Annotated in this window: 44 protein-coding genes, 1 pseudogene and 1 CRISPR repeat array (2 of these 46 running past the window's edge); of the genes and pseudogenes, 4 read left to right on the top strand and 41 right to left on the bottom strand. The window is 39.3% G+C overall.

What is annotated here, in order from left to right:
• The 9 genes from csx2 (H8S17_RS03080) to H8S17_RS03040 form a co-directional block, all read right to left on the bottom strand.
• Window positions 1-1,479, bottom strand: partial view of a TIGR02221 family CRISPR-associated protein gene (csx2, locus tag H8S17_RS03080; RefSeq protein ID WP_186866168.1) — the 5' portion only. It extends 372 nt beyond the left edge of the window; 1,479 of the gene's 1,851 nt are visible here — the first part of the coding sequence; the start codon lies at window positions 1,477-1,479; the stop codon falls past the left edge of the window.
• Window positions 1,480-1,806: 327 nt separating this feature from the next.
• Entirely contained in the window at window positions 1,807-1,962 is a 156-nt protein-coding gene (locus H8S17_RS03075) for a hypothetical protein (RefSeq protein ID WP_186866167.1), read from the bottom strand.
• A gap of 241 nt (window positions 1,963-2,203) precedes the next feature.
• The gene (csx2, locus tag H8S17_RS03070) at window positions 2,204-4,471 is read right to left on the bottom strand and encodes a TIGR02221 family CRISPR-associated protein (RefSeq protein WP_186866166.1); all 2,268 of its coding nucleotides are present in this window, start codon (window positions 4,469-4,471) and stop codon (window positions 2,204-2,206) included.
• A 20-nt stretch (window positions 4,472-4,491) separates the two neighbouring features.
• Window positions 4,492-6,642 (bottom strand): TIGR03986 family type III CRISPR-associated RAMP protein, encoded by a 2,151-nt coding sequence (locus H8S17_RS03065; RefSeq protein WP_186866165.1) that lies wholly within the window; start codon window positions 6,640-6,642, stop codon window positions 4,492-4,494.
• Between the two features lie 11 nt (window positions 6,643-6,653).
• Window positions 6,654-7,052: a hypothetical protein gene (locus H8S17_RS03060; RefSeq protein ID WP_186866164.1), complete on the bottom strand. Its 399-nt coding sequence runs from the start codon at window positions 7,050-7,052 to the stop codon at window positions 6,654-6,656.
• Entirely contained in the window at window positions 7,049-8,404 is a 1,356-nt protein-coding gene (locus tag H8S17_RS03055) for an RAMP superfamily CRISPR-associated protein (protein WP_186866163.1), read from the bottom strand. Before H8S17_RS03055 ends, H8S17_RS03060 begins: the two co-directional genes overlap by 4 nt.
• A complete protein-coding gene (locus tag H8S17_RS03050) occupies window positions 8,405-9,949 on the bottom strand; it encodes an RAMP superfamily CRISPR-associated protein (protein ID WP_207723346.1) in 1,545 nt (514 codons plus the stop codon). It abuts the gene before it with no gap.
• Window positions 9,949-10,557, bottom strand: a complete 609-nt coding sequence (locus H8S17_RS03045; RefSeq protein ID WP_330595601.1) for an RAMP superfamily CRISPR-associated protein — start codon at window positions 10,555-10,557, stop codon at window positions 9,949-9,951. Before H8S17_RS03045 ends, H8S17_RS03050 begins: the two co-directional genes overlap by 1 nt.
• Complete coding sequence (locus H8S17_RS03040; RefSeq protein ID WP_186866162.1) at window positions 10,547-12,145, bottom strand: Cas10/Cmr2 second palm domain-containing protein; 1,599 nt, start codon at window positions 12,143-12,145, stop codon at window positions 10,547-10,549. The genes H8S17_RS03045 and H8S17_RS03040 overlap by 11 nt, the downstream gene beginning before the upstream one ends.
• 393 nt (window positions 12,146-12,538) lie before the next feature.
• A CRISPR array of direct repeats spans window positions 12,539-13,016; the repeat unit is 37 nt; unit sequence GTGTCAATGCCCTATGTCGGGCGTTCTTCATTTCTAC.
• A 575-nt stretch (window positions 13,017-13,591) separates the two neighbouring features.
• Between H8S17_RS03040 and cas6 the strand changes: the two genes are divergently transcribed.
• Window positions 13,592-14,518, top strand: coding sequence for a CRISPR system precrRNA processing endoribonuclease RAMP protein Cas6 (gene cas6, locus H8S17_RS03035; protein ID WP_186866161.1), 927 nt, complete (start codon window positions 13,592-13,594; stop codon window positions 14,516-14,518).
• 784 nt (window positions 14,519-15,302) lie between these two features.
• Here the strand turns inward: cas6 and H8S17_RS03030 are convergent.
• From H8S17_RS03030 to H8S17_RS02970, 13 genes are all read right to left on the bottom strand, one after another.
• Entirely contained in the window at window positions 15,303-17,954 is a 2,652-nt protein-coding gene (locus tag H8S17_RS03030; RefSeq protein ID WP_186866160.1) for a CRISPR-associated primase-polymerase type A1, read from the bottom strand.
• 40 nt (window positions 17,955-17,994) lie between these two features.
• Window positions 17,995-18,195 (bottom strand): transposon-encoded TnpW family protein, encoded by a 201-nt coding sequence (locus H8S17_RS03025; RefSeq protein ID WP_022473970.1) that lies wholly within the window; start codon window positions 18,193-18,195, stop codon window positions 17,995-17,997.
• Window positions 18,196-18,317: 122 nt separating this feature from the next.
• Window positions 18,318-20,195 carry an AAA family ATPase gene (locus H8S17_RS03020; protein ID WP_186866159.1) on the bottom strand — a complete coding sequence of 626 codons (1,878 nt, stop codon included), beginning with the start codon at window positions 20,193-20,195 and terminating at the stop codon, window positions 18,318-18,320.
• A gap of 16 nt (window positions 20,196-20,211) precedes the next feature.
• Entirely contained in the window at window positions 20,212-21,825 is a 1,614-nt protein-coding gene (gene mobQ, locus H8S17_RS03015) for a MobQ family relaxase (RefSeq protein WP_330595600.1), read from the bottom strand.
• A gap of 131 nt (window positions 21,826-21,956) precedes the next feature.
• A complete protein-coding gene (locus H8S17_RS03010) occupies window positions 21,957-22,253 on the bottom strand; it encodes a DUF3847 domain-containing protein (RefSeq protein WP_186866158.1) in 297 nt (98 codons plus the stop codon).
• Between the two features lie 152 nt (window positions 22,254-22,405).
• Window positions 22,406-23,254 (bottom strand): hypothetical protein, encoded by an 849-nt coding sequence (locus H8S17_RS03005; protein WP_186866157.1) that lies wholly within the window; start codon window positions 23,252-23,254, stop codon window positions 22,406-22,408.
• Window positions 23,251-23,811: an RNA polymerase sigma factor gene (locus H8S17_RS03000; RefSeq protein WP_005922902.1), complete on the bottom strand. Its 561-nt coding sequence runs from the start codon at window positions 23,809-23,811 to the stop codon at window positions 23,251-23,253. Before H8S17_RS03000 ends, H8S17_RS03005 begins: the two co-directional genes overlap by 4 nt.
• Window positions 23,812-23,895: 84 nt before the next feature.
• Window positions 23,896-24,210 (bottom strand): hypothetical protein, encoded by a 315-nt coding sequence (locus H8S17_RS02995; RefSeq protein ID WP_186866156.1) that lies wholly within the window; start codon window positions 24,208-24,210, stop codon window positions 23,896-23,898.
• Between the two features lie 170 nt (window positions 24,211-24,380).
• Complete coding sequence (locus H8S17_RS02990; RefSeq protein ID WP_118553049.1) at window positions 24,381-24,707, bottom strand: TnpV protein; 327 nt, start codon at window positions 24,705-24,707, stop codon at window positions 24,381-24,383.
• Window positions 24,704-26,575, bottom strand: coding sequence for a recombinase family protein (locus H8S17_RS02985; RefSeq protein ID WP_118553050.1), 1,872 nt, complete (start codon window positions 26,573-26,575; stop codon window positions 24,704-24,706). Before H8S17_RS02985 ends, H8S17_RS02990 begins: the two co-directional genes overlap by 4 nt.
• Window positions 26,576-26,867: 292 nt before the next feature.
• On the bottom strand, window positions 26,868-27,146 hold the full coding sequence (gene cas2, locus H8S17_RS02980) for a CRISPR-associated endonuclease Cas2 (RefSeq protein WP_186866155.1): 279 nt from the start codon (window positions 27,144-27,146) through the stop codon (window positions 26,868-26,870).
• Between the two features lie 11 nt (window positions 27,147-27,157).
• A complete protein-coding gene (cas1, locus tag H8S17_RS02975; RefSeq protein ID WP_186866154.1) occupies window positions 27,158-28,141 on the bottom strand; it encodes a CRISPR-associated endonuclease Cas1 in 984 nt (327 codons plus the stop codon).
• Between the two features lie 18 nt (window positions 28,142-28,159).
• Complete coding sequence (locus tag H8S17_RS02970) at window positions 28,160-29,725, bottom strand: TIGR02710 family CRISPR-associated CARF protein (protein ID WP_186866153.1); 1,566 nt, start codon at window positions 29,723-29,725, stop codon at window positions 28,160-28,162.
• Window positions 29,726-30,485: 760 nt separating this feature from the next.
• Between H8S17_RS02970 and H8S17_RS02965 the strand changes: the two genes are divergently transcribed.
• Complete coding sequence (locus tag H8S17_RS02965; protein WP_186866152.1) at window positions 30,486-31,544, top strand: WYL domain-containing protein; 1,059 nt, start codon at window positions 30,486-30,488, stop codon at window positions 31,542-31,544.
• Window positions 31,545-31,654: 110 nt separating this feature from the next.
• Here the strand turns inward: H8S17_RS02965 and H8S17_RS02960 are convergent, their stop codons facing one another.
• The 4 genes from H8S17_RS02960 to H8S17_RS17220 all read right to left on the bottom strand — a co-directional run bounded on the left by H8S17_RS02960 (window position 31,655) and on the right by H8S17_RS17220 (window position 35,032).
• On the bottom strand, window positions 31,655-31,930 hold the full coding sequence (locus H8S17_RS02960; RefSeq protein ID WP_186866151.1) for a hypothetical protein: 276 nt from the start codon (window positions 31,928-31,930) through the stop codon (window positions 31,655-31,657).
• Between the two features lie 81 nt (window positions 31,931-32,011).
• Window positions 32,012-33,466 (bottom strand): hypothetical protein, encoded by a 1,455-nt coding sequence (locus H8S17_RS02955; protein ID WP_186866150.1) that lies wholly within the window; start codon window positions 33,464-33,466, stop codon window positions 32,012-32,014.
• A 27-nt stretch (window positions 33,467-33,493) separates the two neighbouring features.
• On the bottom strand, window positions 33,494-34,432 hold the full coding sequence (locus H8S17_RS02950) for an Rpn family recombination-promoting nuclease/putative transposase (RefSeq protein WP_186866149.1): 939 nt from the start codon (window positions 34,430-34,432) through the stop codon (window positions 33,494-33,496).
• Window positions 34,433-34,807: 375 nt separating this feature from the next.
• Window positions 34,808-35,032: a U32 family peptidase gene (locus H8S17_RS17220; protein ID WP_186866201.1), complete on the bottom strand. Its 225-nt coding sequence runs from the start codon at window positions 35,030-35,032 to the stop codon at window positions 34,808-34,810.
• A 243-nt stretch (window positions 35,033-35,275) separates the two neighbouring features.
• On the opposite strand from H8S17_RS17220, the gene H8S17_RS02940 reads away from it, so the two are divergent.
• Window positions 35,276-35,533, top strand: a complete 258-nt coding sequence (locus tag H8S17_RS02940) for a helix-turn-helix transcriptional regulator (RefSeq protein WP_186866148.1) — start codon at window positions 35,276-35,278, stop codon at window positions 35,531-35,533.
• Here H8S17_RS02940 and H8S17_RS02935 read toward each other — a convergent pair.
• The 11 genes from H8S17_RS02935 to H8S17_RS02885 form a co-directional block, all read right to left on the bottom strand.
• Complete coding sequence (locus H8S17_RS02935; protein ID WP_186866147.1) at window positions 35,530-36,315, bottom strand: hypothetical protein; 786 nt, start codon at window positions 36,313-36,315, stop codon at window positions 35,530-35,532. The two genes, H8S17_RS02940 and H8S17_RS02935, sit on opposite strands and share 4 nt — an antisense overlap.
• Window positions 36,316-36,520: 205 nt before the next feature.
• Complete coding sequence (gene galT / locus H8S17_RS02930; RefSeq protein ID WP_186866146.1) at window positions 36,521-38,047, bottom strand: UDP-glucose--hexose-1-phosphate uridylyltransferase; 1,527 nt, start codon at window positions 38,045-38,047, stop codon at window positions 36,521-36,523.
• A gap of 201 nt (window positions 38,048-38,248) precedes the next feature.
• On the bottom strand, window positions 38,249-40,075 hold the full coding sequence (locus tag H8S17_RS02925; protein WP_186866145.1) for an ABC-F family ATP-binding cassette domain-containing protein: 1,827 nt from the start codon (window positions 40,073-40,075) through the stop codon (window positions 38,249-38,251).
• A 187-nt stretch (window positions 40,076-40,262) separates the two neighbouring features.
• Window positions 40,263-43,934, bottom strand: a complete 3,672-nt coding sequence (locus H8S17_RS02920) for an Ig-like domain-containing protein (protein WP_186866144.1) — start codon at window positions 43,932-43,934, stop codon at window positions 40,263-40,265.
• 275 nt (window positions 43,935-44,209) lie between these two features.
• Window positions 44,210-45,493, bottom strand: coding sequence for a PLP-dependent aminotransferase family protein (locus tag H8S17_RS02915; RefSeq protein ID WP_186866143.1), 1,284 nt, complete (start codon window positions 45,491-45,493; stop codon window positions 44,210-44,212).
• A gap of 11 nt (window positions 45,494-45,504) precedes the next feature.
• Entirely contained in the window at window positions 45,505-46,833 is a 1,329-nt protein-coding gene (locus H8S17_RS02910) for a replication-associated recombination protein A (RefSeq protein WP_186866142.1), read from the bottom strand.
• 173 nt (window positions 46,834-47,006) lie between these two features.
• The gene (locus H8S17_RS02905; RefSeq protein ID WP_243237938.1) at window positions 47,007-47,723 is read right to left on the bottom strand and encodes a polysaccharide deacetylase family protein; all 717 of its coding nucleotides are present in this window, start codon (window positions 47,721-47,723) and stop codon (window positions 47,007-47,009) included.
• Window positions 47,724-47,870: 147 nt separating this feature from the next.
• The gene (clpB, locus tag H8S17_RS02900; RefSeq protein ID WP_186866141.1) at window positions 47,871-50,459 is read right to left on the bottom strand and encodes an ATP-dependent chaperone ClpB; all 2,589 of its coding nucleotides are present in this window, start codon (window positions 50,457-50,459) and stop codon (window positions 47,871-47,873) included.
• Between the two features lie 262 nt (window positions 50,460-50,721).
• Window positions 50,722-51,000 carry an EamA family transporter gene (locus tag H8S17_RS02895; RefSeq protein ID WP_186866200.1) on the bottom strand — a complete coding sequence of 93 codons (279 nt, stop codon included), beginning with the start codon at window positions 50,998-51,000 and terminating at the stop codon, window positions 50,722-50,724.
• Window positions 51,001-51,110: 110 nt separating this feature from the next.
• Window positions 51,111-51,578 carry an Hsp20/alpha crystallin family protein gene (locus H8S17_RS02890; protein WP_186866140.1) on the bottom strand — a complete coding sequence of 156 codons (468 nt, stop codon included), beginning with the start codon at window positions 51,576-51,578 and terminating at the stop codon, window positions 51,111-51,113.
• Between the two features lie 447 nt (window positions 51,579-52,025).
• Window positions 52,026-52,187 (bottom strand): hypothetical protein, encoded by a 162-nt coding sequence (locus H8S17_RS02885; protein WP_243237954.1) that lies wholly within the window; start codon window positions 52,185-52,187, stop codon window positions 52,026-52,028.
• Window position 52,188: 1 nt separating this feature from the next.
• On the opposite strand from H8S17_RS02885, the pseudogene H8S17_RS17065 reads away from it, so the two are divergent.
• Window positions 52,189-52,416, top strand: a pseudogene (locus H8S17_RS17065) (helix-turn-helix domain-containing protein); the annotation flags it as partial.
• Between the two features lie 201 nt (window positions 52,417-52,617).
• Here the strand turns inward: H8S17_RS17065 and H8S17_RS02875 are convergent.
• The 4 genes from H8S17_RS02875 to H8S17_RS02860 form a co-directional block, all read right to left on the bottom strand.
• Window positions 52,618-54,357: an ABC transporter ATP-binding protein gene (locus tag H8S17_RS02875; RefSeq protein WP_186866139.1), complete on the bottom strand. Its 1,740-nt coding sequence runs from the start codon at window positions 54,355-54,357 to the stop codon at window positions 52,618-52,620.
• 1 nt (window position 54,358) lies between these two features.
• Window positions 54,359-56,113, bottom strand: a complete 1,755-nt coding sequence (locus H8S17_RS02870; protein WP_186866138.1) for an ABC transporter ATP-binding protein — start codon at window positions 56,111-56,113, stop codon at window positions 54,359-54,361.
• 192 nt (window positions 56,114-56,305) lie between these two features.
• Window positions 56,306-56,935 carry a TetR/AcrR family transcriptional regulator gene (locus H8S17_RS02865; protein WP_186866137.1) on the bottom strand — a complete coding sequence of 210 codons (630 nt, stop codon included), beginning with the start codon at window positions 56,933-56,935 and terminating at the stop codon, window positions 56,306-56,308.
• Between the two features lie 116 nt (window positions 56,936-57,051).
• A protein-coding gene (locus tag H8S17_RS02860; protein WP_186866136.1) for an acyl-CoA thioester hydrolase/BAAT C-terminal domain-containing protein crosses the window boundary here: on the bottom strand, window positions 57,052-57,671 show its 3' portion. The gene runs 316 nt beyond the window's last position; 620 of the gene's 936 nt are visible here — the last part of the coding sequence; the start codon falls outside the window, past its right edge — the gene reads right to left on this strand; its stop codon occupies window positions 57,052-57,054.

The raw sequence follows: 57,671 nt of genomic DNA, 5'->3' as shown, positions 1-57,671 counted from the left end.
CTGCTGTGACTGCTGTATAATCTTGATCTTAAACAATTTTACAAATTCAGTCTGATTCTGATCATATATCTTTTTCAATTTGAATAAATCTGTCTTAAACTTTTGGATGTCTGCTCCTATCTGATCAAGATCAGCCTCCGTTTTATCATGTAAACTATGTGCAAAAATATTCCTGATCTCTTTATAATCTTTAAGCTTTCCACCAAGGCTGCATACTACTTTCTCCAAAGGAGTATGTTCTTCTTTCTTTTTCAATTCTGCAGCAATATCTATAAAATATTTCTCTGCGCCTTCACGATATTTTCTTTCTTCACCTTTTACTAATCTTCGTGCTCTCATAAACGCAGGTGTTGTAATATCCCGTAATGCTTCTAATCCGGTTGCGAGTCCCAGTCCATTTCGATTTTGATTGAAAAACCATTGAGCAAGTAAAAATTTCAGATCTGCATCACTCATATTGTTTACTTCTAAGATATTACTTCCTTCTTTATCAAAAAATTTTTCTTCTAAAACTGTATGGATCATTTCCCGGACACCTGTATATCTTGAATCATCTGATTTTTCCGGGATCAGTTTACATAACTCTTTTAATTCTGTTTTTATCTTATCAAATGCATTTAACTGCATAGCTATATCGAATTTTTTCAATGTTTCCTTTAACTCATCATCTTCTGAAAGCATATTCAATAATGTAACCGAATTACCCGTATCTTTAAATTCTGTAACACCATTTGTCAGATCTAAGATATGTGCCAGATCATATAAATCTACGATCGGTGCCTTTTCATTTAACTCAGATCTCACCTCTACATTACCATAATAGATATGTTTTATCGCAATCTGATATTTTGTAATATTCTTAATATAATTTAAAATAACCAAGTTATATATTGGAAGGGAACGGAACGAATGTGTAATATCAAAAGAAATCTCATACTGATATCTTTCTTCTAAAGAATTTTCAATCCGTTTCAAAATATCATAATTCTCAATCAGTTCTTTCTCATTGATCCCATACTTCGTCAACCAGATATGTATTTCCGGTCGTTTGTCCTTATATGATCTGGGAAATCTTTTCCAGGATGGAATATGCGCAAAAGCAGTAGAAATCTCCTGCTCTAATTCTAAAAGTTTCTCTTTTGATGTAGTTACCCCATACTGCTTTTCCATATTTAAAAGCTGCAGGTAATCTTTATTCTCCATATAGGATAAATCTTCATTATTTTCTGTGATAAGGGATGCGTAAAATTGGGGCCATGCAGATTTTACTGTTCCAAGGATATAAATATCATCCGGCTTAACCAGATCAATAAGCGGTTCTGCCACGAAATTTGTTTTTGTTCCTTCGATATCGTCAATATTTTTCTTATAATCCTGACCTTCAAATGTATATTGTACACTGATGTATTCAGCTTCATTTGTATCTGACAGCCTACCCGTACCCAATGTAAGTAATAATATTTTTTTTGTATCTCTCATCTTAGTTCCCCACGCATTTTTCTTATGATTTCGTCTGTTTTTCAATATCTGTTCATAAATATCATAATCTTTCTAATGAGTATACGCAAGATGCTTTCTTACCGTATAACAAAACAAGTGACGTTTTATATTATATAAAAACATCACTTGTTCTTGATTCTCCCATCTTTATCATCTTCTGTGTCAAACCTTTGTCTGCATTGTAACCTTTTTCTTCTCATAAACATTCTTCTCCTTCCATATTAAAATACTATAATAGGTGGCAACGGTCTTGGAAATGGTATAGGTCTTGGCGTAATCACATGTTCTTTCATCATCTTTCCCTCCTTATAAACACTTCATAATTTCATACATCATGGTTTCTAAACATTCTAAAATAAGGACTTCCTCCTCTGTTTCTGGTTTTACTTCTTCAAATAACTTCATCACTTTCTTTTTCTTATGTTTGGTTTTTCCTGTTAATTCTAATATTTTTTCTTTCATAAAACTACCTCCTGATTTCTTATGTTTTTATGTGTTCCCCCCGGGCTTGTATATACTATATCCCGTTTTGCAGGTAACTTCCAGTGAACATTCTGTATTTATTTTTGTTACTGATTTTGTTATTTTATTATATATTTATCCAAATTATGTTACCTTTAAGGTAATGCAATATGAAATAATAAAAAGCTTCTCACTATCTTTGCAATAAATCTCTGCTAAAATAATGAGAAGCTCTTATCTCTTATGCATTTACAGCATCTTCTGCAATTTTCACAGCATCTTCTAACGTTTCTGCTACACACAAAAATCCATTAAAATGACAAAATGTAAATGTTTCAATTCCTGTCATCTTTACTAAATCCTCTTTTGCTGCACCACACCACGCTTTTGGAAATGCTTTTTTTAACTCTGTCGTATCAATCGTCTTTGGAACTGCCTGCACATTATAACCACCTCGGATTGATCTCATGATCACATAAAGAATATCGGTATCTACCAATGCTTCTTTCCAAGGCATTGCTTTTTCAAGAATCAGTATATGATCTTTCGCCTGTGAAATTTGATTTCTGACTTCTTCTGCTGCCTTCTTCTTACTGATCATCTTCTTGATCTGGCGTTCTAACATTTCTTTGGCAACATTGACTGCTTCCATAAACTGTTCATCCTGATCACTATCTTCATCCCATAAACTATTATATCCGGCTATCAGACTACAGACCGCCTCGTTTTCTCCGGTATTATCAGACAGATCTAACCTTTGAACAAATTCCTTATCAAAAGCTGCTGCCATCTCCTCCCCGACTAATTCCGGTCCATATTCTTCCCATAGCAAACCAAATGCGGCATATGGAACCCCATTTTCTCTGCTCTTACGATCAGCCTGATGATGATCGTATTTTCCATAACCTATATCATATACGATACCATCATAATCATCCGGCACTTTCGTTCCTCTTTCGATGACAATATCCGGATATACAATCTTTAATAAGGCTGTTGCAAAAACATCATCTGCATGAAATACGCCTGCGTGTGTGAAGCCCTTTTGCACGATGGATGCACTTTGTATATCCTTCATGTCATCAACAATTTTAACAAACTGATCAAAAGACTCTTTCAGCTTTCCCTCGAGCACCTCTGCCGTTCTGCAATCCTCGTTAAATCCCATATGATTGATATCATTTCGATATTGCTTTACCGACTGTGCTAACTTCAGTAACTCTTTTGGAATTTCCATGATTATACGTTTTACAATATCCTTCAGTGTATCATCCAGATTTGCATACGTAATTGAAAAATATCTATCATTTTGTGTAATATTCTCAAACAGTTCTTCCCGATCATCTGGTATTTCCTTTTTAGATGCTGTAAATATAGAACTAACAATATCTTCTCTATTTTTTAATACAATATCATCAAGACCATATCGTTCACATATATACGTTTTGATCGTTTCTTCTAATGCAGTATACCCCTGCTGTACCATACGATACCGGATACTCCAGCGAACAATCTCTATGCCAACCTCATAATCCCATTGGCAAGTATCAAAGGCATGAAACTTCTTGGTAGCATATTCGATCAATTTCATCATTGGAATGATATCTTTTCCCTTATTCATATCCTGACTATTCACATTTGATTTCAATCTTAAATATGCCTGCAATACACTTTTGGAGTCCAGATTTTTACGATTAGGTAATTTTAGAGAATTAGCACCTCTGCAGGTAGAAATTCCAAGTGATAGATTTTCCATATTATTAATAATAATATTCATTGGATTCCATTCACGCTTTTCTTCATCCGGAATCCGCCTGATACGGTCTTTATAGACCTCTTTCATCTTATTCACATTTCCATAATTCACAAAGGAATCCGCCGCATAAGTCCATTCCAAAATTTCATTAAATGTTGTCAGATCTATGATTGGTGCACATTTTTTTCCTTCTTCCACGCTATTATCCTCAGCATCATATGCACCATAATAAACAGCTTCTAAATGGCATTGTTTTAATACTTTTGCATAATTGATAACTGTAACTGCCAGCATCGGAATCGACCGGAAACTATGCGTAATATCAAATACCAGATCATCCTTTTCATCAATGCAGTCATAAATCTTTCCAAATACATCCCAGATCTCTGCTTCATTTTTCATATCCGGAATCTTTACACATTCTACACGATCTGCTATTTCCGGAAACTGTTCTAAAATAATAGAATGTAATCCGGATTTTTTTTCTCCCTCTTTAACAGATCCCTTCTTATCTGAAATCCATTTTGCAGCAAACTCTGCATCTCTGCCACTATATATCCTGTCATTCCAGTTTCTCACCTCGGAAAAATCAGTAACAAAAATGGTTACTTTACCGCTATCTTTGAGCTGATCTTTATACTCATTGATCACAGCAGCCTGTATAAATTCCGTTTCTATCGGTTCTTTCTTTCCCTGATAATAAACAGGTTCGTATAAACTCGTACCTAATACTGAAATAATATGTATACTCATAATGTCCCTTTCATGTGTCCTTACTGAATGGATACCTTGTATATGGTTTCATTATCAACTTTTATCTTTTTTAATTCCACAGTCACCTTTTTCCCTGCCGGAAGCATTTCTTTCATATTCTTTTTATTCAGATCATCGATTCCCTTTATATTCTCTAATGCTGTTAAAATATAATTTCCATCTATTAAAAATTTGACCTTTTTGCCTTGATATCCTTTGATCTCTGCCTGATAAACACTTCCTGATCTCAGTTCTTTTTTCTCTGCAGCTGTTTTCTTCTCTATCACCGGTTTTTCTACTATTTTCTTTTCATTCGCAGATCGTTCTGACTTTTTAATAACCTCGTCAATAGAGTCTAAAGGCCGCTTTCTGCTTTGATATTCCTTTTTATCTATGGACATATATCGGATCACATGATTATCCGGTATCAAATTCCGATCATGCATCTTAAAAAATGATTGAATACTGCTTAAACTATCAATGTCTTTTCCTCTTAGTTTTCCATTGATCTCTGATTTATACGCATCAATATAAGTCTTAATGTCACCAGTCATCATAGGCTGCCAGTCTAAAGTCTGATTTAAATCATATGCTTTTTCTGTATCAAAAATTTTTAATGTTACATCCTCTAAACCGATCACACCATAACCTAATGATTTACCCATTCCAATATTCATAAGACAGTCATCCTCTAAGCAGATACTCCATAACAAAAGTCCAAGTTCTGCCTTTGTTAAATTCTGGAAACGGACACTTCCGGTAAACCGGCTTCCTTCTTTTAACGGTTTCATGTGGGTAAATACTTTATCATTTTTTCCGGCATTACTGTAAGAATATGACTCCAATGTTTTATGTAACCAATATTGCTTTACTCCCCGAAGTTCAAATCCCTGCGTATTATATGTAGTTTTACCACCTTTTTGTACTAAATAATCCAGATAGCTTGTCGGTTTTGGTTCTCCGAGAATCACAGAACTTTCCTCTGATTTATTCACATTCCCACACAAGACAGCATCTGTAAAGGCAACCTTTGATTTATATCCAATATTCTCGTTTTTATCAATCGTTCCAAAAAGGGATTTTGCATAATCAAATGATTTTTTCGTTTGTTTATACCCCTCCTTAATTGTATGATCATAAAATAAACGCAGTCTTGGAGTAAATCCAAAATATAAATGATCTAACTGGATATAAAAGACCGGTTTGATCTCTCCGGTTTCAGGAAGATTATAATATTTTTTATTATTCCGAAGCGTATTTTTTTTCTTATTATAATCAATCTGAAATGCATCTACATCAGCCTTTGAAATCTGAATATGCTCCTTGCTTTGGTCCATTTTAGGAATGATGTATTTCGATTTTTTCTCATTCATATGTCCTGTACAAACTAAATATCCTTCATGCTTATATGTTCCGGGATTTCCCACTGCTGTAATTTGACGCGTATTTGTCACCTCATAAGATATATTATAATATCCTTCTGTATAATGTTGATTCGTAGTCCCTTTATAATGGATTCTTCCTCTATCTTGAATCTTTTTAAATCCATCTTTCATAACATGTTCCAAGCAGTTTGGATGTTCCTTAAAATAAGAAAATGATGTATCTTTTTTCCTCAAATCTTCAGCAATCGTTCTCTCACTAAGCACATAATAATTCATTTCTCCGAACTGATCTGAGATCTTATCAACTTCTGTCTGATAGATAACATACTCACTTCCAACTTTTTCAATATACCCTGCTTTTACATTCTTTAACACACTGACAGACTTACCATCACCAATATTAGCCGGTTCTGCCCCTAAAATCGCACCATATCCATCATCTTTTCCTTGTGCAGCAGCTACATTCCGGTACATCAGACGATAATCATCAATATCCTCACCAAAAGATGATAAACCTAAAATCTGGGTGTTGCTTCGGATCAATCCTCTCATGCTGCTTCCCGGAATCATATATTCTCCACGTTCATTTTTTACAAAATCCGGTTTTTCTTTTCCATCTGAAATAAAAATTGGCAATTTAGCAGTTGCTGTATAGGCAATTTCACCAGTAAGCAGTTCATGTTCTATCTTATCATGTGTCATCATCTGTTCTTTTTCCACAGATACTACATCTTTATAAAATGGCACAAAATTGTATGGTGCACCAACATAACCTGAATTTTCCATGTTTTCACCCCCTATTTCACGTCGACCAGTCTTGTATATGCAACATATACCTGACCATCTTCATCATAATCTAAATATTCTCTCTTTGTGATCCTGCTTCCAATCTTTTGGTATTTACCAGCCAGTCTATAGTCTTTATCAATAATGTCCTCTTTATTATTATCAATCATATTCTCCGGTTCCGTAAAACACACTGCCTGTAAGCCATCCTCTCCAGTAAATATATGGATCTGCATTGTTTCATCAAAGAAATATCCTTCTAAACATTCCTCCCAGCAAATCTCCGCTATCTGTTCTATCCTGTCAAAGATCACTTCGCTGATCTGATAAACTAAGGCATACTTCATCTTGGAAACCTGTACTTTTGCATCATCCAATGACATTACCCTGATCGCATCATCTATACTCATTGTGATACCTCCTTTAAAGCCGCCATAGCATACTGTATCATGTTGGCATCGTCTTCTATCTGAACATTTTCCTGATATGTAATCTTTGCCTTCTTATCATGTGAACTGACTACAATCTCAGAAATATCCATAAATCCCTTTCCTGTTGCAAATCCACTTCCCAATGTCACAACCTTACAAGCCAAATCTCTGACAGCAAACAATAATAATCCAAGAGTTGCATCAGGATGATTCCTGTCTGCGATATGAATTTCCAATTCCATATCACCAAATGCGTTTTTTTCTGCAAACAATCCCTGTTGAAAAACCCCACCAGTAAATTTATCAATATGAATCCGATGCCGTAAATCGACTGCATCATTTTCTTTTCGATTCCCTATTATGGTATCTTCAAAGATCAGATTACCAACATAACCTTCTTCGTCATTTTCTCCGGCTTTTCCAAAAGAATCATCTATCAGGAAACCTTTTCTAAGATATATGCTGATCTTTTCCATCTGACTTCGTATGGAACCTCTGAAAGAACTTCCCGGCACAATGTATTCACTCTTTGCATTACGGATATTTTCACTATCTGGTACACCCTCTCCAAATTCTGATACACTCAATCCTTTTACTAAGATAGTGCCTTCCGTTTTTCCTTTTATAACAACAGTATACTTATTCTTCCGATCTGTTACTTCCGGCAATTTATGGATCACTTCTTCATACGCAGTATCTGACAAAGATTCTTCTTCAAACCATTCTTTCCGATCCTGCTCCTTACTCATAAGAAATGATCTTTCTTTTACAGAAACAGGAATGATCTTTCCTGCCCCACTGCTTTTTTTCGCACCAAACTGTAGAAGTCCTGCTTTCATGGCTCCAAGCATTTCTTTTACAGCGTCCTCGAGAAATTGCGTTTCCTTTGTATCCACATACAGATAAAAAGCTGTTGTAAATTCGGCACCTTCGCCCACATATTCCATATTAAATTTCTGTCCGGAGAATTTATCCTCAAAAACACTCCCTGTCTTCCGGTCAATTTTTACATGTGGCCTAAGTTCCATTTTTACAGATGACAGATCAAATATTGCATCCATAAATCTTATCCGGCTTTGTTGCTCCGTTGTACTTTTATCATTGTCTAAATGATCTGCTCCGAATAATACCTCTGCTTTGATGTCCATACATTCTTCTACGTAACTGCGAAAAACACCTGCAATACTCGATGCCTGAATAAATGGGGATTTATCTACCGGATGAATCAATACATCTTCTTTTCCACCAATAGAACTGCCAATATGCAGAGGGCCTTCACATTTTGCACGAATCACGTATTTTACAATTTTATCATATTTTAACCCTGCCATTTATTTTACCCCCTTTCTGTTATCAAATTTCATCAACTCTAAAATGTAATCAATTTTCATTCTCTGTAATTCTTCTTCTGATATTAACTCGTCTACAGAAATTCCCATAATTTTTGTAAAATGTTTCATCCCTAATGTCTGTTCTAACGGTTGATCTAAAATAGGTAAAATTGTATCTTTTAACGCTTTAATACTGCTTTTTTGTTTCTGAACATTTGTATTTTGTTCTTTCTCCATGGCATGCGCAAAATACCGCTTTATCGTTTCCGTACCATAGGCATCATAACGATTTGCTTCTAACAATCCCCTGACATTTCCAATCTGGCTGTTATTCAAATTAATAGCATTAACACTAAATGCCTTATCTTCCTGCATCTCCTTAGCAATTTTTTCCTGCATCGCCTGAATGATCTCTTTCTTATAGTAATTCGATGCTAAAATTTTAAGATCCTGCATATCATTTCCATTTGGTGACTCTTGCGTAAAATCCTCTGCCCTATGTTTTTCTTCCATCTTAAACCGGATATTTTCATAGTCTTTTAAGAAAAGGACTCTGCCAAATCCTTCACTCTTTCTTACGCCAAGTCCCGACTGCATAATTTTGAGCATATTTTCAAGTGATGCACTTCCATCAAATTTTAGTTTAAAGACACTCCCCTGTTCATACATTGTGATTGATGGGATTTTACTGCCCCACGCACGGTTATAACCTTTCACATTGACTGTTGAGGTCGAACAGTATTCAATCCTAAGATTTGAAACGCCTAATTTTTCTTCTAAGTACTTTAAGTCCAATCCAACATATTCCCCTCTGTTATCCCTCATCGCTGTATTAGATAACAACATCATATAGCAAGTATTCTCTGCATCATCTGTCACTGCATATTCCTGATATGGAATAAAATCTTCCGGCATTTCTTTTATATCAAGCACCCGGCATTTTCCAAGCCCCTGACTTCTTGCATTGCCTAAAAAAATGTTTTTCTGAAATACTTCAAGGATAGCTTTTGCTAATTCTTCATCATCTACCTTGATATAACCTACAAACGTATGACCGGAAGTAATATATTCATTCCTGAAAACATTCTGTTTATCGTCCTGCTTTCTCTTATTGATCAGAATTTTCATATCAGAACCCGTCTCTACATTGTAATAATAAATACACTGATCTTTAAAATAGCAGAATTTTCCCAGACCCGCTCTTTTATTTCCATCATCAAATTCACCATTGATCACTACATTCTGTATCTCTTTTTTTTCCGTCACTACTGTTTTATCTTCGTAAAATCCCTTAGGTGAAGGCAGAAGTTCTCTGTTATTTTCATATAAATATGCATTCATATACACAATCTGACCGGAAATAAGGTCTCTTTTATATTTGTCAAACTGCTCCCCTAACGTATATACCAGTTGATTAACAATATATCCCCTGATCGTGGTACCCGGAATATATCGAAGTGTTACAGTCTGACCATTCTGGCTGGTACTGTCATCTGCAATTCTTAGAGGCTCATCATTTTTAACTATGTATCTGATATATTTCATTATGCACCCTCCTCAACCGATAATTTTATTTTTCCAAACCCCCGGTTTCTCATACTTCCAATCCATTTAACAGAATATAGCACTTCTTTTAACTCTGCTTCATCATCAGGATCGCATAGTACTTCGCTATACAAACACAGCCCCTTATCTACACATCTTGCCATTCTAAGACTTCCCGTTTGTGCTACACCATTTTCATTCACTTTTGTAAATGTCCGTACATTGGTAAATAGATCTAAAATCTGATCAGAAAAAATATTTCTGATATCATCCATGGAGGTATTTGAATTTTCATTACAAACTTCATCTAAGACCGCTTTTTTTACATAACCGGATATTTCAAAATCTGAAAATGTAATTTTATCTTCACTGACATCATCTCCATTTTCTCCAAATAATCTCGCAATCTGTCCGGCAATCTCTTTTTCATTCTTTCCAAGCCAGAACAAATATCGCTCATATTCTTCACGTATTACACCTTTAAATGTACTTCCCTTATAATAAGGAAATCCATATTCATCATGTAATACAGAAAGATCTTCTGCCCCCGGAACACTCATGCCATTTCCAAAAATAACATCCGATATCAATTCCATTTTAATCTTCACGAGCTACACCCTCCTCTAATGCAAGATAACTATCCATCAGTTCTATTGAATCGTACAATAAAGAATGTTTTTTTCCATCCATCTGCGTAATAAATGCCTCTCCTTTGACAGGTTTTCCTGTAAAAAGTTTTAACAGATCCTCATCTGTAACTCTATCTGCATCTAGCCGGTTCTCAATTAAAATATCTTCCATCCGGTTAAATATAAGATAGTTACTTGTTGCCTTCTCACCCTGCTTTAATGCAGCTCGTAATCCTTTAATCTTACCATTGCCATAAGTTGATCCATTCTTTTGAATACGTTTTATTATTTTTTTGAAATTCTCATATTTTTTGGCAGCAAACTTCCGATCATTTAAAATTTCCTCTGATGCCTTGATAATATACGGACGCAATTCCAAACGATTGTGATCTACGGTCGCATAACTTCGCCGTATTTCTTCTAAAGTATCTTTTAATTCGCCAAATTCAATATGCCAGTCTATTGCGGAAACAGATCGTCCATTATCTGCCGGACTGATCTGTGCTCCATACTTTTTAGCATTGCTGCAAAGCATTTCTGCTAATTCATAAGCCTTATAAAATGGATATTTCTGATGTACGATCGCAACACCTGCACAGGCAGAATAACCTTTATGATCTACACTATTTTTTCTTTCTGCTGCGGTCAGCTTTTCAATATAAATCCTCGCACACTCAATTCCAATACGTCCTTCTGTTACAAAACAGATATCATCTCCCGCTGTAATGATACGACGGACCGGAAATTTCTTTTCTTTTAAATCTAATTTTTTATCTAAATCCGCTTCTTTTAACTGCTGTGCAATTTCTTTTGCCATTTCCTTGTAAGCAGTTTTAAAGTCTTTATCAATGCTTTCTGAAAACTCCCTGATCGAATGTTTCATGTCATTCCACGACTGCCTGGTATCAGATTTTTTTAACAGATCATATAACTCTTCCACACGTTTTCCCATACCATTTCCATCGATATGGACGACTGCAATAAAATTAGACTCTCCTTTTGAACCACCTAATTCTTCAAATTTATAAACCGGTTGATAACCTACTGGTGTAAATTCTTTTGCTGTGGAATTATACTCAGATTCTTCAATCTTCTTTTTTGCATCAGATACACTATCTTCAGCAATGACATCTAATGTATCTGAATCAATCTTTTCCACTCCATAAGATCCCTGATGAAAGACTGCTGATCGAATAGATTTCTTTCTCTCTAATGCTTCCGTTAATTTCTTCAGGCAGTCCCGCATTGATGTATCATCATCAAATACCTGTGATTTAGCAAATACAACCAATCCGTCAAAATCACGATATATGGTCCTCGTAATCTTTGAAACCATCTCTTTCGCTGTATTTTCATCTGGAAATTCCAGTACTACATGACCTCCACCGGAATATACCATATTCTTATCGTCTGCATATGTCGTCTTTGCTAAAACCTCTGCTATGTAATCTGATCCAAGTACATATGCAATCACCGCAGAATTCACAATATTATTTTTCACTTTTTTACTAGAAAATATATAATTCTGCTTTTGAGATACTTCTAAGATTGTTAAACATCTTGACATTGATTACCCTCCCTTTTGTATTTTTTATATAACCTTAGTATGCGTACACTTATCTGTCAACAAATGCACAAACTTTCATTTGTACTATATTTTATCATATTACGACTCTTTTTTTACTAATTTTTTGGTTATTTTATATAGTTTTCTTACATATATCATTTTTTTATTTCAAAATGTAACATTTATATTATTTCACATAAAAAAATCCAGAATTCCATTTATCTATGGACTCCGGATCTTTTTAGATCATATTTTGTTTGCTGCGTTGGCAATTACATATTTTTGCTGTATAGATTTTACGACATAGCCGAATGTGGCAATGTGGATCAATGCCCTTGGGCGGGCTTTTTTTTGCAAACGCAAAGGCAGTTAGGAGAATAAATCACTAGTTGCGTGTCAATGCCCTGTATTGGGCGTTCTTCGTTTCTACGATTATGACCTTATGAGTCTTTATATAGACCTCTTGGCTGTGTCAATGCCCTATGTCGGGCGTTCTTCATTTCTACACCAATTGTATTGGAAAATGATTGCATCTCATATTGTGTCAATGCCCTATGTCGGGCGTTCTTCATTTCTACAAGGACAGATTAAAAGAAAACTTTTATCCATCTAAGGTGTCAATGCCCTATGTCGGGCGTTCTTCATTTCTACAGAAATAAACTCAAAAGAGTTAAAAGTAGATGACTTTGTGTCAATGCCCTATGTCGGGCGTTCTTCATTTCTACCCATATTATGTAGCCATAAATGAGAAGTTTTCAAAGGTGTCAATGCCCTATGTCGGGCGTTCTTCATTTCTACCACAGCCCGAAATAGAACAGAAAGAAGAAAAATTTGGTGTCAATGCCCTATGTCGGGCGTTCTTCATTTCTACCCTGACCTCTGGAAACCCTTGATTTTACGGGGTTGTAGAAGCCAATTTTGCAAACCTATTCTTCATTTTACAGAAAATCGGTAAAAATCGACTGATTTTTTGGCTTTTTGAAAAAATCCAGTACATCGAATACATTTTATCTTACTTTCCCATATGCAGAAATGTTATAAATCATATATCCTCATTAGTATACCATACTTCAAAATTACTTGCATTATTTTTTCTGAAATATGTCAGCTATAGTTTCATATTCGCCACTCTTCCCTGATAGACCAGTAAACTGTCACTAACAGTTACTTGTTCACACCTAACAGTGGGACCAGCAACGATTACAGCCCATTTAAAATGCCTCTGCGAGGCAGGGGCTGTAATCACACAATAATTAACACTATGGCGCATAGCTTGACAGCGCAGTGTCAAGCTTGCGTCTGAACAGTAATCACTAGCATTCTATATTTACGATATAAACTTCTACTACTTGTAATTCAATTCCTTCTTATTTATAATTTATCATAACAATTTAGTATCTTTAAATTTAACATTATACATAAAAAATAAGGAAGGCAAGTAACGATATGGCTCTACAGATACATTATACAAAAACACATTTTTCACTTACCATGCTGCATAATACTACTCTATCATCCAATAAAGTTTCTGCACTTCGTGGCGGACTTGGCACAATGCTTCTTCATTCGAATTGTATCAGCGACAAACAATGTGATTCCTGCTTTTTTTCTGATGAATGTCTGGTGCAAAGAATCATGTATTCCAAATTTGATATAAAACCTGCTTACATTACAACCGGAGAAAGTGTCGGATATATTCTGGAATGCGAAAATCATAAGCGAAACTTCCAAAAAGGAGATCTCTTGGAATTTGATCTTATTCTTTTCGGAAAGTCGATTATTCATTTTAGTCAGCTTCTACAGGCACTTTTTTCTCTGGGACAATCCGGTCTGGGAGCAAATAAGGCTCATTTTTCAATATCTGACATACAAAATGAAAACGGTAAAAATATTCTATGTAATGGTAATATCATAATGTCAAATTATCAGCCACATATGCTCCAGTCCTATGTAGAGCATCGTTTAACTGAATTTCCATATGCCAATGAATTATCAAACGTATCATTAATATTTCATTCACCAACAACAATCAAATATCAAGGTAACATACAACAGTCTTTTCATATTGAAGCAATTTTAAACAGTATCGCACGTCGCATTGAAATGCTAAATTATTATGAAGGGAAACCTATTTCCGGAAAAGAACTGATCCATAATATTCCAAATGTAATAAAACAATCTTCCTATGCCGAAGAAGTTAATCGCTATTCTTCCAGACATAAAGAAAATATCAAACTTCACGGAATCACCGGTGATCTCCTGCTTTCCAATGTAGATTTTGAAACACTTTCTCTTCTTTTAGCAGGGGAACTCATACATATCGGTAAAAATACAAGTTTTGGTTTTGGTCGATATACTGTAGTACCTCAATAATGATGCATTTTCTGTTTATTTACGACTTTCAGGTCTTTTCTTCTAAAATCCTGTCAATATCATTTCTTCTAAATATCTAATGACAAGTAAATGTATGGTTTTCATTATTTTTAATGAAAGCCATATTTTTTTGTGCCATTTTCTAATGGGGTTATATCCATTTTTGCTAATATACGTGCTCATGATTGTATCATAGCTGGTTGTGGTGTCAATGTCCTATGTCGGGCGTTCTTCATTTCTACTTATTTAGAATCTTCAATTTTAAAACTTGTTAAAAAAGGTGTCAATGCCCTATATCGGGCTTTCTTCATTTCTACAGAGTATCGTGCTAAGGATGGTACTCTTAAAGAGAAAAAGTGTCAATGCCCTATATCGGGCTTTCTTCATTTCTACTATGAGCACACCTATTAAGGAGGTATATATGGAAACTGTGTCAATGCCCTATATCGGGCTTTCTTCATTTCTACCCTGACCTCTGGGAACCCTTGATTTTACGAGGCTGCCGGCATCAATTTTGTAAACCTATCTGGTGTTTTTCATAAAATCAGTAAAAATCGGCTGATTTTTTGGCTTTTTGAAAAAATTGAGTTCTTATAGCTTCTTTCTTGCAGAAATGAATTTCATTATTTACTTTTCAAAACCTAAAATCAGTATATCATACTTTCAAACCTCATGCACTATTTTTGTCAAACTTGCTTCCAATAGATTTAAATTTTATCTCCACGCCTGCACAAAACAAGCATGGAGATTTTCCTGATCAGATATTTTCGTTATCCAAAAAAATTTATATCTCTATGCTATATTCATATCCTTCTTCCACCTTTCTTCTGATCAACAATCCGATGTCAATCTCCAGACAATCCACTCCTGCCGTATCAAACAATTCATTCAATGATTCCTGCTGCTTGTCTATTGCTTTTTTAACTCCTCTTTCCTGCCTTCTTAATTCTACAAGTTTTGCAGCAATCTCAGATGCCTGCTTATGAATATTGACCTGCTTACAAATTTTATTATCATCACTTTTTGTTTTAGACTGACTAGTAGGTAAATTGATATCTTTCGGAATATCTTTCGCATTTTTCAATGCATGTAAAACGGGTGACGGATAACAATCCCTCGTTTTTACAAAACGGCAATTACATCCTACCTGTGCAGTCAACTGTTTATATTGCTCACGTAATTTATTACAGCTGATTGGCTTATCTGGAAGTTTCGATATATACCGTTGTGTCACGCTATACTGATAATTCAAAGTAAATTCCATCACTGTATGAACAAATCCTTTGCCACTTTCACCTAAATGTCCAAAAATATAAAGAATCGTCAATCTTTCCGAATGTGTCAGATATCCTGTACTTTTGGCTTTTTGATAAAGATGCCTTGCCAGACCACAATTTAACAATACCAGTTGTATCATTTCCCCATAATTCTTATACTCATCTTTATCTATAATCTCTTGTTCAGTCTTTATAGACAGTTGCTCTCCTGTATTTGCAGCAATGATTCGTTTCAGTTTTGATATAGAATATGTAACTGCATGATGTAAAATATCCTTTTGGTTTTCTAAAATCTGACCTTCACTATCAACAAACAGCGAATACTGCTCGCTGATAAAATGTTTCGCCCATGGGAGTTTTAATGCCTGTCCAAGTTTATCTCCTCTCGTACGTGTACGATTAGGGAAACACTCCACGTTAATGCCTTCACGTTCTATTGTCAGATTTTTGATCACAGCATCCTGTAATAAATTTGCATATCTTGCAGAAATCCATTCTTCTACAAAAATCCATATGTGATATCCCCGATAACCGCTAAATTCTAAAACAGCCTCTATGCCAAAGTGTGCCAGTATCTTTTTAATTGCTTTTGCTACACCCAGTGCTTTATTCATGTACTGTTGATATACTTCTCTCTGATTTCCAATCTGCAGTAATGTTTTCTTTGACAGGTCAACATCAAATACAATAAATTTTACCGTATTATTATTTCGCTGAATATAACTGGCAATCACAGCTTCTCCATGTAAATGCTGCAAAATCACATCTTCTAACAAAGGATCCTGCACCTGGTCATATACTAATTTTCCATTATAATTAACAGATGCCTTCGCATAGCAATCTTCCCGTCCTACAAAAAGTTCTATATATCGTTTTACATCTTCTTCATTCAGATGTGGTACTTTTTGCGCATACATTTCCTTTTGTACAAATAATGATATGTCTGCCTGCCCGCTGTCAGTATCATCCTGAATGGTAACATTAGAAAAATGCGACTCGCTACGCTCGGTGTAAACAGGCTTCTCTTCATGCAGCACTCTTTCATATTCTGTAATCTTTCTTGCCTTGTTATAGCATCCAATATCAGTATAAATCTGCATAATTTCAGTCAATATATTATCATCATACTTAATCATTGCCAGATGATAATACTGTAACAATTCCTTGAGATAAATGTCTGATATTTTTTGTATCTTCTCCATATCAAGATCAAGTACCTGATAATACTGTTCATATTCCTTCAATGCGATTACAGGCATTTTCATTTTGAGCCAAAAATGAACAAGATATTCTGCAATATCCTTGTGAATATTATCAAATTGAAATCTTTGATTCTGTAATGTCAATAAATTTTTTCTTGCTGTTTCAACAGGATATAATGAAATGGCAATCACATACTCATATATACTCGCCATTTCTCTTTCTTCACGGTAATACTGTTCCCAGCCACCAATGATTTCTCTGCCTTTCGATAATTTTTTCTCTATTGTTTCATTTGAATTCAACCATAAGTCTTCTAAGCGTTCCGTAAGCTGGTTTGTAGCTTTGACCGGTATCATTTTCCCTGTGTCTGAAATATGATATCCCAGGAACTCAAATCCCTCTCCTGCTTTACTGATGCTTGTCTTTGCATCTTTTATCTCTAGTTTTAAAAGGGACATCTGCATTTTTATATTTTTAAGAAGGCTCTCACAATCTACTACATTTGGACAGATACATATGATATCATCTGAATATCTGACATATGCTAAACATTGTTTTGCGAATATTTTATCAAACTCCATCATATAAATATTAGATAAAACCGGTGCAAGCAGGGAACCTTGATAAATCCCATCTTTTCTTTCGTGAAGTTCACCTTCTGCGTTCACATACCTCATACTAAGACATGTTTTTAACAAGTATAAAAATTTTTCATCTGAAATTTTTTCTTTCAATTTTTCAATCAGGATTTCTCTGTCAATACAATCAAAGAAATGTCTGATATCTGTCTTGAGCACTCCATATTCTGTATGTTCTTCTACTTGCCCTGTTATATATTCTAATGCTGATAAAGCAGATTTTCCGGGGCGATATGCATATGCATTTGGTGACAATAACGGCTCGTAAATCTGACTGATCTCCTGAACGATCATCTGCTGAACAACTTTATCACGCATACAAAGTATTGTAACATCTGATACGTTTTGTCAAGGGTGTTTAAGAACTTTTTTCGCTGTCATTCAAAATCAGACGCTTGATTTTGTCGCTCATGGTTTCTTTGCTCGTTTCACTGAAATGGATTTTGACGCGGTAGGTGGTCTTTCCGATTTTCTTTATCATTACAGGTGGCGCGGCTTCCTTTACGGTCAGAGGGGAAGCGGTTGCGGGGGTGCTGCGGTTGCTGGTGTCGTTGTTCATAGGCTCTCCTTTCCATGAGAAAAGCCCCATGCGGTCATACATGGGGCGGTGGTTTTGAGGTTGAAGTGGCGAAGTGGCAAAGTGGCAAGGTATCTGGGTTTTGCCACTTGGATTTTGCCGTTTCACTTTTTAAGAGCGTGATACCATGCCGCGCCAATGCGCTTTGAGGTAATGCGCCCGTCAAGGTTTTTCTTTGCCGCCCGGACAGTACGGGCAGAAATCCCCGCGTCGGCTGCGGCTTTCTCTATGTCCTCGCTGGCAAGCTCTTTTCCGTCTGCCAGTAGGTCAAGTATCAGCTTTTCAGCCTGTTCGGTTTTTGTGGCGTTGTTGCCGCCCGCGCCGGACAGCAGCTCGTCGGCAGTTATATCATATTCGCCTATCCACTCAAAGCCTGTTTCCGGGTCAAGGCAAAAGGCAACGGGCTTTCCCTCCGGCGCAAGGGAAGATTTGTCGTGAATGATAACGCGCACATTCGGCTCACGCTTCACGCGCCCGATTAAAAGGACGCTCCTTGCTGCGGCTCTAAAGTCGATAGAACCTAAGCCCCTGTATGCGCTCTGTCCTCCGGCAGCTTTGTTGAGATGTCCGATAAGGATAACGGCGCACCCGGTACGCTCGGCAACATCAGCAAGGCGGCGGAACATGGGGCGCACTTCGTTTGCCTGGTTCATGTCGGTCTTTTCGCCCATGTACGCCTGTATGGGGTCAAGGATAATCAGCCGCGCCCCGTTCTGCGTAATTGCTTTCTCTATGCGCTCATCGGAGAGGGTAAGCTCCCGCTTGGCTTCATCAATCACAAGCACGCGGTCAAGGTCGGCTTCTGCTTCTATCAAACGGGGCTTAACGGTATCGCCCAAACCGTCCTCGGCAGTCTGGTAAATCACTTGAAATGGCGGCAAGGGTTTCATTCCCGGCAGCGTTCCCCCGGTGGTGCAGGCGGCAGCAAGGCGTAGGGCAAATGTGGTCTTGCCCTCGCCGGGATTGCCTTGCACAATGGTTACTTTCCCAAAGGGAATATACGGCTCCCATAGCCATTCAACGGTCTGTGTGTCAACCTCGCTCATGCGGATAATCTCAACGGTTTCTTCCTGGGTTGGCTCTTTCAAGCCGTAAATCGCTTCCCGGATATACTTCCCGTCCGCGATTTCTGCCCGGTGCTGCAATACCTCGTTCCAGTCCTTGTAAAGCGGCACAAGGCGGTGGACGGTCAAGCCCTCCGGCACAAGCTCCGCAAGGCGGCTGCAAGCATCGCTTCCGGCGTTGTCGTTGTCAAGGCAGAGGTAAACGGTCTTGATGTTCGGGCGGTCAGAGAGAAAGCGGAGCAGGGCTTTTTCGCCCACGCCGCCCAATGACAGGTAGCTTTGCTTCTGCCAATCCTTTTTGAACAGGCAGAGAAAAGAGAGCAGGTCAACGGGGGCTTCAAAGACAAACAATCTTTCGCCCTCGCCTCGGTAGCAGAAGTTAAAGGCTTTGTCGCTGCCTTTCACATCAAGCCGGAAGCTGCCCGTTGTTCCGCGCTGGTGGGCGTACCTCGGTATGCCGTTTTCATCTCTGCCGACAAATACGGCGTTATGGTGGGCGACTTCCTCGTAAATATCGCCGCTGGCAAAGAAAAAGCCCGTCACATCTTCATCAATGCGGCGGGCTGCTGTGAGGTAGTTCCTCGCTATGCGGTTGTCGGTGCTGCGGGGCGGCAGTCGGAAGTCAGAAATGGGCGCGGGGCTTGGTCTGTCCAGCGGCGGGGCTGCGCCTTTTTCTCCTGTCAGCATTTCAACGGCTTCGGTGAAGCTCTTGCCGAAAAACTCCATGACAAAATCAATGGGTGCGCCGCCCTTGCTCTGGCTGTGGCGATACCATTTGTTTTCCCGGACGGTCAGGCTGTCGTGCCGCTTCCAGCGGTATTCCTGTCCGGCGCGGATAAGCTGCTCGCCCTGTCCTTGCAGAAAAGAAGCAAGGTCGGCTTGGTTGGCGCGGTCTATCTGTTCTTGGGTGTAATACATAAAAGTTCAACTCCTTTCAGCGGTCTAATTCGTGCCGCTTGGTGTGGGTCTGCGCCTGCTCCGGTTGGTCGGCGCGGAGTGCAATATCCACGCATTTGCGGATTTTTTGAAGCTCTGAAACATTGGTGCGGGTATCTTTCAGTTTGGTATAATCGCTGTCCCTCTGTGTTTTGAGGTCAGCATATTCCTGTTCCCATTCCGCAATAGGCAAGGTCTTTGTTCCTTTCGGCAGATTTGCATGGAGATAGCGGCTTGCTGCGTTCCATAGGGTCAGCTCGGCGCGGTGGGCTTCCTCGTACTTGTCGCGCTTGTTTGTCCAGCCGTTTTGCAGCTTTTTCAGCTCATCGTGAATGGGCTTGTACTCTGTATAGTTCTTCCCGTATTCAATTAGCTTTTGCAGCTTCTTCATGCGTTCCTCGGCGGTTTTCATTCCCTCCCGGATTGAATAGGCTCTATCACTGACAGAGGAAAGAGAAGCGTCCAGCTCGTCAAGATTAGAGATACCATGCTCGGAAAGATAGTTGACCGCTGCCGCTATGGTTTTCAGTTCATCGGCTGTGTGCTGTTGTTGCCAACTCTGCGAATACTTCCGGCTCTTTTCTCTCTGAACGCTCAAATACTTCATCAACAGATTTGCAAGGTTGGGAGATTGCGGCGGCTGTTCTGGGGCGGTTTCCCGCGCTTTGAACAGGTCGGCAATCCATTCCTTGAGCTTGCTAATCTGCGCCCGGATTTCCCGGATAAGGCGGTTTGTCTTTTGAATACTGCGGTTCAGTTCGCCTTTCTCGGTGGCGATACCTTTCTTCTCCATCTGGCAAGCCGCCACGCCCATGTGGACGGTGGGTATTTCGTCTATGCCGCGCTCGGCGTTGCTGCGGTGGTCGATACGCTCCGGGCTTCCGTTCCTCTCCAAAAAGTCGTTGGTATAGTCAGCCCATGCCCTGCGCCACAAGAGGGTGTTGTCCTTGTCGTTCCAGCCTGTAAGGTCAACTTTGTGGGTTTTGTATCTGCCGCTTGGCAAGCGGATACGCTCGCCGTTCTCGTCAAGGTCATATTCCTTTTTGGATTTCGCTGCCCATGTGCCGCGCTCGTCAAGGGGGCGCATAGTCAGCATGATATGACAATGGGGGTTGCCGCTGTCGGTGTCGTGAATGGCATAATCAACGCACATTCCTCTGGAAACAAATTGAGAGGAACAGTATTCCCGGACAAGCCGGATCTGTTCCTCTCTGGATAATTCTATGGGGAGTGCCGCGTCAATCTCTCTGGCAAGCTGGGCGTTCCCGGCTTTCTCGTAAAGCTCCACGCTGTTCCACAAGGTTGAACGGTCAGAGAAAGAGGGCGGGGCATGGAGCGGCAGCATGATTTCTGTATGGACAACACCGCCTTTGCGGGTGTAGTCGTGGGTCATTCCGTCCCATTCGTTTGTCAGCTTTTCGCCGCTTCGGTAGGCGGCAGCGGCAACGGCTGATTTGCCTTTCCCCCGGCTCACAATGCCGATGTTCCAATGGTAAATGGCTATGGGTATCACCTCCCGGATAGGATAATAAAACCCGCAAAAATGGTACAGACGCCAACGGCGGGTGTACTGTTTTTGTGGGTGTGCAGGGATAGCCGCGAAGCGGCGCAAGGGGTGCAGCCCCTTGTTGCGGCAAAGCCGCCATATCGGAGCGCGGGGAACTCTCCCTGTGCGGAGATAAGCCCTCGGCAGAGCGCACACGCCCGCAAGGGTGTATAAGTGCGCCCTTTGTTCCAAAGGGATTATTCTGTGTTCCCGTCCTCGGCTCGTTTTTTCAAAAACTCCTGTGCTGGCTCGCTCGTCAGGGCAAGCCGGAAAAAGGTCTGCGCATCCTCGTCCGGCATGGCAATAAGCTCCGGCACAAGGCTTTCCATGAAGCCGCCGCGCTTGCAAAGCCTGTGGTTTCTCGCCTTGCGTTCCTCGACGGATAGCTTCTGCTTGATGATTTTCTCCCGGTTCTCAAGCTGCCGGATTTTCTTCTTTCCGTCCTCAATCTCGGCTTGCAGCTCCTCACGGGTTTTCTCTCTTGGCTTTGTCATGGTTGGGCGCTCCTTTCTGCTCATAAGCATAGAAAAAGGACAGTCGATTTTCTCGGCTGCCCTTGTAAAATAGAAAACTTATTTACTTTGCAAGAAGGTTTTGTTCGGATACTTTTTCATCAGAAGTATGGCTTGTTTGGGCGTGGGACATATCAGTCTGAGTTTCCGTCAAAGTCTGTGTTATGATAGTGTTCATATAACCAGTATTTTCCCTCAAACTCAACGACAATGTTATCGCCGTACTGATAAACCGCAGCCCCTACAATATCATCATTTGCTTGGAAATTTTCTTTTGGTTCTTCCGAAGAACTAACTGTGCTTTCGATTTTTCCTAACAAATTGAAAGAACTTTTTTCATCTGCGAAGTTGGGTTGAGAGTCAACGATTTGATAAAGCGTATCATTTACATAGACCATAGGAGCAATATCTCCAGAAATGGGAACCAATGCCTTTAGCAAATCTTCTCCTGTTACACCTAATTGTGCTTCATCGCTTGCAAAAGGAATACGCAGCAGGTATTGTTGGTCTACTTCGTAAAGATATATATAAATGCCTGAGCCAACATCTTGTGTGTCACCTAAAAGAGAAAGAACATCTTCTCTTGTCATGGTCGGTGTTAGTTCTTTAATTTGCTCAGATGTTACCTGCGTCGGTGTATCGAGCGGTTTTTTGTTTTCTGGTATTAGACTAAGGATTTCTTCAGTCAACGGGTTACTTTCTCCTGCGTCAATCGTTTTTGCAGCTTCTTTTATTTCTTTATGAGAATAGTCGCTCAAATCTTCAACAGCAATGCCGAGAGAATTGAGATAATCAACCGCTGCATTATATTGAATTATATCAACGGCAAATGCGGTCAATGGTATCATCAAGCACAAGCAAGCTGCAATAGCCCCCCACTTTACCCAAATGGGCTTTTTGGCTTTCTTCTTGTAGTTGAGAGCTTCATTGACATATTTTGTGTCAAGCTCGCTCATAGCGTCGGAAAACTTCTTTGCATTCATACGAATACCTCTCTTTCAATCAAATATTGCTTCATCTTCTCGCGGATACGGGTCAGCCGGACAGAAATGTTTTTTTCTGAAAGCCCCATAAACTCGGCTATGTCCTTATAGCTGTCGGAAAACCAATAGCGGCGCATGAAAATAACGCGGTTTTCGGTAGTCAGCGTGTCTAAAAATGCTTCAATGATACGGGCTAACTCTTTGGCTTCGATTTCTGCTTCTACTGTATTCGGGGCTGCTATACAGGCTTCAATTTCTTCCAAAGCAATCGTGTAATGGCTGCTCCGTTTGGCTGCCTCCTTTCTCCAATAGATTTTGAGTGAAATGTTCCGAACGATTTTAACAAGATAAGATAGCAGCGGGTTAGGTCGTGCCGGGGGAATGGCGTTCCATGCGCCTAAATAAGCGTCGTTTACACATTCCTCCGCGTCTTGTCTGCTGCCTACGATATGGTAGGAAAGATTGTGGCAGACCTTTCCGTATTTTATATCCAGCTCTCGTATGCCTTGTTCTGAACGTCCAAAAAACATTTCTATGATTTTTTCGTCGTCTATCATCTCACCGCCTCCTTTCGGGCTTCACCTATGTACTACGGTTTCAGCGGCAAATACTACATCTAATCCGAAACTTTTTCAAAAAAATTATAGCACATCTTTTTGAATAGGGTGTGTCAAGTTGCCGGAATGTTTCTTTGCCGCTTCGCTTGCCGCCCTGCGGCGTTCCTTGTTGTATGGGGCGGTCAGACGGAAAGAGAACCGCCCCTTGCGGATTTCAAACTCCATGCAGCCAGTGTCCGGGTCTGCGTCAGTCTGGCGGCACTGGTCGGGGTGCTGTCCGGCGTAGGCGGCAAGCCGCTTCTTTAAGTCGGTGTTGTGGGTGCGGATATAGATCAGCGGGTCTTTCTCGTCAAACCATATATCGGTGGTCTTTTCCTGCTTTGTCAGCCCTGTTCTCATAAACTCTCCTTTCTGCGCCCCTGTTACGCAATAGGGGCATTTTTCGGGTGTTTTTCCCGGCTCTTGACTTGGGGAAAATGAGGATTTTCAAATAGAAACCGCCCGGACGGGGAGTGTATCGTCAGGGCGGCTGTTATCGCAAGATTTCTGTTTTTTCCGGCTCTTGACTGTCAAGCATAGATTAGCTCATATTTTACGATTTCTTCTGCCTGTGCCTTGCAAGCGTTCATCAGCCCTACCCACTTCATAGGCGCGGCGGCTTTCAATTCCTCGGTGGCTCCCGCGCTCTTGGCAAGCTCCGGCATGATAAGGTCAATCAGGCTCCGCGCGGCTGCGTCAATCTCCGCACAATGCTCATACAGTTTTTCACTGGCAACAAGGGCGGTGTAGAGATCGGGGCGGTAGCCCTCAAGATAGGCTTTCCGCAAGTGTCCATAATGCCCGATATAGGGCGGTCTGGCGGGTGAAGTAGTACCGTTGTCAATCAATCTTCTCATGCGCTCTTTTCTCCTTTCTCGTCTGCGACAGGGGGAAGTTTATGGGGCTTTTGCTCCTGCTCCCGTTCCCACTGTTCTCTCCATTGTCTGCGTTTTTTCTCCATATATCGGCGGTTGTATTCGGCTTTTTTTGCTCTGCGCCGTTCCTGCTCTGCCAATGCCGCTTTTTCTTCCTCTGTCAGTACGATTTCCTCATGGGGGATTTCTACCTTGCCGACAAAGTTAAAGAAAATCTCAACCTCCTGTGTGCGGCTCGCCCCTTTTCCCTCGGCTTGGTGGACAAGGATTTTTTCAACAAATTCATTTATCATGGCGGGGGTAAGCTCGGAAAAATCCGTATATTTTTTGACAAGGGCAAGGAATTTTTCAGCGTTGACGGTTTCCCGGCTTATACGGTCAAGCTCCTGCTCGTCTTGGGTAACGCTCTCGGTTAAACTCTCTAACTCCGCTTCAAAATCATGCAGCATTTGTTCAAAGAGCTTATCAGAAAGTCTGCCGTTTACATTGTCCTCATAGAGCTTGCGGATTAAGCGGCTCAATTCGTCGGCTCGTTTCTCGCTGCGCTGTTTTCTCTGCCGGATTGCCTTTGCCGCTTTCACCTGCCGCTCGCTGGAAGCAGAGCAGACCTGCTCCATAAATGCCGCTTCATTGTTCAGCGCGTAGTCGCATACTTCCTTGATAGCTTCAAGCAGAAGCTCATTTACAACGGCTGTGCGGATAAGGTGCGTCGTGCAGTATCTATTATAGTGCTGGTTGCCTAAATCATAACGGGAACAGTTGTACTCGTCGCGTTCTGGACGCTTCCTGCCGTTGGGTCGCCCCGCCCAGTCCCGCGCCAGTCCAGCCCCGCCCCTGTGGTTATACATCTTAGCCCCGCAATCCGCGCAAAACATCAAGCCCGTTAAAGGATTTGCCGCGCCTATGGTGTCCGTCCGGCGTATCGTTTTCCGCAAGCTCTGGACGCGCTCCCATGTTTCCTTGTCAATAATAGCTTCCTGCGTATTTTCAAAAATGACTAAATCCTCTTTGGGTGTCATTCTGGAGCGTTTGTCTTTGTAGCTTTCTTTATAGGTGCGGAAGTTTACTGTATGCCCCATATACTCCGGCTTGGATAGAATATCGGCAACTGTGCCGCCACGCCATGTGTACCGTTCAGCGGGGTTAAAATTAGACTGATGTTTCCCCACGCCGCGCTGTGCAAGATAATAGGACGGTCTTTCAACCTTTTCCAAAGCAAGGATACGGGCAATTTCATACGGGCCTTTGCTCTCCAACGCCATACGGTAAATCCGGCGTACTACCTCGGCGGCTTCCTCGTCGATAATCCAGTGGTCTTTGTCATTAGGGTCTTTCTTATAGCCATAAATACAATGGCTGTTTGTATGCTTGCCGGACATTCCTCTTGCGTGGAGAACGCTTGTTATTTTTCGGCTGCTATCACGCACATACCATTCGTTCATAATATTCAAAAACGGGGCAAACTCGCTGCTTTCGCGCTTGTCGCTGTCAACTCCGTTTGCTATGGCAATAAAACGGACGCCCCGCTCCTTGAACATGACTTCTGTGTAAAATCCCACTTGCAGATAATCTCTGCCGACACGACTTAAATCCTTTACCAGTACATAGCCGATTTCGCCGCTTTCAATTCCCGCAATCATGCGTTTCCAGTTCGGACGCTCGAAGTTTGCCCCAGACCAGCCGTCATCGGTAAAGTGGACGCAATTCGTAAAGCCATGTTCCCTTGCATAATCTTCAAGCAGTTTCTTTTGATTGATTATGCTGTTGCTGTCGCCTGTGAGGTCGTCGTCGCGGCTCAACCGCTCATATAATGCGGTTATCTTGCCTTTATCAGTTTTCCTTGCTTTCATTATGATTTCTCCTTTCTATGGGCGATTTCTTATCCCCCTTTCATAGCATATAACTTCACGCTCCTTGTTTTCCTGCGTAATTGTTACCATTTTTGCTGGTTTTGTATTATATCGCTGTTCCTGTAATTCAATCGCCAATTGCTTTAAATAAACTTTTTTATTACTTTCAAACTCCTCAACTGTAACATGATCTACCCCGCAGAAGAATGATTTTTGCGTACTTTATTCCACGCCTGATAAAGTGTTTTCATTTCACATAGTGTGCCGTACAACTCCATAAAATCTACCTCCTTTAAAGAACAATAACTGCTGCATCATTGATTTCTAAATACTCCCGTTTACGACCTATGACTACTTTCTTTTTCTCACAATTAGAACAAATGGAATAAAAATAAATACTGTCCGTTTCTGCATCAATATCAACTGCTAATAATTCATGGTACATTTTTGTAAAATCTGATCTGGCCAAAATGCTTTCAAACACACTGTATTGCACTCTTTTTCCATATCCTTCTAATATTTTAGAAATTTTTCTTCGTTTTCTATCATTGACAACATCGTAACTAATCACATAAAATGTTTTCATCCATCATACCTAAAATGAGTGTACATTGTTCCCTCCTGCAATCCTTTCTTTAGTTTTGCTACCTGCTGTTTCATTAAAATGCGAAAACTTTTACCATTGATACATGGTGCATTCATATATTTTTCGTATTCCTGACAAAATTTTTTAAATCCATCTTCTGTCAGATGAATTCCCTCAGGTTCCACATCTACAAAATCACTCTGTGATAAAATTTTTAAGTTAAACAGTCTGATCACCAGCCAGTCCACAATCGGCTGCCGCCATTCTTCAATCATATCTAATGCTAAAGATTTTCTTCCATACCGGATTCCATGTAAAAAACCTAAATATGTTTCAAACGATTCGCTGTCAAGTAACGTACACATATCTTTTGTAAGGAATGTATAGGCAAGACTTAGGATCGCATTCACCGGATCTTTCGGTGGACGACGGTTTCTGTTTTCGAATATAATCTCGCACTTTAACATATGTTTAAAACAACCAAAGTAAATATTTCTGCTAAGTCCTTCTATTCCCATAATTTCATTATCTGTTTGCTTTTGAGATAGTGACTGTGCTAGTTTCATCATCTGTGCAAGATCATGCTTAGGATCATATGCATCCTTATCAAAACGGTATTTTTTTATTACTGCTATCTGATTATAAATTTTGTTTTCAACGATCACTCTTGCAAATGCAAGCCTTTTATCAAGATTCTGATAATATTCATATTGCGAAAAACGAAGAAAAATATTTTTTGATGTTTCCGAACAGGTATGCCCTAAATATCTGCCATTGTATGAAAAATAACTGACATCTATTCCATCTTCTAATAAACGATGAAGTAATTGTGTTGTAATCTGTATTTTTCCAAAACATACTACATTATCAAGATTTAACAATGGATATTCTAAAAGCTGCTGAGTTCCTTTTGTTACAACTAACCTGCCACCACGCAACTGTAGGTATGCCCCTTGTTCTTTTATATAGATAACTGACATAATTCACCTTCTCTCATATTACCCTTGAATAGTTTTTACTCCCAAAGAACAGTATTTTGAATTGGTCGGATCTAAAAAAGCAACCTTATCCTGCCATTTGTTATACTCTATGCCTTCTAGTACACACATTTTTTCAAAAAGATCCTCTACAAAATTTTTAAATTTCAAATAATCCTGATATGAAACCGGGGCATATCCATGTGCAAAAATACTATTATTCCGAAGATATACGACCGAACGCAGCCTTTTACACTGATCTGATGCTTTTCGATTACCTTCCTTCATAATTTCATCCCCTAAAACAGATAAATGTAAAAATCCATCCAACAAAGAAATCTGTTCTGGAAGATAACTACTATTGCATTTACCAAATACCTCAATTTTTAGTTCTTTCATTTGCTCCTTATACAGACAAAAACGTTCTTCCCTGCCATATTCACGATACTCAGGTGTCTGATTGTAGTCATATACAATTTCCCTAAAATTCGCAGATGAAACATTTAATCCATACTTTGCCAAACGCCGCTGTTCAATCATTTCTAACAGTCTGTAATAAAGCAGTGTCGCAGAATCATACTTTTCCTGTTTTTCCCTGATATTCGCATTCTCATGCATTGTAAACATCAATGGGATCATATATTCAAGATTGCTCACTATACTCATCTGGTCTTTCTTTTTAAGCATATCTTTCATCATTGCCAAATGCATCAAGACATCTTCCTGCTCTTTTAATGGATGATAAAAATCAGCCATGATCAACTTCTGATTTGCCTGCATATCCCGTTTTAAATGTGCGGTTAATTTCTGCATCTGCTCATATGCCTCTTCAAATTCTAATGCATCCCAATGTTCATAGGATTCTGCTAAAAAGCAAACTAATTCCAGTTCCTGACGCACAACCGGATCAGGGATCTTATCAAGCAGTTTTTGCAATTTTTCTTTTGCTCCAACGTAGTTATACTGCTGAAACAGCTGCAATGCTTTTTCTATTTCAAGATCTCCAAAGACTTCATATGGATTACTAATGTAATACAATGTTTCAGATCCCGGATCCGGCTTTCTAAAATCTGTCAGATACTTTGTAGTACCCATATAAATAAGTTGAATATCTATGACTGCACCTGCCATTGCTGCTGCCGCTGACATTGCTTTTGTACCGCCGGTTATATCAATGTACATTGGTGCCTCTGATGACCATTTCAAATATGCTTTTTTTATTTCCTTATAGATGTCTAATGGATCGACTTCATTCACTTGTGCCTTTTGGAAATCTGAACTAGATAAAGCACAGAATTCTACCACTTGATCTATGGTCTTTTCTGTTTTTTCCGTATACAAAAATAATATTTTTGCCGGATGAAACAAGGAAAGGTTTAAAACTAATGGCTCATAGGATGTACCAACTGACAATATCATTACATCCACTTGCTCATATACCTTATCTTTGTTATTTTTGATAAATTCTTTAGTAATCAGATCCATTAGTTCTTCTGCATAATAAGCCTCGGCAATTTCTCTCTGTTTTAATGTTGCTCTTTCTAAACTTTTCCACTGTTCTGCTTTTTTCATTAGGTTTCGATTCATATTTTTTCTCCTTCTCTTGTGACAATTTACAGTGACAAATCTCTACCCTCCTTTCCTGTGAAAATATAAAAAAAAGCTTAGTTCTAATCACTATGATGTAATTAAAGCTAAGCTTTTCTTGCGATATTTAATTTTACAGATAGATATATGGTATTTCTACGAAATTTATTGTATGTACAGCAAAATGCTGAGTCGGGCTTCTTCCATTTCTACACAGTTATGCAAACGCAAATTATACAGAAGTCTTAAAGTGTCAATGCCCTGAATCGGGCTTCTTCCATTTCTACAAAATTCTTCGATCTTTGCTCTGCTCATGCAGAGTTGTGTCAATGCCCTGAATCGGGCTTCTTCCATTTCTACTTAAAACCTGCGTAAAAGAATTTATTGAAGGATTCATGTGTCAATGCCCTACAGCGGGCTTCTTCCATTTCTACCCTGACCTCTGGAACCCCTTGATTTTACGGGGCTGTAGAAGCCAATTTTGCAAACCTATTTCCGTTTCTGTCAAAAAAAGGGTAAAAATGACTATTTTTTTGGTTTTTAGAAAAAATTCTCTTTTCACATCTGTTATTTATCACCTATCGAAATGGCTTTATTTTTTATTGAAACATCTTTACTATAACACATTTTTCTACCATCTGCATTATTATTCTTCCTTTTTTCTAATATTTGTTGTACTATCGTAATTATAGAATACAACATGATCATGTATTTTCTTCATAGTACAAACTGAATATATAATAACATTAGGAGAATTTCTATGGGATTTATTGATGAAAACGGATATCCTTTAATTAACGACGAACAAAAAATAAGAATTACACTTAGTGACAGAGCCTCTATAATAATTTCTGAAGATATGAATATATTTGGAATATCAAAGACAGCTTCCTTTATCAATACCGTATTTCATAATTTCAAATTAAATGCCAAATCTTCTGTTTCACTTTATTTAATGCAATATAAATTAGAGTTAGAACAACTATTCTCCAACTCTCCATTAGATTCCCAAAATCAAAAGCTTGCCATTGAACAGCTATTATCTGCTGAAAAACAAAAAATCCTTACCCAAATTTCTAAATTTAATTCAAAAAAGGGTACCGGTAAGCTTTACCATATAAATGACGATAACATTACCTATCTATTAGAAAACTGCGATGAAAATCTATACTATAAGCGTCCCGGACTCTATATTCGCTCCATACTAGAAGAATACTGTTCTTTACCATTTATAGAACGTGAAAGAATTTACCGGAAAGAGATTTACGATATTGTAGAATGTGCATGTAAAGAACAGCGGGTTTTAAAAATCAAAGCAAATTATATGGGAAAACTCCAGACCTTTTATGTTTATCCATATAAAATTGTTACAGATCCGCTTCACACACAATCCTATTTAGTCTGTTATTCAAGGAAATCCGAAGAATCAGAACAAGACAAAATAATTGCATCTTTTTCTATGACAAGAATGCAATTTCCAACTATGCTAATAAAAACCTTCCACTTAAATAAACAAGAAATAGCTCATCTTGATTTTCATATTGCCAGCTATTCCCCTGCCTATCTGATTGGAAAGCCAGAACTTATAAAAGTAAAATTATCAGAAAAAGGGAAACAATCCTACCGCACAAGACTTTATTCTCGTCCTGAAAAAATCCAATCTCTTTCCTCTGATAATATTTACGTGTTTGATTGTACACATCATCAGATTATAAATTATTTTTTACCATTTGGTGCAGACGCAGAAATCATAAGTCCTCAAAATTTAAGAAATCTTTTTAAAGAGAAACTATCCAAGGCTCTCACCAATTATCAATAATCCCGGTAAATTTAGATTATCATTTACCTGTCAGGTGGTAAAATCTAAACATATATGTAGTATCCCCCTCTTTAAAATAAGTATAACCTGATATGATGCAAAAATAAGACTTAGTGATTATTCTGTTGAAATTGTAAGAGAAATTCTTCTGCGTTTTTGCATACAACGGCAGTTTCAAGCATTTTTTGAAGCAAGACCAGATCTTTGGCGTTCTCAATTAACTGCCTGATTGGCTCAGTAATCATATTTCTGAGATGTAAGACATTGAGTACGCTTGCTGCAATTCCAGCTGCCTCTCCTTCTGCTTTTCCCTCTGCAATTCCCTCTGCTTTTCCTTCTGCTTTTCCTGCCTGAAATTCTTCCTGCAGCAGTTCTTCGATCATCATAAAACGTTCCTCCAATTGACGGCTGTTCTTCGTGTCATCTACGCTTTTTTGCAGCTGTCTGACATAAGAATCTCCATAATCCTACATCATAATCTTATTGATCAATGCAGCATTATTATTCCCTGCCCGATTATTACTTGGTGTTTTTCCAACGGTAACCATATATCGTGGATCATTGTTATATGTAAGTTTATAGTGTTTCCCATCTTCTGAAATGGTAATTCCAAGTTCCATCAATTCCTGTTTGATCGCACCACTTAAATTTTTATATCCTTTAAAAATGGCTTTTACTTTTTGCTTACGCTTTTCACTTAGATGCTGATATTGATTGTTTTCTATAATATCAGATAAAATATCTGCCCGCCGCGTTTTACTTTCTGTATTTGAAAACGCCTCTTCTAAGATACTAAGTATCATATCCTGAATTTCATCCGGATAAAAATCCTCTTCATTTCCCTGATATAAGATTGGCAATGCCTTTGTTGAATTCATCTTTGCACGCATCACACTATTCTCAATCATAAGTGTTTCGTTTGTCCTTGTAAGTTCTTCCAACTTCTGCTGCATCTTTTTTAAATCTTCATCAAATTCATTATATACCTGATCAACTTCCTTTTTTGCACTTTGACGTGCACTTTCTGCCTCCTGATATTTTGCAATCTGCCGATCTAAATTAAGATTCAAAACAGCATTATTTACGCCCTGCCATGTATATAAAATATCCATACTTTGTGCATTCCAATACTGTATAACATTCGTGATTATCTTTTCTAAGCGAATATTACTATCACCATTTGCACTTCGATATAGAAAACGTTTTCTTGACATACTTTCCGCAGGAAAATAAATTCGCACTGCTCCAAATTCCTCTTTTGTTTCCTTACAAATATTACTGCACATTCTGCAGTTTTCCTTATCTTTTTCCACCAGAATATGCGCTGCACCTTTCAATCTTGAAGCCAGCCAGTCTGTATCAACGACCTCTTTATCATCAGAAGTTTTTGATACATAAATCACCGGTAACTGATACTTTTCCGTATGTTCTACCACATCCGCAATTACTACAGACTGCTCGTCTGAAATAAATATTGGTGATCGTAAAACCGGCAGATTATAATCGTCTGCTAAATATCTGCCTTCAATCAATAACGTAATAAAATGCGGTGTCGAAAACTTTCCATTCATTACCAACGCTTCTTCTTTATATGTACGATCCAGACGAATTGCAATCTGTTGTTTTTCAAAATTGATAACATAATCTGTATCCCAGATAACTGCATCGCCTGTAACTTTCTCATGGCGTACTGCCATAATCTGTTTATCAGGGTAATCCACAAATTCCAATGAAAGTCTGTCATTTCCATATTTTATATTGTACTCACCATTCCAATTAATATCCGGCACACCATTCCAATTAATGTCCGGCACACAATTTTCCTTATATTTACTTGTCCTGTTCCATTCTAAAACCAATTTGACAAATGCATCTTTTGTTAAAGAAGCATTCGTTTTTAAAATTATTGAAAATAAGATCATCTGTGGTATCCCTCTTAAATATATAATTTAATGATTATCTTTTTGAAATTGTAAGAGAAATTCTTCTGTGTTTTTGCATACAACGGCAGTTTCAAGCATTTTTTGAAGCAAGCCCAGATTTTTGGTATTCTCAACTAACTGCCTGATTGGCTCAGTAATCATATTTCTGAGATGTAAGACATGGAGTACGCTTGCTGCAATTCCAGCTGCCTCTCCCTCTGCAATTCCTTCTGCTTTTCCTGCTGCTTTTCCCTCTGCAATTCCTTCTGCTTTTCCCTCTGCCTTTCCTTCTGCTTTTCCTGCCTGAAATTCTTCCTGCATCAATTCTTCAATCATCATAAAACGTTCCTCCAGTTGACGGCTGTTCTTCGTGTCATCTACGCTTTTTTGCAGCTGTCTGACATAAGAATCTCCATAATCCTTTGGATGCACCGTTTCTTCCCCGATATAATCCAATAATTGGACTAACTCTTCCGGCACATCTGATCTGTTCGTTCCCTTTGTACTTAAGAATATCGTATGACGACCATTCTGTAAAGGTCTGTTGGTTTCTTTACAGATTTCCTCAAAGGTATAACGATACCGGTCATCTCCAAACGGATCAAAATCACATACGAAAATAACATAGGCTTCGGGTAATGTTTCATAGCCTTCTGACGGCTGCAATTCATTCATATCAATTTGATCGTGATAATAGCGTGTTCTGCGCGGCAGATTATTCTTCGGCTGGATCTGCATTTCGATATTAAATGCTTTTGAATTTCCTTTTGCATAGACATCCAGACGTATCCCATGATAATCCGGATGATAGATAAGACTTTTCTCTTTGTCTACAACGACATGATCGATTGTAATGCCGATTGCACGTTCTAAAAATCCCTTGCAATTCGCTTCATCCATCATGACCGCTGTAAACATAAAATTATCTTTGATCGTAAGTTGTTGTAATGTTCTTCTTTCCCCCATACTTTGATTCCTCCGTTTGAGGGATACCACCTATTTAACTTATCACAGAAAAATGTCCTATGCAATTGATGTCTGGAAGATTTAATAGAATTTTTATTGATTTCTGAAATTCTTTTTACCTTTAAAAATATCATTAATTTTCTTCCATGGGAATTCTTCCAAACCTGGTTGTCCAAAAGATTTACAATACGGACACCTCATTTTACCTACATCTGGATTCCATGAATATCTGCGTTTACATCTAGAGCATTTCTTATATATAGGCACCATAGTCATACAAATCATCTCCTCTATCTTCTAATATGTTATTTAAATTAAGCTCTTACTCTTTAAAAATTCCTTAAGTAAATAACATTGATCAATAATTTAGACTTTTTAATAATAACAATTATATAAATTTGTACAATTTAATGTTTTTTCTACATGATACTCTTTTTGGTTTTCTAATTCACAGATATAATGCTTAACACGTCTCACATCAGTAATAATAGAATTAATATCGTCGTTTCTACCCACAATTTTCACACTAGATACTCCCATGTCATAAAACTGTTTTAAATGGCACAGACCACACGCGTTTTTATGGTATAACCTCCTGATTTTTCTTCAGTTTAGCAAAAAGATATGACACCATATGTCGCCTTGTATATTTTCCTGATTTTTTGCATAGACTTATTTTGTCTATGAGTTCCACATTTTGTCCTGTTATAGGACATTTTTTACTGGATATTAGTATAGCATTATTCCTGTCTTAATACAAGACAATCGAAACTTGGATTTTAAAATCTTATGGTTACTGTTTACCGGAATATCCATGAACAGTAATCTCTTATGGAGGTTGCCATGGCAAGGATCATCGACAGCAGTCAGAAGAATCTGATTGGTAAAAAAGTAAAACTTTTACGACAAAAAAAGCATCTCAGCCAGCAGGAACTTTCTGCTAAACTTGAGACGCTTGCTATTTATATCTGCAGGGGCTCGATCTCCCGTATTGAAGACCAGAGCCGCACGGTCACAGATATTGAACTTTATGGACTCTCGATAGTGTTAGATACACCGATCGAAGATCTTTTTGATTTAGAAAATATATCTACTTCTTAGAAGGTTGCCTGTCCGTCCGGATCATCTTCATTATCATCAAAGAAGTCATCCGGGAACTGGTAATCATACTCATTATTAAACTGGTACTCCTGCAAACCATCTTTTATGTCTTTTGAAAAATCTGCTGATAATATAAAAACAAAAAATGCCACAATAAAGAGTACGATTGATAATGCAGAGGTAACAATTCCGGCAATAGGCATTGCTTTTGATGTTCCCTTTTTTGTCAGCTGGATAATACCAAAGATGATCGCAGCGATCGCTAATGGAATATTGATACAGGTACAAAATAGCACCAGTGAGAGGATTCCTAATACCATCGATGTAATTCCGAATGCCTGACTGACCGGCTGGTATGGTTCTTTATTTTCCTGATAAAATCCCTGTGTGGTATTCTGGGTATACGCATCTGTTCTATTATATTCCTGCTCTGTATGTGCCTGTCCGTATGGATCAGCTTCTGCTCCATTCTGCCTATATGTATCTTGTTCGGCTTCGCTCTGCCCATATGGATCTTGTCCGGCTTCGCTCTGCCCATATGGATCCTGTCCGGCTTCGCTCTGCCCATATGGATCCTGTTCGGATTCGCTCTTCCCATATGGATCCTGTCCGGCTTCGCTCTTCCCATATGGATTTTGTTCAGCTTCGCTCTTCCCATATGGATCCTGTCCGGCTTCGCTCTGCCCATATAGATTCTGTCCGGCTCCGTTCTGCCTATATGGATTCTGTCCGGCACTATCCTGTGCATTAGTTTCTTCTGTATCAAACATATTTTCACCCATTTTTTTCACTCCATTTCTATTGATATAGTTCATAACGATTCCATACTTTCATCGTTACTGTTTTTTACTGTCAGAATCTCTTGCAGCGGTCAATATCTGATCTGCACACCAACGTTATCATACCACATTCTGCTTCTATCATGCAAGAAAAGAGCGAAACCTTTCGGCTCCGCTCCCATTCTATGAAAATTCATTTTTTGAACTATTATACGCTCTCCACGAAACGCATAAACGCTTTTCTGCCTTCTTCTGTGCATTTATATACACCTGCGTCCTCTAATACTTCTGAAAATACCAGTCCGATCTCTTTCCGGATGATTTCTTCAATATTATCTTTGGTAACTGTATCATATTTCGGTAAAAATTCTTCTACCCAGTCTGCGTGTTTTTCTAATACTTCATCACTGCGGAAGTCTTTACCGTTTAAAATTGCTTCCTGCAATGCTGCCATCTCATCTTTTAAACGTGCCGGAAGTACTGCAAGTCCCATAACTTCGATCAGTCCGATGTTTTCCTTTTTGATATGATGCAGTTTTGCATGTGGATGATAAACACCTAACGGATGTTCTTCTGTTGTGATATTATTACGCAGCACTAAGTCTAATTCAAAGAGATCTCCACGCTTTCTTGCGATCGGTGTGATCGTATTATGCGGCTCTCCGTCTGTTTCGGCAAATACAAATGCTGCTTCATCTGTATAACCTCTCCATGCTGATAAGATCTTATCTGCCAACTCGATCAGACGGTCTTTGTCTGCGCAGTCTAAACGGATAACGGACATCGGCCATTTTACAATACCTGCTTTGACATCGGAAAATCTTTCAAATGAGATTTCTTTTTCTACCGGTGCTTTTGCCATTGCAAATTCATAGTGACCGCCCTGAAAATGATCGTGGCTTAAGATAGAACCTCCAACGATCGGAAGATCTGCATTAGAACCAACAAAATAATGTGGGAACTGTGTTACAAAATCAAGCAGTTTTCCAAAGGTTGCTCTCTCGATCTTCATCGGAGTATGCTGTGAGTTAAACACGATACAATGTTCATTATAATATACATATGGTGAATACTGGAAAAACCAGTCACTCTGGTTGATCGTCACCGGAATGATCCTGTGGTTCTGTCTTGCCGGATGATTGACTCTGCCTGCATAGCCTTCATTTTCTTTACAGAGCAGACATTTTGGATAACCGCTCTGTTTTGCAAGTTTTGCTGCTGCGATCGCTTTTGGATCTTTTTCCGGTTTTGACAGATTGATCGTAATATCAAGTGTTCCATACTCGGTATCTGTTGTCCATTTCAGATCTTTTTTTATCCGGTATCTGCGGATATAATTAGAATCACAGCTTAAGGTGTAAAAATAATCTGTTGCTGCTTTTTTATCATTTTTATAAAGTTCGTTAAATTTGGAGATCACTTCACTTGGTCTTGGCACTAAAAGACTCATGATCTTCGTATCAAACAGATCACGATAAACAATGCTGTTTTCTTTTGTAATGCCATTCTCATATGCATAATCTAACATTTCTGTTAAAATGTCTTCTAATGCTGCCTCTGCCGTTTCTCTTGTCATGCACTTATTTTTACCATGCGCTGCGACAGCTTCATCTTCTAATTCATCTAATTGAAATAATTCTAACAGACGGTTAATGCTAAAACGTTCATCTTCTGCTTCAATCAGCCCTGTAAGTTTTGCATATTCCACTAAATCTAAAATTCTCTCCTGAATCATACCCTTCACCTTTCTCTTGTTTATCCCAATATTTTTCATAAAATAAGTATACCTTCCGGTTTTTGAAATTACAATCACAGTGCTTTTGTCTGCAACATTTTTACCATATTTCTGCAACAAGAATCTGCTGTAAATGACGATCAGCAGACAGAGTCCTTCTTGTTCTGACCATATGAGATCCATTCGGATATGCACATGTTATCATCCGTTGGCTGTGCGGATACGTTCTGCTAATTCTTCTAAATATTCCCAGCGTTCCATTTTTTCTAACAATTCTGTTTCTGCTGCTTCTTTTTCCTGTGACAATGCATTTAGTTTTACAAAATCACTGGCATTTTTTGTCATTTCCTGTTCTAATGATGCGATTTTTTCCTCTAAGGAAGCGATATCAGCTTCGATCGTTTCATATTCTTTTTGTTCTTTATATGTGAATTTTATTTTTTTCTCATGCGTCCTTGTTCTATTGGAATCTTTGTTTTCTGCCGGCTGTAGTTTCGTACTGCTTTCTGAATCGTCCCATTCTTCTTTTCTCCGGTTGTCGTAGTCTGTATATCCGCCTTCGTACTGTCTGATCTTTCCATTTCCTTCAAATGCAAAAATCCTTCGTGCCACTCTGTCTAAAAAATAGCGGTCATGTGATACCATGATCACGATCCCATCATAGGTATCTAAATAATCTTCTAAGATCATCATGGTTTCGATATCGAGATCATTCGTCGGTTCATCTAAGATCAAAACATTTGGTGCTTCCATCAGTACCCGAAGAAGATTTAACCTCCGTTTTTCCCCACCGGAAAGTTTTCCGATCGGACTATACTGCTGGGATGGCGGGAACAAAAATTTCTCGAGCATTGCAGATGCTGACACCAGGCCATCTTCTGTACGGACATATTCTGCTGTATTCCGGATATAATCGATTAATTTTTCCTCAGGATCCATATAAGCAATTCCTGCTTTTTCCTCTGTTTCGATCTCCTGTGTATAATATCCGATCTTGATCGTCTGTCCTACCGTCACCGTTCCGCTATCCGGTAAGATCCGTCCGTCAATGATCTTCATTAATGTTGTTTTTCCACAGCCATTTTTGCCGACGAAACCGATGCGGTCATGTTTTAAAAATATATAATTAAAATCATTGATCAGGCAATGCTCTCCATAAGACTTTGAAATATGTTCCAGTTCGATCGTGGTCTTTCCCATTCTCGAAGACACTGAACCTAATTCTACTCTTGCATCCTCGGTAATCCCCTTCTGGTTCTTTAAATTCTCATAACGCTGTATATGTGCTTTCTGTTTTGTGGAACGTGCCCTTGCGCCACGCTGCATCCATGCGATTTCTTTCTTTAAAATACTCTGACGTTTCCGTTCACTGGCTCTTTCGCTGTCTTCCCGCTCTGCTTTTCTTGCTAAAAAACCGGAATAATTTTCCTGATAGCTGTAGATCTTCCCTTTGTCGATCTCAATGATCCGGTTTGTCACGCTGTCTAAAAAATAACGGTCATGTGTCACCATGACAAGTGCGCCACGGAATCTTTTGAGTTCCTGTTCTAACCATGCTGCCATCTCACTGTCTAAGTGGTTGGTCGGCTCGTCTAAGATCAGGATATCACAGGGACAGAACAATACGGATACCAACGCTAACCGCTTTCTCTGTCCACCGGAGAGTTCACCTGTTTTCTGTGTAAAATCAGTGATTCCAAGCCTTGTCATCATTGCCTTTGCTTCCATCTGCTCACTGCTTGTCCCATGATGTGCTGCTAATTTTTCTACACTCGTTAAGATATCATCCTCCGGATCAAATTCCGGATCTTGCGGCAGATAATGGATCACTAGATTGTTTGCACGTACAACTGTGCCGCCATCCGGCTCTTCATAACCTGCCATGATCTTTAGAAGTGTTGATTTTCCGGTTCCATTGATCCCGATCACGCCTACTTTTTCACCCTCTTGCAGATAAAAAGAAGCTTCTTCTAACATCTTCCGCTCTGTATATGATTTTGTAACCTTCTCAACTGTTAATATATTCACAAATAAAACTCCTTGTCTGTATGATGTCTTCTCCTATTGTGGCACCGATTGCTTGAAAATGCAAGAAATAAAGAACCACACTGATCATCTAACATGATAACCAGTGCGGTTCTTTCATATACTATGTTATCTGATATACGAATTGCTTCGTTGCAACGCAGCTCTCACAATCCTATACATCAAACTATTATTTTGTAACGGTTACTGTTACTTTTGTTTTCTTACCGTTGAAGGTCTTAACAGTGATCTTTGCTTTACCTTTCTTTACTGCTGTAATCTTACCATTTGCATCTACTTTTGCAACTTTCTTGTTGCTGCTTGTAAATGTAATCTTATTACTTGCAGTATTCTTTGGAAGTTTTACAACGATCTTCTTTTTCTGGCCTTTTTTGAGTTTTACTTTTGCAGCCTTGACTCTTACTTTCTTTGGTGCTGCTTTTACAGTTACTTTACAGGAAACAGTCTTTCCGTCTGCTGTTGCTGTAATCGTTGCAGTACCTTTCTTCTTAGCTGTGATCTTTCCTGCAGAAGATACTGCTACAACACTTGATTTGCTTGATTTCCATGTTACTGTGCTATTTGTTGCATTTGCAGGTGCTACAGTTGCCTTTAATGTATATTTTTCCTTAACACCAAGTGTCAGTTTGCTCTTATCTAAGGTTACTTTTGTAACGGCTACTGTCTGTTTGTCCGTGGAAGGTGTTGGCGTCGGTGTTGTATTTCCACCATTATTATCATCTTTACCCGGGGTTACAGCAGTTCCTTTAGTTACAACAAGCTGCGCTGTTACTGTTGCATTATTCTCTGTTAATTCTTCGTCATAAGTCATCTTTAAGATCGGTGTGCCATCTGCTGCCCAGTGTACACGTTTTAATCTTGCATGACGGCATGGATCATTTAATGGTTCAGTGTTATAAGTAGATGTTGTGCCATTCCATCCGCAATGCTGATAATTATGAGATGTTGGTCTTGCATGATATACGAAGATCGCATTTCCATCCTGATCTACGGTAAAGGAGTTATGTCCCGGTCCTTCTTCACCATCCACATCACGGGAGGTCAGTAATGGATACGGATTTTTCGTCCAGTTGTTGATATCTAACAGATCGCTTCCTGCTTCTGCTGTCATCATACCGATACAATACTCAGAGCCTGTTCCTGAGTTAGAGAAACACATGAAGATCTTGCCATCTTTCTGTAATACAGTCGGTCCTTCATTTACCTGATATCTGATCTTCTCCCATCCATACTCCGGTGTTGTCAGACGGATGCAGTGGGATGTCAGCTGCCATGGCTGTTCTTTATCTACTTTTGCAAGGAACAGATCTGAGTTGCCATATGGTTTTCCTGCCCAGATCACATAAGCTTCTCCATTGACAGCATCTTCAAAATATGTCATATCCAGATTGAAAGAAGTTGCAAAAGGCACTTTTCCGGATTGCGTATCATTAGCCATTGGGCGCATTGCATAATCCTGCCAGTCAGATGCATCCCCGGATGCTTCTAATGCAGTTTCATATGGATCTTGATCTCCATCTAATACTAATGCATGGCAGTTGATTCCGAACACATTACTGCTTTCACTTTCTGTAAAATACACTACCCAGTAATTTCCTACACGGTGGATTTCCGGAGCCCAGATATAACGATATCCTTTGCTCGCTTTTCCGCCATCCTGCTTCGTATATCCCTGATTACCTACTTTCCAGATGGTTACCTGCTTACTTCTATCCTGCAGCTCTTCTAAGGTTCTGCCTCGTCTTAATACCACACGGTCATACTGCTGTGTGTTATCATCATCATCAATTGCATCTCCTTCTTCCGGGAAATAAGATCCTGTCATATAATAATATTTGGTCTGCTCATCCCAGAAAATACATGGATCTGCCATACCTTCTACATATTTTGTGGCATCATAGTAATTTGTCTGTGTTTCTTCATCATAGTTATCTGCCTGATCTCCTGTATTTTCAGGATCATCCTCCGGCAGTTTGCTGTTATTTAATTTTTTCAGATTATTCAGATATTTTGTCTGGTTTACTTTACCTGTGATCGTATAAGTACCTTCTTTTGTCAGATCAACACCCTGCAATGCCCCACTCCAGTCGATGTTGAATTTCTGTGTAGAACCATCACTGTAAGTTGCATTGACACTTGGAAGCAGACTAGAAAGTGTCGCTTCTGTTACATTATCTGTTGTCTTAACAGATACATCCGGTAATGTCTCTAAGCCTGTATTTACTACATTGCCAAGCTTATTTAAAATATGGTTATATTCTTCTTCTGTGATCGGAAATGCATTTCCTACTGCCAGATTCTTATCGGTTTCTACAAGATTCTCACCTTTTAATAAGAATCTGAAATTTGCTTTTTCTAATGCAGCTGCAGACAGATCTGTTGTTGCTACAACCGTATCATCATAATAAGCTACACCATCTTTAGATGTAAAGATATGTGTACCGTTAGAAGCTGTTGCATCCGGTGCAACTACTGTAAATACGCCGTCTACTTTTAAAATTCTAGGTTCTGTGATCTCTCCGGAACCTTTCTTTGCAAAGATCACGCCGCCGCCGTTATTTAATACTTCAAAATCTTTACCATCTTTGCTGACTGCCATATAGACGCTCTTTGTTTCCTGACTTAAGTTTGATGCAGATGCATAGAATGGTGTTGTTGTTGTATATACAGCAAGATAATATCCTTCTTCTAACGTTTTGACTGTATCATTCACTGTGATTGCATATGGTTCAGATGTAACACTTCCGATCGTAGCAGTTACATTTGCTGTTCCTGCTGCTACTGCTGTTACTTTTCCCTTGCTGTCAACTGTCAGTACATCTGTGTTATCGGATGCCCATTTTACAGTCGATGTACTCTCTGTTGTATCAAACGGCTCATATGATGCCGATAACTGTGCTGTCTTTCCTTTGTCTAAGGATGAAACACCGCTTACTGTTACTTTTGTCAATGGAATACTACTCATATCCACTTTTGTTTCTGTATACAATGAAGCAATTTCGTCTGCTGTCAATGCCTTTCCATAGAAAGAAATATCATCCATCAATGCACCTGCACAAGACCAGTAAGTTGCAAGGCTGGCACCGATACGGACATTTGTTTCTTCCGGTTTTGCAATTCCACTTGTACCTGCCATATCTTTAATCGTCTGAGCATAATCAATGGCATCTTCGCTCTCTACATTTTTAGCAGTAATGCTATGTGTAATGGCTGCTCCATCTTTGTAGAAAGTAACCCCTTCTGTGGTAATTGCCATGGTAACCATTGTCCAGTTTTTCTGCTTTAACTGCATATTACCAATACTAAAGTCTGTAAAATTACCATTCTGATCTGTTGTATTCCAATAAACCATCTGCTGGTTCATTGCAAGTGTTCCTGCTCTTCCGGTTGTAACAGGAGCTACCTCAAAATCTAACAGACATTTTCCACCGCCTGCTGTCCCTGTAGTAAGTGTCCAGAAGTTCACCGTAAATCCATTATCTACAGACTGTCCTGCAAATGGATTCTTCGGTAACAGTGCATCTGCACGGTCAGCATAGGACTGTTCTGTTAATTTCAGAACCTTTCCACGTCCTGAAGAAATGATCTCCGGTTTCTTTCCATTTCCTTCTGCCTCTAATTTGACAGTTCTTGTACCATCTGTCAGCGAATTACCATCTTCTGACACTGTAAAGTCATTAAAATCATAATTCGCAAGTGCTGTTGCAACAATCGAATCAGATGCAGCATCTCCGTCTCCGGCTGCTTCTTCTGCAAACGTTGTTACCGGAACTGATGTTGACAGCATTCCCAATGTAAGCAGCAATGCTGTCCCTTTCTTCCACAAATGTTTTCTTTTCATCGCATATCCTCCCTTTCGTTTTTAAAAAGCTCTGTCAGCCTATGCTGGAACTGACAGTCTGCTCATGTTATTAGTATCTCTTTTTCTTTTTGTGGAATCAATACACTTTTTTCTTATTTTTGTTTAATTTTTTACTACTATTTACCATAACTCTATAAACCCGGTACTTTTCTATGCAAAAAAATCCCATATCAGAGAGATAAACGTTTCTCTGATATGGGAAATATATCTAATTTTATTATTATTCTAATGAGATTCTGAACAATCTCTTGTTTTTACTCTGCTAACAATTTTTCGATGCTGACTAATTTTACGCAGACAACAAAGATATTTGCTGCAAGTTCTAAGTCCTCTAAACTCGGATAGGACGGTGCGATACGGATCACAGAATCTTTCGGATCTTTTCCATATGGGAATGGTGCTCCTGCCGGTGTCATCACAACGCCTGCTTTTTTGGCTTTCGATACAACCTCTTTTGCACAGCCTTCTAAAGTTTCATAACAGATGAAATATCCGCCCTTTGGCTTGAACCAGTCACCGACTCCGCGTCCTGCTAATTCTGTATCAAACAGATTTAAGATCATTTCAAATTTCGGACGTAAGATCTCGGCATGTTTTTTCATATGCTCTGTCATGCCATGGATATCTTTGAAAAATCTTACATGACGCAGCTGGTTTACTTTATCATAACCGATCGTCTGCACTTTTAACTGTTTTTTGATATCCTCTAAGTTGTTTGCAGATGCTGCAATGGCTGCTACACCGGATCCCGGGAAACTGATCTTTGATGTGGAACAGAATTTATATACCATATCCGGATTGCCTGCACGCTTACATTCGGATAAAATCTCAATCAGATGATCCTGATCAATATCATATAAATGATGAACACCATAAGCATTATCCCAGTAGATCCTGAAATCTTTTGCTGCCGGTTTTAATCTGGCAAAACGGCGTACAGTTTCATCCGAATAAGTGATTCCCTGTGGGTTTGAATATTTTGGAACGCACCAGATCCCCTTGATCGCATCATCTTCGGCTACTAATTTTTCTACGATATCCATATCCGGTCCGGTAGAAAGCATCGGTACATTGATCATCTCGATACCGAAATGTTCTGTGATCGCAAAATGTCTGTCATATCCCGGAACAGGACATAAGAATTTGACTTTATCTAATTTACACCATGGTGTACTTCCCATAACTCCGTGTGTCATAGAACGTGCAACTGTATCATACATGATGTTTAAGCTGGAGTTACCATAAATAATGATATTTTCAGGATTACATTCGATCATGTCACCGATCAATACTTTTGCTTCCTGAATACCATCTAATACGCCATAGTTTCTGCAGTCTGTGCCATCTTCACAGGTAAGATCCACATGGCTGTTTAACACATCCATCATTCCCATGGAAATATCTAACTGCTCTTTAGATGGCTTTCCCCTTGACATATCTAATTTCAGTCCCCGAAGCTGATATTTTTTGTATTCTGCTTCTAACTGTTCTTTTTCCTGCAATAATTCTTCTTTTGTCATCTCCTGATATGATCTCATTTCATTTCCTCCTATGACTCTGTGATCTGTTTTATGTATTCTAAATATTCAGATACCTGTTTTTCATAACCATTTTCTGTCGGATGGTAAAACCGTTCTTCTGTCAGTCCGTCCGGAAGATACTGCTGCTTCACATAATGTCCCGGATATGCGTGTGCATATTTGTAACCAATGCCATGCCCTAATTTATCTGCTGATTTATAATGTGCATCCTGCAAATGCGTTGGGATCGGAGCTGTCTTGGTGTGTTTTACGATATCAAGTGCCGCATCGACTGCCATATAAGATGCATTGCTCTTTGGTGCTGTTGCAACATAGGTAACTGCCTCTGCTAATGGTATCCTCGCCTCCGGCATCCCTAAGCGTTCTACTGCTAATGCTGCGGATACTGCCACGTTTAAGGCATTCGGATCAGCCATCCCGACATCTTCTGCTGCACAGATCATGATCCGTCTTGCAATAAACCGGATGTCCTCACCCGCATAAAGCATTCTCGCCAGATAATAAATTGCCGCATCAGGATCAGATCCCCTCATACTTTTGATAAATGCGGATATCGTATCATAGTGATTATCTCCGCTTTTATCGTATTTTACAACTCTTTTCTGGATACATTCTGAAGCAACTTCCAAAGTAATGTGGATCTTGCCATCTTCACTGCGGTTTGTCGTCAGGATACCAAGTTCGATCGCATTTAATGCTGACCTTGCATCTCCATTGCTGATATCCGCCAGAAAATCCAGTGCATCTTCTTCAATGACTGCACCATATGCACCCATGCCTTTTTTCTCATCTGTGGCTGCTCTTATCAAAAGTGTCTTAATATCTTCTTTTGACAAGGATTTGAGTTCAAAGATCACTGATCTTGAAAGCAAAGCTCCGTTGACTTCAAAATAAGGATTTTCTGTCGTTGCACCGATCAATATGACTGTACCGTCCTCAACAAACGGAAGCAGATAATCCTGCTGCCCTTTATTAAATCTATGGATCTCGTCAATGAACAGGATTGTCTTTCTGCCATACATCGCCCGGTTATTTTTTGCCTGCCCTACGACTTCTTCCATATCTTTTTTACCGGCAGAAGTTGCGTTGATCTGTGTAAATTCTGCACTGGTCGTATTTGCGATCACTTTGGCTAATGTGGTTTTTCCTGTTCCCGGCGGTCCATAAAATATAATAGAAGAAAGTTTATCTGCTTTGATCGCACGATACAGCAGTTTATCTTTCCCTATGATATGCTGCTGCCCTACGACTTCTTCTAAGGTCGCTGGCCTCAGTCTGGATGCTAACGGGGATTCTTTTTCCTTATTTTGTTCTAACATATAATCAAATAAATCCATTTATCTAATCTCCTGCAAACTGCCTACGTTATAAGATACATGAATTTCTATGATTTTACAAGACCTTTTTGCAAGGTTCTTTGTGAAATCCTTCATTTTTGGTTTCTATTTGTGCAAAGTTGCCTTATTTTTGCTTCTTATATGCATAGTATCCCACTCTATCTTTCATCAATTTAATCAAACAGGATCTCGTCTACTGTCACAAAAATATACCCTTCCTTCGTTAAAGCATCTGCCACCTGAAAGGCTGCGGATACAGATGTTTCCGATGCATCATGCAATAAAATGATGTCCCCATCCTGCACCTGATCTAAAATACGTTGTGTTACAGCAGCTGCATCGGGTGTTTTCCAGTCTAACGGATCAACATCCCACAGCACTTCGATCATCGTCGTTTTATAATCGAGATTACTTTTAAAACATCCATATGGTGGGCGGATGTATTCCGGATTTTCGCCTGTGATCCGGCTGATTGCCTGATTGGTCTTATCTACCTGCTGTACTGCTTCTGCATCACTTAACGTACTTAAATTCACATGTTCATAGGAATGATTCCCGATCAGATGCCCATCCTCATACATCTGTTTTACGATATCGGGATATTTTTCCACTTCTGCACCCAGCAGAAAGAACGTGGCTTTTACACCACGTTCCCTAAGTCCATTTAAAAGTTTTTCTGTATATTCCGGATTTGGCCCATCATCAAAAGTAAGTGCCACTTTTTTCTCAGTTTCATCTTTCACTGCTCTGCCTGCAACTGTCTGTGTCTGTACTTTCGCTGCGAATTCCTGTTTGGTAAAATCCATGATCCCATGCTCTGCCATGTATCCTGCAAACATGCAAAGCAGGAAGATATCCATCCCTGCTAAAAAGTTCTGCACCCGTTTCATATCATCACTTGCCAGTCTTTTCTTACTATATTATATGCAGGAATTTTCTGACAAATTCCGGTTCGCAGGATGCCTATAAACGAAACAGTACCTGAACACTTGCTGTTCAGGTACTTATGACAGTGATCCGGATAATTGCAGACTACATTATGCATGTCTGACTTCTGCACTTAATGCATCATCTTTCACATCAATATAGATTGTATCCCCGCCTCTTACCTGATCGGCTAAGATCAGTTTTGCGGATAATGTTTCTACATGCTTTTGCAGATAACGTTTCAATGGTCTTGCACCATATACCGGATCATATCCCTGTTCCGTAATATATGCTTTTGCCGTATCAGAGAGTGCTACTTTGATCTCCCTGTCCGCAAGCCGTTCGTTTAATTCCTGTATCAACAGATCAATGATATGTCCGATATTATCTTTTGTCAGCGGCTTAAACATGATGATCTCATCTAACCTGTTTAAAAATTCAGGCCGGAAATTGCCACGCAGTTCCTGCATAACAGCGTCTTCTGCTTCTTTTCTGATACTGCCATCCGGCTCAATGCCTTCTAACAGATGGGCACTTCCTAAGTTTGAGGTCATGATAATGATCGTATTCTTAAAATCAACGGTCCTGCCCTGTGAATCAGTAATACGTCCATCATCTAATACCTGTAACAACACGTTAAATACATCCGGATGTGCTTTTTCCACTTCATCAAATAGTACAACGGAATATGGTTTTCTACGGACTGCTTCTGTCAGCTGGCCGCCTTCATCATATCCGACATATCCCGGAGGCGCTCCGATCAGACGTGACACGGAATATTTCTCCATGTATTCCGACATATCAAGTCTTACCATATTGCTCTCATCATCAAACAGGCTTTGTGCCAATGCTTTGGCAAGTTCTGTTTTTCCGACTCCGGTAGGACCTAAGAACAAGAAGGAACCGATTGGTTTTGTCGGATCTTTGATGCCTGCTTTTGAACGGATGATCGCTTCTGTGACTTTTGTAACACCATCGTCCTGGCCGATCACTCTCTTATGAAGTTCTTCATCTAAGTGTAAAGTTTTATTTCTCTCGCTTTCTGTCAGTTTTGCAACCGGAATACCTGTCCAGCGGGAAATGATCCTTGCAATTTCTTCTTCACTGACATTTTCATGCACTAACGATAAATCTTCTGTTTTTGCTTTTTCTTCTTCGATCTCTAACTGTTTCTGAAGCTGTGGCAGTTTTCCATATTGCAATTCTGCGGCTTTTTCAAGATCGTAATTCTGCTGTGCCTGTTTGATCTCGCCTTTTAAGGTTTCTAATTCTTCCCTTAATTTCTGCACATGTTCGACAGATTTCTTTTCATTATCCCACTGTGCTTTTTTTACGGAAAATTCATCTTTTAATTCTGCTAATTCCTTCTGTAAGGCAGCTAACCGTTCCTGACTCAAATGATCCGTTTCTTTTTTCAATGCCGTTTCTTCTATCTCAAGCTGCATCACACGACGGTTTAATTCATCAAGTTCACTCGGCATGGAATCTAACTCTGTCTTGATCAGTGCACAGGCTTCATCTACAAGGTCGATTGCTTTATCCGGCAGAAATCTGTCGGAAATATAACGGTTTGACAATACGGCCGCCGATACTAATGCGGCATCGGATATTTTAACGCCATGGAACACTTCATACCGTTCTTTTAAGCCACGTAAAATCGATATCGTATCTTCTACGGTTGGTTCATCGACCATAACCGGCTGGAATCTTCGCTCTAAGGCTGCATCTTTTTCAATATACTGACGGTACTCATCAAGTGTAGTTGCACCGATACAATGCAGTTCACCTCTTGCTAACATCGGCTTTAACATATTGCCGGCATCCATTGCGCCGTCTGTCTTGCCTGCACCGACGATCGTATGCAGTTCATCAATGAACAGGATGATCTGACCATCGGACTGTTTGACTTCGTCTAAGACTGCTTTTAAACGTTCCTCAAATTCACCTCTGTATTTTGCTCCGGCAACTAAGGCACCCATATCAAGTGCAAACAGTTTCTTATCTTTTAATCCTTCCGGTACATCCCCTCTTACGATACGCTGTGCTAAACCTTCTACAACTGCGGTTTTACCGACACCCGGTTCACCGATCAGCACCGGATTGTTCTTTGTCTTTCTCGATAAGATACGGACAACATTGCGGATCTCTGAGTCCCTGCCGATAACAGGATCCATTTTCTGTTCTTTTGCCATTGCAACTAAATCGGTTGCATATTTATCTAATGTATCATAGGTTGCCTCCGGATTGTCTGAGGTTACTCTCTGGTTTCCCCTAACCGTTGACAATGCCTGTAAGAAACGATCTCTTGTAATGCCATATTCCTTAAAGATCTCTTTCATGGCAGGGTTTGGATATTTTAATAATGCTAAAAACAGATGCTCAACGGATACATATTCATCCCCCATCTGTTTTGCTTCATCTTCTGCACTGATCAGTACTTTATTTAATGCCTGGCCAACATAGACCTGTCCGCCGGACACTTTTACTCTTTTCTCTAAATGACGTATGGCGTTATCCATAAAATGTTCTTTATTGATCTCCATTTTCTCGATCATTTTCTGGATCAGACCGTCTTCCTGCCGCATCAGTGCTACAAGCAAATGTTCCTGTTCAATTTCCTGATTGCCGTATTCATAAGCAAGTTTTTCACAATCATTGATAGCTTCAACGGACTTTTGTGTAAATTTCTGTATGTTCATGGTAACACCTCCTGATTTATTTTCCTGATTTCTCTGTTTCTAATTGGAAATATAGCACTAGTTGTTAGCACTGTCAATAGGTGAGTGCTAATTTTATAAAAAGTTTACGATTTACAGTCAGTTTTCGGATATTTTCCACCAATTCCTGCACTACAAATCCTCTGCTGCTTACCACATGTTCACCGATCAGTATCGGCATCAGTAAAATAATACCGTAAAAATAGATCCTTCTTGTGACTGCAATGACCGGATATTCCCATTCTCAGCTTAAGCTGATCAATATCACGCCTGTAATGGCGATCACAAATCCAATAAAGAAATTCACGCCCTGTTTTTCCTTAAAAAAGATCCCTACCATAACTGCTACAAAAAACGGGGCACACGCCACAATGATTCCGACATTCGATGCATATGTGGTCGACAATGCTGTATTTTCCAGTAAAAAGTACAGTACCAAACCGGTAAGTGCAGCAGCAAAGCAAAGTTCCCGTTTTTTATCGCTGATCTTTACCGGATGCGGACTGACTAAAAAGAGTGCAATAAATAAGAGTTTCTATTTTCTTTTCTGATGCTTAAAAAAAGATACCGCCCCGGAACAAAATTCCGGGGCGATATCTTTTTTACCGGCTTTGAAAAATAAATTTTTAAAATTTATCCTTCAATCGCAATATATTTATTTTCTTCTACTGCTTTTGCAGCTTCTTTCTTCGGTACAAACAATGTCAGGATACCATGTTTGAATTTTGCTTTCACATCTTCCTGTTCAACACCATCACCTACATAGAAGCTACGTTCACATGCTCCTGCATAACGTTCTTTTCTGATATAATGTCCAGAATCTTTTTCTTTTTCATCTTTATCAAGTCCCTTTGCTGCACTGATGGTCAGATAGCCATTCTCCACAGAAGCCTTGATCTCGTCCTTTGTAAATCCCGGAAGATCGATCACTAATTCATAACCGTTATCTTTCTCCCTGATATCTGTTTTCATGATCCTTCCGGCTTTCTTACCATAGAGTTTCTTCTCAGTGTTACTCATTTCCTTATCCATAGCATCGAATGGGAAACCATCAAACCAGTCATCAAATAAATTCTCTCCAAAAATACTAGGCATCAACATAAGTCATCGCTCCTTTTCTTACTATGTATCCACTTTGTGGATACCTCATGCTTGTTTACCTTGTTTCCTTGGAACCGGGATGTTTCAGAAACCTTTGGAACTTTCGTTCTTTTTGTTCCCTTCCTTTGTTCTTGACTATGTTATATCACCATTTATTAGCACTGTCAAGAGGTGAGTGCTAATTTTTTTGTGAAGATTTTGTGAACGCTACGAGCCATGCAAAATAGCAAAAATAGACGCCTTTGCAAGTAAACTTGCATGGCGTTTATTTTTGCTATTTTATAGGGCGACAGCCCGACAGCGAGGGAATTCTTTCCCGAGCTGTGCATGTCGTATATCACAGCTTCGCACTCGATTTTCTTGATTTGGCCGCATTTTTATCACAAATTTTTGGAAAAATATATTCGTCTGATTTTCTTACCACATTTTACGACAACGACTTATGGTTTATACCACAGAAGGTACGGTTTCTGGCAAGTTCATTTTAGACATCTCGTTCTCCACATGAGACTTCTCTGCAATATGATTGTAGACATTCATTGTAATCTGTGCATCTGAATGGCCCATCACATACTGCATAACTTTGGGATTGACATTGTTCTCACCCAACGATAGCTGGCCTGCCCATGCTCCTGTCTGTATATGGTTTGATTATGGGGTTCTGAATAATTTTCTGAAAGAATGGGTGGTTCGAATGGATGAACTGAAATCCGGTGAGATTACCAGAGATGAATATTTTGAGTGGAAAATCAACTGGCCGTATACCTGTGATGATTGTGGAAAGTTTGAACCTAAGAAACAATGGCGCTCTGCAAAATCAGAACTCAGTGAAACTTAGCAAAACTTAAATTCGCTGCATTTTCCTCTTTGGCAAAAGAAAAAGCACTGTAAAACCAATAATCCACGGTTTTCAGTGCTTTTTTCATATTACTTTATTGAATATCCCTCATTCTGCCTATATAAGTGAAACTTAGCGAAACTTAAATTAAATCTCTTTCAGACAATTCAATTTGGATATTCACCAACTGTGGATTATTTCTCAGTGCACCAGTTTCCAACTTACCGCCTGCTGCCTTGCATCCACAAATCTCTTATAAATACCTTCCTGCTTCATTAGTTGCTCATGTATTCCCTGCTGCACAATTCGTCCTTTGTCAACAACCACAATCTGGTCTGCATGTCTGACCGTTTTTAATCTGTGGGCAATCATAATAATCGTTTTTTCCTTTGTAAGCGCATCTACTGCATCCATCAGATCCTTTTCATTCTCTGGATCAACATTGGCCGTTGCCTCATCTAATATAACGATTGGTGCATCCTTCATGATCGCTCTGGCTATCGAAATACGCTGCTTTTCGCCACCGGAAAGTGTAGCTCCTCCTTCTCCGATCACTGTATCGTATCCATGTGGAAGTTTGCTTATGAAATCATGACAGCACGCTTTCTTCGCCGCTTCCACCACTTCCTCATGGCTTGCATCCTGACGTCCGAATTTAATATTATTCTCAATGGTATCTGCAAACAAATACACAGACTGAAATACAAATGAAAAATTACGCATCAGACTGTTCATACTATAGTCTTTTACATTCACGCCTCCAAGTGTCACTTCCCCGGAATCCACATCCCAGAATCTGGCGATCAGATTGCAAAGTGTTGATTTTCCTCCACCAGATGGTCCAACAATCGCTGTCGTCGTTTTCTGTGGAATAGAAAGCGATACATCATCAATGATCTTCCGTTTGTCATAAGAAAACGAAACATTAGAAAGTCTGATATCGTAATTTTCCGGCTGCATCTCTTTGCCGTCGATATCCATGGTGTCCAACTCCAGTATTGCCTTTGCTTTATCCACACATACGCTTACCACATGTAAAAGGGAGGAATAATTTCCCGCGCATTCCAGACTGGAATAAAGCATAAATGCCGAGATTGTCATACCGATCGCATAGACCGCGCTCATAGTTCCATTGATATAAAAATATGCACTGCTTGCTACGATCACAGCTCCTGTGATTTTTGTTATCACGCTTTGCAGAAAATGATATGGCACAAACAGCATCTCCATTTTTGTGTTGATCGCCTTGCATGCTTCATTTGCATCGTTTAATCTTTTTGCCTGTTTTCCAAGCAGGTTGTATGACTTCACCTCTGATATTCCCTGCAGATACTCCATAATCTGTTTTACAAGCTCTGTATCACATACTACTTTTTGCTCTGAATCTTTTTTCCCTGCATTCTGCATCACAGAATTGACCCCAAAGAAAATAAGTACTCCTGCTGCAGCTATCAGTCCGATTCTCCAGTCAAAAATAAACAGCATAAGAATGATCATTGATGTTTCCAGAATTCCCTGCATGGTCAGCATAACCACTCTCGCAGCCACATCGCCAAGTATTTCCATTGTATTGGTTGTAATAGAAGAAATTTCCCCAATACTATTGGAATTAAAATATCCCATCGGCAGATAGCGCAGATGCTCTGCAATCTTGATTCTCATAAAAGCACTTGCATTATATCCACCTTCTGTCTGAAGCACTGTAGAATATCTCTTACAAATTACATCGATTACAATTGCAAGAACCATAATCGCAATGGAGCCTCCAATATATTTTCCTGTCGTTTTTCCACTCAGCAAACCCATCAGTATGTACATAATAGCCGGAATCTTCATCGCTGAGGCAAGAGCCTCTATGAGTCCGATCACCATCGACAGTTTAAATTTATTACCATTTTTCCTGCCTGAAAAACGAAAGAATTTTGCCAGAATTCCAAACATATCATTCTCCCTCCTTCACAGTATCTTTTACAGAAATATGAGCATTCCACATTTCCTTATAAAGTGGGCATGACACCAGAAGTTCCTCATGTGTGCCATGTGCTGTTACATTTCCATCATTTACAACAAAGATCTGGTCACTGTCCTTAACGGTAGAAAGCCTGTGTGCTATTACGATCAGGGTTTTCCCTGCTACCAATTTTGCAATAGAATTCTGCAGGATTGCCTCATTTTCCGGATCTGTGTAAGCAGTTGCCTCATCAAGGATCACGACCGGAGCATCTTTTAACATTGCTCTTGCAATCGAGATACGCTGTCTCTCGCCTCCTGACAGATGTCCTCCTGCGCCTCCTACAACCGTATCAAATCCATTCTCCAGCTGCATGATAAATTCATAGCATCCACTTTTCTTTGTCACCTCAACAACCTGTTCATCTGTAGCATTCGGATTTCCCTGTCTGATATTTTCACGGACCGTTTCATTAAACAGATAATTGTCCTGTGCAACATATGCAATTTTCCGGTTAAAATCTGCAAATGCCAGTTCTTTGACATCAACTCCACCGATTTTGATACTTCCAGAATCCGCATCCCACAGAGATGCCATCAGCTTTGCAATGGTTGACTTTCCGCTTCCGGAAGGTCCTACGATTGCATTTACCGTTCCTGCTTTCAACTCCATAGTTACGCCATGCAAAATCTCTTTGTCGTGATAACCAAATCTGACATCTTCAAGAGTAACGGAATTATCTTTTGGAACTCTTTCACTTTTCTCCGGACGTTCAAGCTCCGGCTGTTCCAGAATTCCTGCTACTTCTCCAACGATCACCCCAATCTTGCCAAGATCATCTGTATAGGAACCCACTGTGATCAACGGTCCTACGATTCCAAGTGATAAAATAATACAGATGACAAAATCAGAAACCGCAAGTGTTCCATTCGCTACATAATGTGCCCCAAACGGCAATACCGTAAGAAGCGTATAAGGTGTGACCACCATCATCAGTGCATGAAAGATCGAGCACCGTTTCATCCAGGAAATAAAGGAATCCGCATATTCAAAAGCCGCCTTTGTAAATTTGGCATAAGAACTTTCAGTCTTTCCAAATGCCTTTATTACTTCGATCCCGTCAATATATTCCACTGCCGCATCATTCAGATCTTTTGTTGTCTGAACCGTTCTCTCGAAACTTGGCTTATAATCCAGCATCATTCCAAAATAAGAGAACAGTCCAACAATAACCGGCACCAATGACCAGAGTGCCAGTCTCCAGTCTGTCAGAAAGAAATAGATCAAAATCACAACCGGTGCCAGCAGATTGGACGTGAATTCCGGGACAATATGCGCCAGTGTAGTCTCGATACTGTCGATTCTTTCCACCATGATATTTTTAAATGTACCGGAGGGTGTATCCTTCACATAACCCAGCGGCACCCGCGCCAGCTTGTCACAGCAGGTTTCTCTTATATTTGCGAGTACCGCAAACGTTGCTTTATGTGACAATGCTGTCGAGAGCGAATGAAACAGTTCTGCAATGATAAACGACAGTGCAATGAAAACTGCTTTTGCAAGATATGGTTCAAACTCCTTTTCACCACTTAAAAACAGCTTAACTACATCTGCAATGATAAAATACGGAAAAATCTTAAAAATCACATTTCCTATTGCAAGTAACACACTCCACACATAGGCAATTCTTTTTTGTCCGGCCCATGTCTGGATCCAGCTGACTGCCGACTTCTTTTTTTCTTTCACATCTGTTCACTCCTTACGTTCGTTTTATTGTTTCATTTTATTGTTTTACCTTCTGTTAGTTCGCACTAACCAACATATAATAAAATAGGTGGTTTACTGGCATCAACCACCTGATATTATTATCCTGTCTGAACTTTATTCAGAAATCCAGAACCTGCAACACACATAACCTATTCAGAATTCCTGTATCAGTTATACCGGAAATTCAATATTCCACAATCGTTCCCAGCCACCTGTATTAAATTCTTTCAGTTGATGCACGTTTTTCTTTGCAGTCTCCCTGTCTATATCATGCTCAATAATCTGAAATACTGATGAAAAAAATCCTGTATAGATCATATGCATAAGACTTTCCTCTACAGTCGGTATTTTGACACCGTTCTCTTTCATTTTTTCCATATAATTCAGGCTGGACTTCATTTCCCGCTCTACCATATTGTGTATGAATAATTCAAATTTTCCACTGTCTCCACATTTCAACAATAATCTGAAATTATCATAATGATCATAGATATAATCAACCATCTGCTCCATCCCATCACTGGATGTATCTGACATATTCCTTGTCTGATCACTGGCAGAAAGCTTTTCAAACTCCTCAACGATCTGGTCATAAATCTGATAAATATGTTCCATATAAGGATCCGTCAGTGCATCAAAAAGTGCCTCTTTCGTCGGATAATATTTGTAAAATGCGCCTGTAGTAAGTCCGGCATCTTTTACAATGTTTCTTAACGATGCTCCGGTCAAACCATCTTTCAGGAAATGTTTTCTGGCTGTATCTAATATATTTTTTTGTGTATCTTCTGCTTTCGTCGACATGCTTTTTGTATCCTCAAAATTTTCTTTTCATAAATATAACAGTGTTATATAGCACTGTTATATTTTAACTCATTATAGGAATTTGTCAAGTCTACTGTTTAGATTTTCTTTATCTTTTATCTATCTACTCTTTTCCATTTTGCAACAGCATTTCTTACCCGCTGGTCAATATCCAGTCGTGCTCTGCGACATTCTTCCGGATATTTTCTTGCTGCCTGAAATGCCAGTTTCACAAAGAGTCCGGAGCCAACCGGGAGCATTGTCTTTAGCATGCTATCTGGAAAAACAAAATGGGTTCCATGCTCATAAATTACAAACTCTAATCTGCATGTATGAGGGTGTTCTTTCATTCGCTGTTTCATTCGGCGGATATATTTTGCAGTGTCCCACAACACATCATCTTCCGCACCAATCAGCAATAACGTTCCATGGATTTTTTCAATCTTGATCATCTCGTCTTCTGTGATTGGATGAGCCTTTTCCGAGTCATCAAACAGTTTTCTCGAATTAATCATATCACCGGTCCGTTTTGTTTCTTTCTTAATCACATGCCAGTAATCCGGATGTTTGTAGCAAAATGGCATATACGGAAGGGGTTCTCCTTTGTAAGAAAAAAGAGATTCTCCTTCAATCGGCCATTCCTTACAGCCATCTTTTTTGCCCTGCATAAACCCCTGCCAGATAAAATCACTCGGTGTCAGACCTATCGTTAATGTAATATCCTCAAAATAAGAAG

This window comes from Roseburia zhanii, from assembly GCF_014287635.1.
Classification (GTDB): domain Bacteria; phylum Bacillota; class Clostridia; order Lachnospirales; family Lachnospiraceae; genus Roseburia_B; species Roseburia_B zhanii.
Note: the sequence above shows the minus strand (reverse complement) of the source record. Positions and strands in the feature narration are given on the sequence as shown.

What these genes read in the sequence shown, in the direction of transcription:
- H8S17_RS03005 (WP_186866157.1), bottom strand. Translation starts at nt 23,254, where the DNA reads ATGAATGCAAAGAAGTTTTCCGACGCTATGAGCGAGCTTGACACAAAA.
- cas6 (WP_186866161.1), top strand. Translation starts at nt 13,592, where the DNA reads ATGGCTCTACAGATACATTATACAAAAACACATTTTTCACTTACCATG.
- H8S17_RS02915 (WP_186866143.1), bottom strand. Translation starts at nt 45,493, where the DNA reads ATGAGATCATATCAGGAGATGACAAAAGAAGAATTATTGCAGGAAAAA.
- csx2 (WP_186866166.1), bottom strand. Translation starts at nt 4,471, where the DNA reads ATGAGTATACATATTATTTCAGTATTAGGTACGAGTTTATACGAACCT.
- H8S17_RS03060 (WP_186866164.1), bottom strand. Translation starts at nt 7,052, where the DNA reads ATGAGTATAGATGATGCGATCAGGGTAATGTCATTGGATGATGCAAAA.
- H8S17_RS03065 (WP_186866165.1), bottom strand. Translation starts at nt 6,642, where the DNA reads ATGGAAAATTCAGGTTATGTTGGTGCACCATACAATTTTGTGCCATTT.
- H8S17_RS02935 (WP_186866147.1), bottom strand. Translation starts at nt 36,315, where the DNA reads ATGGGTGAAAATATGTTTGATACAGAAGAAACTAATGCACAGGATAGT.
- H8S17_RS03040 (WP_186866162.1), bottom strand. Translation starts at nt 12,145, where the DNA reads ATGTCAAGATGTTTAACAATCTTAGAAGTATCTCAAAAGCAGAATTAT.
- H8S17_RS02965 (WP_186866152.1), top strand. Translation starts at nt 30,486, where the DNA reads ATGGGATTTATTGATGAAAACGGATATCCTTTAATTAACGACGAACAA.
- galT (WP_186866146.1), bottom strand. Translation starts at nt 38,047, where the DNA reads ATGATTCAGGAGAGAATTTTAGATTTAGTGGAATATGCAAAACTTACA.
- H8S17_RS03020 (WP_186866159.1), bottom strand. Translation starts at nt 20,195, where the DNA reads ATGTATTACACCCAAGAACAGATAGACCGCGCCAACCAAGCCGACCTT.
- H8S17_RS03030 (WP_186866160.1), bottom strand. Translation starts at nt 17,954, where the DNA reads ATGCGTGATAAAGTTGTTCAGCAGATGATCGTTCAGGAGATCAGTCAG.
- H8S17_RS02920 (WP_186866144.1), bottom strand. Translation starts at nt 43,934, where the DNA reads ATGAAAAGAAAACATTTGTGGAAGAAAGGGACAGCATTGCTGCTTACA.
- H8S17_RS02910 (WP_186866142.1), bottom strand. Translation starts at nt 46,833, where the DNA reads ATGGATTTATTTGATTATATGTTAGAACAAAATAAGGAAAAAGAATCC.
- clpB (WP_186866141.1), bottom strand. Translation starts at nt 50,459, where the DNA reads ATGAACATACAGAAATTTACACAAAAGTCCGTTGAAGCTATCAATGAT.
- H8S17_RS02960 (WP_186866151.1), bottom strand. Translation starts at nt 31,930, where the DNA reads ATGATGATCGAAGAACTGCTGCAGGAAGAATTTCAGGCAGGAAAAGCA.
- cas1 (WP_186866154.1), bottom strand. Translation starts at nt 28,141, where the DNA reads ATGTCAGTTATCTATATAAAAGAACAAGGGGCATACCTACAGTTGCGT.
- H8S17_RS02940 (WP_186866148.1), top strand. Translation starts at nt 35,276, where the DNA reads ATGGCAAGGATCATCGACAGCAGTCAGAAGAATCTGATTGGTAAAAAA.
- H8S17_RS03025 (WP_022473970.1), bottom strand. Translation starts at nt 18,195, where the DNA reads ATGAACAACGACACCAGCAACCGCAGCACCCCCGCAACCGCTTCCCCT.
- H8S17_RS02990 (WP_118553049.1), bottom strand. Translation starts at nt 24,707, where the DNA reads ATGAGAAGATTGATTGACAACGGTACTACTTCACCCGCCAGACCGCCC.
- H8S17_RS03000 (WP_005922902.1), bottom strand. Translation starts at nt 23,811, where the DNA reads ATGATAGACGACGAAAAAATCATAGAAATGTTTTTTGGACGTTCAGAA.
- H8S17_RS03055 (WP_186866163.1), bottom strand. Translation starts at nt 8,404, where the DNA reads ATGGCAGGGTTAAAATATGATAAAATTGTAAAATACGTGATTCGTGCA.
- H8S17_RS03010 (WP_186866158.1), bottom strand. Translation starts at nt 22,253, where the DNA reads ATGACAAAGCCAAGAGAGAAAACCCGTGAGGAGCTGCAAGCCGAGATT.
- H8S17_RS03050 (WP_207723346.1), bottom strand. Translation starts at nt 9,949, where the DNA reads ATGAAATATATCAGATACATAGTTAAAAATGATGAGCCTCTAAGAATT.
- H8S17_RS02890 (WP_186866140.1), bottom strand. Translation starts at nt 51,578, where the DNA reads ATGTTGATGCCTAGTATTTTTGGAGAGAATTTATTTGATGACTGGTTT.
- H8S17_RS02955 (WP_186866150.1), bottom strand. Translation starts at nt 33,466, where the DNA reads ATGATCTTATTTTCAATAATTTTAAAAACGAATGCTTCTTTAACAAAA.
- H8S17_RS02905 (WP_243237938.1), bottom strand. Translation starts at nt 47,723, where the DNA reads ATGAAACGGGTGCAGAACTTTTTAGCAGGGATGGATATCTTCCTGCTT.
- H8S17_RS02970 (WP_186866153.1), bottom strand. Translation starts at nt 29,725, where the DNA reads ATGAATCGAAACCTAATGAAAAAAGCAGAACAGTGGAAAAGTTTAGAA.
- H8S17_RS02950 (WP_186866149.1), bottom strand. Translation starts at nt 34,432, where the DNA reads ATGGGGGAAAGAAGAACATTACAACAACTTACGATCAAAGATAATTTT.
- H8S17_RS02865 (WP_186866137.1), bottom strand. Translation starts at nt 56,935, where the DNA reads ATGTCGACGAAAGCAGAAGATACACAAAAAAATATATTAGATACAGCC.
- H8S17_RS03075 (WP_186866167.1), bottom strand. Translation starts at nt 1,962, where the DNA reads ATGAAAGAAAAAATATTAGAATTAACAGGAAAAACCAAACATAAGAAA.
- H8S17_RS02985 (WP_118553050.1), bottom strand. Translation starts at nt 26,575, where the DNA reads ATGAAAGCAAGGAAAACTGATAAAGGCAAGATAACCGCATTATATGAG.
- H8S17_RS02995 (WP_186866156.1), bottom strand. Translation starts at nt 24,210, where the DNA reads ATGAGAACAGGGCTGACAAAGCAGGAAAAGACCACCGATATATGGTTT.
- H8S17_RS02875 (WP_186866139.1), bottom strand. Translation starts at nt 54,357, where the DNA reads ATGTTTGGAATTCTGGCAAAATTCTTTCGTTTTTCAGGCAGGAAAAAT.